The organism is Bacteroides clarus (assembly GCF_015555825.1).
Taxonomy (GTDB): Bacteria; Bacteroidota; Bacteroidia; order Bacteroidales; family Bacteroidaceae; genus Bacteroides; species Bacteroides clarus.
Genome location: NZ_JADNLF010000009.1, coordinates 112224 through 169894 on the forward strand (window position 1 = coordinate 112224; position 57671 = coordinate 169894).

General features: G+C 48.5%; 38 protein-coding genes and 1 pseudogene (2 of these 39 cut by a window edge). 24 read left to right on the forward strand and 15 right to left on the reverse strand.

What is annotated here, in order from left to right; all coding sequences use genetic code 11:
- Together panB and I2F54_RS11275 are read right to left on the reverse strand one after the other, a co-directional pair.
- Positions 1-390 carry the start of a 3-methyl-2-oxobutanoate hydroxymethyltransferase gene (gene panB, locus I2F54_RS11270; protein ID WP_009120820.1) on the reverse strand. 432 nt of this gene lie to the left of the window's left edge, so only the first 390 of its 822 coding nucleotides appear in the window; its start codon is at positions 388-390; its stop codon lies beyond the left edge, outside the window.
- 56 nt (positions 391-446) lie between these two features.
- The gene (locus tag I2F54_RS11275) at positions 447-1094 is read right to left on the reverse strand and encodes an HAD family hydrolase (protein WP_118468425.1); all 648 of its coding nucleotides are present in this window, start codon (positions 1092-1094) and stop codon (positions 447-449) included.
- A 99-nt stretch (positions 1095-1193) separates the two neighbouring features.
- Between I2F54_RS11275 and I2F54_RS11280 the strand changes: the two genes are divergently transcribed.
- Positions 1194-2552, forward strand: coding sequence for an MATE family efflux transporter (locus I2F54_RS11280; protein ID WP_009120818.1), 1359 nt, complete (start codon positions 1194-1196; stop codon positions 2550-2552).
- A gap of 22 nt (positions 2553-2574) precedes the next feature.
- Here the strand turns inward: I2F54_RS11280 and I2F54_RS11285 are convergent, their stop codons facing one another.
- Genes I2F54_RS11285 through I2F54_RS11295 form a run of 3 tightly spaced genes read right to left on the reverse strand, consistent with a single transcriptional unit; the run spans position 2575 to position 7932 of the window.
- Positions 2575-4896, reverse strand: a complete 2322-nt coding sequence (locus I2F54_RS11285) for an ABC transporter permease (protein ID WP_195501252.1) — start codon at positions 4894-4896, stop codon at positions 2575-2577.
- A 3-nt stretch (positions 4897-4899) separates the two neighbouring features.
- A complete protein-coding gene (locus tag I2F54_RS11290; RefSeq protein WP_195501253.1) occupies positions 4900-5586 on the reverse strand; it encodes an ABC transporter ATP-binding protein in 687 nt (228 codons plus the stop codon).
- Between the two features lie 30 nt (positions 5587-5616).
- Positions 5617-7932: an ABC transporter permease gene (locus I2F54_RS11295; protein WP_129618422.1), complete on the reverse strand. Its 2316-nt coding sequence runs from the start codon at positions 7930-7932 to the stop codon at positions 5617-5619.
- 1176 nt (positions 7933-9108) lie between these two features.
- On the opposite strand from I2F54_RS11295, the gene I2F54_RS11300 reads away from it, so the two are divergent.
- The 9 genes and pseudogenes from I2F54_RS11300 to I2F54_RS11335 all read left to right on the forward strand — a co-directional run bounded on the left by I2F54_RS11300 (position 9109) and on the right by I2F54_RS11335 (position 19620).
- Positions 9109-9918: a metallophosphoesterase family protein gene (locus I2F54_RS11300; protein WP_039951206.1), complete on the forward strand. Its 810-nt coding sequence runs from the start codon at positions 9109-9111 to the stop codon at positions 9916-9918.
- Complete coding sequence (locus tag I2F54_RS11305; protein ID WP_195501254.1) at positions 9893-10633, forward strand: hypothetical protein; 741 nt, start codon at positions 9893-9895, stop codon at positions 10631-10633. Before I2F54_RS11300 ends, I2F54_RS11305 begins: the two co-directional genes overlap by 26 nt.
- A gap of 233 nt (positions 10634-10866) precedes the next feature.
- Positions 10867-12213, forward strand: coding sequence for a sigma-54-dependent transcriptional regulator (locus I2F54_RS11310; RefSeq protein WP_195501255.1), 1347 nt, complete (start codon positions 10867-10869; stop codon positions 12211-12213).
- Positions 12203-13573, forward strand: coding sequence for a sensor histidine kinase (locus tag I2F54_RS11315; protein ID WP_195501256.1), 1371 nt, complete (start codon positions 12203-12205; stop codon positions 13571-13573). Before I2F54_RS11310 ends, I2F54_RS11315 begins: the two co-directional genes overlap by 11 nt.
- Before the next feature lie 94 nt (positions 13574-13667).
- Entirely contained in the window at positions 13668-15122 is a 1455-nt protein-coding gene (locus tag I2F54_RS11320; RefSeq protein ID WP_087426332.1) for a potassium/proton antiporter, read from the forward strand.
- Positions 15123-15229: 107 nt separating this feature from the next.
- Complete coding sequence (locus tag I2F54_RS11325; RefSeq protein WP_009123350.1) at positions 15230-16897, forward strand: long-chain fatty acid--CoA ligase; 1668 nt, start codon at positions 15230-15232, stop codon at positions 16895-16897.
- A 283-nt stretch (positions 16898-17180) separates the two neighbouring features.
- Positions 17181-18314: pseudogene (locus tag I2F54_RS16205) on the forward strand (GNAT family N-acetyltransferase); the annotation flags it as partial.
- 147 nt (positions 18315-18461) lie between these two features.
- Positions 18462-18929, forward strand: coding sequence for an alanyl-tRNA editing protein (locus I2F54_RS16210; RefSeq protein ID WP_229097176.1), 468 nt, complete (start codon positions 18462-18464; stop codon positions 18927-18929).
- Positions 18930-19176: 247 nt separating this feature from the next.
- Positions 19177-19620, forward strand: coding sequence for an Hsp20/alpha crystallin family protein (locus tag I2F54_RS11335; protein ID WP_181986722.1), 444 nt, complete (start codon positions 19177-19179; stop codon positions 19618-19620).
- Positions 19621-19695: 75 nt separating this feature from the next.
- Here the strand turns inward: I2F54_RS11335 and I2F54_RS11340 are convergent, their stop codons facing one another.
- The 6 genes from I2F54_RS11340 to I2F54_RS11365 form a co-directional block, all read right to left on the reverse strand.
- Positions 19696-20832: an acyltransferase family protein gene (locus I2F54_RS11340; RefSeq protein WP_022218908.1), complete on the reverse strand. Its 1137-nt coding sequence runs from the start codon at positions 20830-20832 to the stop codon at positions 19696-19698.
- A 78-nt stretch (positions 20833-20910) separates the two neighbouring features.
- Positions 20911-22026, reverse strand: a complete 1116-nt coding sequence (locus I2F54_RS11345) for an ABC transporter permease (protein WP_195501258.1) — start codon at positions 22024-22026, stop codon at positions 20911-20913.
- Positions 22027-22093: 67 nt separating this feature from the next.
- Complete coding sequence (locus I2F54_RS11350; RefSeq protein WP_195501259.1) at positions 22094-23197, reverse strand: ABC transporter permease; 1104 nt, start codon at positions 23195-23197, stop codon at positions 22094-22096.
- A gap of 37 nt (positions 23198-23234) precedes the next feature.
- Positions 23235-24695, reverse strand: a complete 1461-nt coding sequence (locus I2F54_RS11355) for an ATP-binding cassette domain-containing protein (protein WP_195501260.1) — start codon at positions 24693-24695, stop codon at positions 23235-23237.
- 43 nt (positions 24696-24738) lie between these two features.
- Positions 24739-25632 (reverse strand): HlyD family secretion protein, encoded by an 894-nt coding sequence (locus I2F54_RS11360; protein ID WP_195501261.1) that lies wholly within the window; start codon positions 25630-25632, stop codon positions 24739-24741.
- Positions 25633-25669: 37 nt separating this feature from the next.
- The gene (locus tag I2F54_RS11365) at positions 25670-26938 is read right to left on the reverse strand and encodes a TolC family protein (protein ID WP_195501262.1); all 1269 of its coding nucleotides are present in this window, start codon (positions 26936-26938) and stop codon (positions 25670-25672) included.
- Between the two features lie 168 nt (positions 26939-27106).
- Here I2F54_RS11365 and I2F54_RS11370 point away from each other — a divergent pair, with 168 nt between their 5' ends.
- The 4 genes from I2F54_RS11370 (at position 27107) to I2F54_RS11385 (ending at position 33707) form a co-directional block, all read left to right on the forward strand.
- Positions 27107-27997 (forward strand): helix-turn-helix domain-containing protein, encoded by an 891-nt coding sequence (locus I2F54_RS11370; protein ID WP_195501263.1) that lies wholly within the window; start codon positions 27107-27109, stop codon positions 27995-27997.
- Between the two features lie 126 nt (positions 27998-28123).
- On the forward strand, positions 28124-29191 hold the full coding sequence (locus I2F54_RS11375) for an efflux RND transporter periplasmic adaptor subunit (protein WP_195501264.1): 1068 nt from the start codon (positions 28124-28126) through the stop codon (positions 29189-29191).
- 29 nt (positions 29192-29220) lie between these two features.
- The gene (locus tag I2F54_RS11380; protein WP_195501265.1) at positions 29221-32349 is read left to right on the forward strand and encodes an efflux RND transporter permease subunit; all 3129 of its coding nucleotides are present in this window, start codon (positions 29221-29223) and stop codon (positions 32347-32349) included.
- Positions 32346-33707 (forward strand): TolC family protein, encoded by a 1362-nt coding sequence (locus I2F54_RS11385; RefSeq protein WP_410518268.1) that lies wholly within the window; start codon positions 32346-32348, stop codon positions 33705-33707. The genes I2F54_RS11380 and I2F54_RS11385 overlap by 4 nt, the downstream gene beginning before the upstream one ends.
- Positions 33708-33833: 126 nt before the next feature.
- Here I2F54_RS11385 and carB read toward each other — a convergent pair whose 3' ends face one another.
- From carB to glmS, 4 genes are all read right to left on the reverse strand, one after another.
- On the reverse strand, positions 33834-37157 hold the full coding sequence (carB, locus tag I2F54_RS11390; protein WP_195501267.1) for a carbamoyl-phosphate synthase large subunit: 3324 nt from the start codon (positions 37155-37157) through the stop codon (positions 33834-33836).
- A 116-nt stretch (positions 37158-37273) separates the two neighbouring features.
- A complete protein-coding gene (gene carA / locus I2F54_RS11395) occupies positions 37274-38452 on the reverse strand; it encodes a glutamine-hydrolyzing carbamoyl-phosphate synthase small subunit (protein ID WP_195501268.1) in 1179 nt (392 codons plus the stop codon).
- A gap of 2 nt (positions 38453-38454) precedes the next feature.
- Positions 38455-40338 (reverse strand): amidophosphoribosyltransferase, encoded by a 1884-nt coding sequence (locus I2F54_RS11400; RefSeq protein ID WP_195501269.1) that lies wholly within the window; start codon positions 40336-40338, stop codon positions 38455-38457.
- Positions 40339-40460: 122 nt separating this feature from the next.
- Complete coding sequence (gene glmS, locus I2F54_RS11405) at positions 40461-42305, reverse strand: glutamine--fructose-6-phosphate transaminase (isomerizing) (RefSeq protein ID WP_195501270.1); 1845 nt, start codon at positions 42303-42305, stop codon at positions 40461-40463.
- Between the two features lie 364 nt (positions 42306-42669).
- On the opposite strand from glmS, the gene gltB reads away from it, so the two are divergent.
- The 10 genes from gltB to I2F54_RS11455 all read left to right on the forward strand — a co-directional run.
- A complete protein-coding gene (gene gltB, locus I2F54_RS11410; RefSeq protein WP_195501271.1) occupies positions 42670-47229 on the forward strand; it encodes a glutamate synthase large subunit in 4560 nt (1519 codons plus the stop codon).
- 131 nt (positions 47230-47360) lie between these two features.
- A complete protein-coding gene (locus I2F54_RS11415; protein ID WP_005656729.1) occupies positions 47361-48701 on the forward strand; it encodes a glutamate synthase subunit beta in 1341 nt (446 codons plus the stop codon).
- 186 nt (positions 48702-48887) lie between these two features.
- Positions 48888-50597: an asparagine synthase B gene (gene asnB / locus I2F54_RS11420; protein ID WP_195501272.1), complete on the forward strand. Its 1710-nt coding sequence runs from the start codon at positions 48888-48890 to the stop codon at positions 50595-50597.
- 120 nt (positions 50598-50717) lie between these two features.
- Positions 50718-51482 carry a glycerophosphodiester phosphodiesterase family protein gene (locus tag I2F54_RS11425; protein ID WP_195501273.1) on the forward strand — a complete coding sequence of 255 codons (765 nt, stop codon included), beginning with the start codon at positions 50718-50720 and terminating at the stop codon, positions 51480-51482.
- Positions 51483-51828: 346 nt separating this feature from the next.
- On the forward strand, positions 51829-52683 hold the full coding sequence (gene dapF / locus I2F54_RS11430; protein WP_195501274.1) for a diaminopimelate epimerase: 855 nt from the start codon (positions 51829-51831) through the stop codon (positions 52681-52683).
- A gap of 78 nt (positions 52684-52761) precedes the next feature.
- Entirely contained in the window at positions 52762-53994 is a 1233-nt protein-coding gene (locus tag I2F54_RS11435; protein ID WP_009123325.1) for an LL-diaminopimelate aminotransferase, read from the forward strand.
- 107 nt (positions 53995-54101) lie between these two features.
- On the forward strand, positions 54102-54821 hold the full coding sequence (locus I2F54_RS11440) for a hypothetical protein (RefSeq protein WP_005656739.1): 720 nt from the start codon (positions 54102-54104) through the stop codon (positions 54819-54821).
- 21 nt (positions 54822-54842) lie between these two features.
- Entirely contained in the window at positions 54843-55199 is a 357-nt protein-coding gene (locus I2F54_RS11445; RefSeq protein ID WP_005656741.1) for a P-II family nitrogen regulator, read from the forward strand.
- An 87-nt stretch (positions 55200-55286) separates the two neighbouring features.
- Positions 55287-56681, forward strand: a complete 1395-nt coding sequence (locus I2F54_RS11450; RefSeq protein ID WP_118468461.1) for an ammonium transporter — start codon at positions 55287-55289, stop codon at positions 56679-56681.
- Positions 56682-56739: 58 nt separating this feature from the next.
- A protein-coding gene (locus I2F54_RS11455) for a glutamine synthetase III family protein (RefSeq protein ID WP_195501275.1) crosses the window boundary here: on the forward strand, positions 56740-57671 show its beginning. It continues 1258 nt past the right edge of the window; 932 of the gene's 2190 nt are visible here — the first part of the coding sequence; it begins with the start codon at positions 56740-56742; its stop codon lies off the right edge, out of view.

Consider the following 57671-nt stretch of genomic DNA (forward strand, 5'->3'; position numbering starts at 1 on the left):
GATGATTTCTTCCCCGCCTTCCAGCTTCAGAGCGTCTGCATGGCTCTCCTTCATAATACGGATGGCAGAGGCAAGGCCTTCCATTTCATTTCCCTGATAGGAACCGAACGGCATATCCACCACTACCATTGCGCGCTTTACGCCACGGACAACAGACTTGGCATGATAAATCATCTGGTCGAGGGTTATAGGAAGTGTGGTCACGTTACCCGCCATTACATTGGAAGCGGAGTCGCCTACCAGAATAACGTCCATACCTGCGCCGTCCACAATCTGCGCCATGGTATAGTCATAGGAAGTCAACATTGATATTTTTTCACCTCTTTGTTTCATCTCAACGAGGCGATGCGTAGTTACTTTACGAGTGTCGTCTGAAATATATCCAGCCATGATAATTATGTGTTTAATGATTTTTTTTAGCGGCGCAAAGTTAGCGCTTTTTCCCATTACTTGTGCACTTGAAGCATTTTATCGTAAGTAAAGCCCGTAAAATCATCTAATACACAATGACATAACGGAGCGATAGCCTCACGGGAGTTTGTTGTTGCCAGCCCTATAACGGTGGCTTCGGATGCCATACCCGCTTTCAGTCCGTTAAAGGAATCCTCGAATACGTAGGTGGTGGCGGGAGTTGTACCGAATACTTCCATACCGAGCAGAAAACAGTCGGGAGCCGGTTTTGAGTGGGCAAACATTTCGGCGGTAAGAATTCTGTCGAACATGGTCTCCACCTCAGGACGGGCACGATAGACGGCAGCCATTTTCCGGTCGTTGGAACTGGTGACAACCGCCATTTTCACATGGTTACGACGCAGGTCGGCGATAAAATCGAGCACACCGGGGATGTAGTCATAGGCCATATCCTGTTCAAAATGATTGAGGGCGGCTGTGATTTCCTGTTGTTCCTTTGTTTTCCCGGCGAAAAATGTATCGCAAATGTAAGTCATTGTCTGGCCTTTTATGCGGCTCTCCAAATCGTCCATACCCAGATAATCGACACCGACTTTATGCCAAAAGATAGAATACTGCGTTTCGGTATCCATCACCACTCCGTCGAAATCGAAAAGGACGGCTGTTGTTTTTATTGTATCCATGTTTAAAACAAATATAATATTCGAGTGCAAAGGTCTGAATAATCATCGAACTGAGCAAATATTTCTTATCTTTGCAAAAGCTTAATTGACGTATATCAAATGAACGATCCGCATATCTTAGGAACCGAACGAATCGGCAAGCTTCTTGTACAGTATTCCATCCCTGCCATTATCGGTATGACAATAACTTCACTGTACAACATCATCGACAGCATTTTTATCGGTCATGGCGTAGGTGCCATGGGTATTGCCGGACTTGCCATAACTTTTCCGTTGATGAATTTGGTGGTCGCTTTTTGTACGGTAGTCTCGGCAGGCGGCTCCACCATATCATCCATACGTCTGGGACAGAAAGATGTGGACGGAGCCACAGAAGTGCTGAACCACACCCTGACGCTCTGCCTCGTTAACTCATTCTTGTTCGGCGGTATCTCTTTTATCTTCCTGGACGAAATCCTGCGCTTTTTCGGCGCCAGCAACGAAACGCTGCCTTATGCGCGGAACTTCATGCAGGTAATTCTGCTGGGTACGCCTGTGACATATACGATGATAGGGCTGAACAACATCATGCGTGCCACGGGTTATCCCAAGAAAGCGATGCTGACCTCAATGGTTACGGTGGTGTGCAACATTATTCTCGCCCCTATCTTCATCTTCCACTTCGACTGGGGTATCCGCGGAGCGGCAACGGCAACGGTCATTTCGCAATTTATCGGCATGATATGGGTGGTAAGCCACTTCCTGCAAAAGACAAGCATCGTACGCTTGCACCCGGGCTTCTGGAAGATGAAAAAACGTATTATCAGCAGCATTTTCTCCATAGGGATGTCTCCGTTCCTGATGAATGTAACGGCATGCGTCATCGTTATCATCGTGAACAACAGCCTGCAACGTTATGGCGGCGATATGGCTATCGGTGCTTACGGCATCATGAACCGGCTGCTGGTGCTCTACGTAATGATTGTATTGGGACTGACGATGGGCATGCAGCCTATCGTGGGCTACAACTTCGGAGCGCAGAAACACGACCGTGTAAAGGCGACACTACGTCTGAGCATCATTACGGGCGTATGTATCACCAGTACGGGCTTTATCATCTGCGAACTGTTTCCTCATGCCGTATCGGCCATCTTTACGAGTGACGAGCAGCTGATTGATATGGCTTCCAGAGGGGTGCGTATCGGCATAGCCATGTTCCCGCTGGTAGGTGCTCAAATCGTTATCGGTAACTTCTTCCAAAGCATCGGAAAAGCTAAAATCAGCATATTCCTGTCTCTCACCCGACAGCTGTTATATTTACTGCCGGGACTGATTATCCTCCCCCGTTATATGGGACTGGACGGTATCTGGACATGTATGCCCGTATCGGATTTCTTTGCATTCGTTACGGCTGTCATTGCGCTGTGGATATACGTAAAGAAGTTGAAGAGACTACCGTCTCCCCAACTTCCTTCTTAAAAAAACCACAAATACTTTTCTTTTATTCGCTCTTGATACTGTTGACCGGATTCTCATTGGCAATCCGCCATGCCTTAACTACCACAACCAACACAATTAGTACCAACAACGCCACTCCCACCCCGATGAACCAGCCGGGAGAAAGCAGCGTCCCATCCGGAAATTGTTCCATCCAAATGCCGGAAACGTACCATGAGAAAGCAATACCTATTAGTACTGCTCCCACAGCCACCTTCAAGATACCGGCAGAAAGCAAACGCAATATGGAAGAAGCCTCGGCTCCATTCACCTTACGAATGGCTATTTCCTTGCTGCGACGCTGTGTCTCGTCGCTGACATAACCTATCAGTCCCATCAGGACGATAAGCAATATACATCCCGAAGTCACCGTCACAATGTTGCGAAAGCGGGACACACTTTCATTCTGCCATTCACGTATCTCTTGATAAGTGGAGAATTCCAACATTTTGTTCGGATAAGCTTCCTTCACAAAGGCGTTCAGCTTTCTTAAATTCTCTTCCTCCGGTTCTTTCAGGCGTACATTGAAAGTGCGGTCGCGGTCGTTCATAATGAAGGCCGTACAAGTCTGCTCGTTGAAGAAACCCATATTCCGCACATCATCCACCACGCCCACAATCGTAGGAGACTCCTGCAATCCTGCCCATGAAGGTTTTATCGGCAGCTTCCGTCCTATCACGTTATTCTGCCATTTCATAGTCCGTACCGTCTCCTTGCCCACCACGGCTTCGCCGACATGCTGCGGAAACGCACCTTCCAATAGCTTCAATCCTGTTACTTTCGGAAAGTCCTTATCTATAAGCATGAAGTGTAGCGGACACAGAAAATTGCCTTGCGCATCGGTCAGACGGTTCGTACTGTAATGCTGCAACAGCATTTTGCTGCTGCATGCCACCGCTTCCACGTAAGGTTGGCGTCTAATGGCATCGGATATTCCCTCATTCTCCTCTATCGCTCCATTGACAGAGCCTACTGCCAGCCGTTCGGTTTGAAAGCCGACATGACGGCTCACCACTTCCCGGTATTGCCATACCGTAGTGAGCAACACCCCCAAGATAAAAGCCACTCCCATGAACTGCACAAAGAGCAGTCCGCGCTTCCACGAACGTTTGCCCTCCGTATAGCGGCGAAACACCTGTGTCACGGGAATGCGCGCATACATGCGCCCCGGTAATACTCCCGCCACTACAAAGAGCAGCAATACCGTCAGTAGAGGCACGTAGAGGTTACTCCATGTAAACAAGTCCGCCAACCGTGCGCCCAACATCCCTTCGATGCGTTCTCCCAAAAAATACATCAGCAGCAGGCACGCTACCGTGGACACGAGTACCAATATTCCCGTCTCCCACAAAAACAAGCCCAGTATATGCCCCTCACCGGCTCCGCTGCACTTATGCACGCCCACCATTTTAGCCCGCCGGCTCATAGAGGCAATTGCCGCCAGCACATAGTTCATAACCGACACAAAGAAGATAGAAAAGCCCAGCACCCCCATAATGAGCAACTTGCGTTGCGCATCGGGCTGCCTCCGGTGAATCTCACGTATCGGTATCACGCTATACTCCGTCACTACGGATTCTCCCAAATGGGGGTCGGTGTATTGCTCCACTGCCTTTTGCACACGTCGGTTCATGACATCCACATCACTTGGCTGTTTCAGCCGGAAAAGAATATGATAGATGTTGTTCGTTCCCCATGTGCCTGCCCCATATCCCCAATCCAATACGGCGTCGGAAAGCAGAATTTCGTGGGGAAAGCTCGTATTGCGTGGCACTTCCCGATAAACACCCCGAATGGTGACATTGAACATCTTCTCTACGGAAAGCTCCTTGCCCATGGGATCCTCATCACCGAAGACACGACGTGCCATACTTTGTGAGATAAAAGCATTCTGCATCAGGGCAAGGTCATTGGGATTACCTTTCAGCACTTCCAGACCGGTGGTACGGAAATAGAGCGTATCTACACACAACATAGGCGTGTCTTCCAGTTTCTTGCCATCTTTGTAGAAAGTGGCCTGAAAGAAGTTGGAAGTCAGACTGGCACATTCCACCTGCTCGGGCATTGCCTCCCACAAGTCGGCAGCCGCAGGACGATAAGTACCGTAATTGTACCCTTTCTCCGGGATTCCGTCTTTGGTATTGCGCATCCGAAGCATCACCAACCGTTCCGGGTCTTGATAGAAGTTCTCATAACTAAACTCATAAGCAATCTGTGAGAACAGCAGAATACCTACAAATAAGCCCAGTGTAAGAGATACCGTCTTTACCACATTGCTACCCCGTCCGCGCAACAACGTTTGTATCGTATAATACAATTGTCTCATGGCCTACTTCCCCATATCCGTATTTACGCTCGCCACTACGCTACCATCGAACAGATGCACCGTACGATGCGCAAATGAGGCATCATGTTGGGAGTGTGTCACCATGATAATGGTAGTGTCCTCCTTGTTCAACTCCGTCAGCAGACTCATCACTTCCGCTCCGTTTTTGGAGTCCAGATTACCGGTAGGCTCATCGGCAAGAATCAGTTTCGGGTTCGTTACCACAGCACGGGCAATGGCTACACGCTGCTGCTGACCACCGGAAAGCTGTTGTGGAAAGTGCTTGGCTCGATGGCTGATATTCATCCGTTTCAGAATATCATCCACCATGCGTTTGCGTTCACCGGCTTTCACTCCCAAATAGGTAAGAGGAAGCTCCACATTCTCGTAAACGTTAAGCTCGTCTATCAGGTTGAAACTCTGGAACACGAATCCCAGTTTGCCTTTGCGCACACGGGTACGCTCTTTCTCTTTCAAGTCCGCCACTTCCTGCCCGAGCAACTTATAACTGCCGTCCGTAGGATTATCCAACAGACCAAGTATATTTAATAAGGTAGACTTCCCGCAACCGGACGGGCCCATGATGGCTACAAACTCACCCTCTTTCACTTCGAGGTCTACATGGTTCAATGCTACTGTCTCTACTTCCGAGGTACGGAATACTTTGCTGATGTTATTAATCTCAATCATAATGTTCTATTTTTCTATATATTATCTTTTTTATTCACTCTTAATACTGTTTACAGGATTCTCATTGGCTATCCGCCATGACTTCCAGAGGACGCAACCTAAGATTATCACCAGATTGGCGATTATCACCAACAGATAGACAATCCAACTGAGGGGAATCTGCTCGGCAAACTGTTCCATCCAAACACCGTTGATGTACCACGATGCCAAGCTTCCGAGAACAACCGCAGGCAACGCCACGACAAGCACATCTTTGGAAAGCAGTTCCAGGATAGAAGATGCTTCCGCACCGTTTACCTTACGGATGGCAATCTCCTTGCCACGACGGCGTACTTCATCGGTGGTATATCCTATCAGACCCATCAGCATGACGAAAAACATCGTTATGGCTGCCATCAACGTGGCATTGCGAAATACACGGACGCTGTTGTAGGCATCGGTAATCTTCTTTTCATAGCTTACGAAGTCGATGGTCTGATTACTGAAGGCATCGGCCACATCCTTGTTCAGTTGCCGCAGATTCTGTGCAAAAGGTTCTTTCAGACGGACATGTATCGTTCCCACGAAATCTTTATTATGACGGGCGATGAAAGGCATCTTAGCAGCCGTGAAGTCTTCTATCTGAAAGTCTTTCAGTACGCCCGCGACTTTCATCTGCGCGGTATTGTCAACGTCAACAGTACGCCCCACGGCATCGTCTCCCCAATGCATCATGTCCGCGAATGTTTCATTTATTATTATTTCATCTTCCGTACGGGCCATACGCCCGGCCTTGAACACCATACCCATCATAGCCGGATAGTCCTCACGCATATAGTAACAAGCACGCGTGGAAAAAAGCACATTACCCGATGCATCACGAATCATAGAACCGCTATATCCGCTGATTGGCGTATTATTGGCACTGGTCACAGCCTCTACATAAGGAAGTCCCTTAAAGAATTGGAAAGCGGCATCACACTCTTTATCCTTATTCCAATAGGCATTGGCAAGCGCCATTCGCTGCGGATTATATCCCATATCCTTGTTCAGCACGTATTGATACTGTACCATCACTACGCACATCAATCCGCAAATGAACGCCACCCCTGCAAACTGGATGAAAAGCAACGGACGCTTCCACCCTTTCTTTCCCTCGGTATAACGGCGGAACACTTGAGATACGGGAATACGGGCAAACAAACGTCCCGGCAATACTCCGCCCACTATAAACAGTATGCCGACTACCGTCAACGGAACCCAGATACGCTCCGGAGCAAGCAACAAAGAAAGTTTGGCCGCAGCGGTATCTTCAAAGAACTCCCGGAAATTCAGCAGCACCAAAGTCATTAAAAGCAACGCCGCCACAATGATAATGCCTGTCTCCAAAAGGAACATGCCGAATATCTTACCGCCGCTTGCACCGTTGCATTTATGCACGCCTACCGCTTTGGCACGATACGTCAGTGAGGAAATGGAAATCAATACATAGTTCAGCGCCGCAATGAAAAGAATGGCAAGACCGAGAACGGTCATGATATTACGCATTCGCTCCACACTTTCATAATTTCGGTAGGTGTCACGGATAGGTTTTACAAACGCTGTATAACCATATTTCTTTTTGTCCTCTTCCGGACGATACTTCTCTATCATAGCGTCTATGCGCGCATTCACCACCGACTTGTCCGCACCGGGACGGAAACGGATGTACTCGGGGTAGCTGTCCCCGCCCCGCCATGAGTAGTTACCGCCACCGCCATTCCACAAGGTAGGCATAGAGATGACGGCTTCCGGATTGACGGTAGCGTTTTCGGGCAATGCCTTATAGGTACCTTTCACCATAAAGTCTTTCTCATGATTGTAGTTGACAGTCTTTCCCACCGGATTTTCTCCACCGAATATCTTCCTGGCAAAACGGTCGCTTAGGAAAATCACATCGGGCTGTTGAAGGTCTTGCACCGGATTGCCGCTCAGCACTTCGATACCCATCGTCTTAAAGAAAAGTGAATCCGCCACCGTTTTCTTTTCGTCAAAACGAGCGTTCTCATTGTACAGCGGAGCATTCATCCAATGACAAGTGCTGGTGGCAGCTTCTACCTGTTCCGGAAAGTTCTCCAGTATGGCGCCTGCCACAGGACCGCAGTTCTGCTCTTGCGGCGGATACTTCTCACCCTTAACGGTAAATACAGACCAGATTTGATAAAGATTGTCGTAGTCTTTGTAGCAGGTGTCAAAACTCTGTTCGTATGCCACGCGGGAGAATAGCAGAATACTCATCGTCAGACTTAATCCCAAAGAGATTATCTTGATGATGTTCGAGCCACGTCCCCGAAGCAAGGTTTGAATGACATAATAGATTTGTTTCATACTATATTTATTTGTTTCATACTACATTGATAAGTGAATAAGTACATATTGAATCATTAGCTTATACTATCTGAATGACAGATACTCTTGATATAAATTAAAATTCAACACTTACTTATTGTTATGTTTATATTGTTATGTTTTTCCTACTTATAATAATGCAGAAAGCGTGCCAAAACAATTATAATACTGATTATCAACTATTCACAAACAAACAGTCCATACACAAGTGTCTAAGAATTAGACACAGTCCGTCCAATAATTAGACACAGCCCACCTAATGTTTACCTGACATCCGCCTGATACATACTTAACACCTACCTAAACACCTGATTAAATATCTGATTAATAATTATATAATCAGTATTTTAAAGATTATCAGTCTAAAGCCTGAAAGGCTTGAAGCGTACAGCCCGGGGAAACGCCCCGGGAATAATAAGGTCTCCCTATCCGCCTACGCCCTGTAAGGGCAAGAGAGCGCATACAAGAATTTTGCCCTTACAGGGCGCAATGTTAACCATATACACAGCCCCGGGGTGTTACCCCGGGCTTCAAGATAAAAGGCTTTCAGCCTTAGACAAGAGCATGTGAAGATTAGACAATAACATTTACAGTCTAAAGCCTGAAAGGCTTGAAGCATACAGCCCGGGGCAACGCCCCGGGAATAATAAGGTCTTCCTATCCGCCTACGCCCTGTAAGGGCAAGAGAGTTGCATACAAGAATCTCGCCCTTACAGGGCGCAATGTTAATCATACACACATAGTCCCGGGGTGTTACCCCGGGCTTGAAGATAAAAGGCTTTCAGCCTTATACGATAGTATTTATAGATTAGGCGATGACATTTACAGCCTTAAACAAGAGCATGTACAGATTAGACAATAACATTTATAGCCTCATATATATAATATATACAGATTAGTCAATGACATTCACGGAATAGAAAAGATAAACCAAATTATTATTTACAGGACAGAAAAACGGAAAATAGGACAACTTTTCTATCGAATGAAAACTTTACCTTTGCCCTCAGTTTCCATAGACATATACTTAGACATAATTCCGTTTTTCATAAACATACATTTAAACATAATTCAACTTTCATAGATATACACTTATACAATTACAATATAGATACACGCTTAATAATAAAGTAAAATATAATAAAGCAAATAAATATGATAAAGCCATATCCCCCCTTACTCCTATCATTCCTCTGCCTGTTTATGAGCGGTTGTGAGATGATAGACTATCACCCGTATGATGTACGCATCAACGGTGAAACCGATGTAAACGCCCATAATATTGCCGAGATAGAACAGAAATGCAAAGACAAGACAACGATTAAATTCGTAACCATGGGCGACTCGCAGCGCTGGTATGACGAAACACTGGATTTCGTAGGAGAGATGAACAAGCGCGATGACATCGACTTCGTTATCCATGGCGGCGACATGAGCGACTTCGGCGTTACTGACGAATTTCTTTGGCAGCGCGACATTATGAACAAGCTCCACGTTCCCTATGTCACCCTGATTGGCAATCACGACTGCCTCGGCACAGGAGAAGAAACATACCGTGCCGTATTCGGCGACCCGAACTTCTCGTTCATTGCCGGACGGATAAAATTCGTATGCCTGAATACCAACGCCATGGAGTTCGACTACTCCCGTCCCATTCCCGACTTCACGTTCCTTGAAAAAGAACTCACCGACCGCAAGGATGAATTCGACAAAACCGTAGTATCCATGCACGTCCGTCCCTATGCCGACCAGTTCAATAATAATGTGGCGCGTGTCTTTCACCGTTACGTAACCGAATTTCCCGGCATACAATTCTGTACCGCCGCCCACGAGCACCACGTTTTCGAGGAAAACCTCTTTGAGGACGGCATCATGTACTACATGAGCGACTGTATGAAGAACCGCAATTACTATGTATTCACCATAACACCCGACGGATATGAACGCGAAGTGGTCTATTTCTAATCAACCGGCACTCGCCGTTATCTGCCTGTTGTTGCTGTGGTGCGGCTCGCTTTCCGCGCAAGAAAGAGATACGGTGATTATCGTAAAATACGATACGGTTTATTTACAACGCAAACCGGACACCATCGTTACCGGCCGTGTGCGCCACAGCCGCTACGACCGGCGTGTACACCGCTATCGCAAACGGTGGGAAGCTCTGATTCCGACACACACCAAAATACAGTTTGCCGGCAACATGGGACTGCTCTCGCTGGGTACAGGCTGGGATTACGGCAAGCGTAACCAATGGGAAACGGATATTTTCCTGGGTGTCCTGCCCAAGTATCAGTCCGATTGCACCAAGCTGACATTTACCTTGAAGCAAAACTATATCCCCTGGAGCCTGCAAATCAAAGAAAGCCGGTTCGCGGTCGAACCTCTGACCTGCGGTATGTACTTCAATACCGTATTCGGTGACGAGTTTTGGGTAAACGAACCGGAGCGTTATCCGAAAGGTTACTACGGGTTCTCGTCCAAAGTGCGCATCCATGCTTTCTTGGGGCAACGCATCACTTACGATATCGACCCTCGCCGCAGATTTACGGCAAAGGCCATTACGTTCTTCTACGAGCTCAGTACCTGCGACTTATACATCGTAAGCGCCTTCACCAACAAATATCTGAAACCAAGGGATTACCTGAGTTTGTCTTTCGGATTGAAGTTACAATTGCTGTAAGCTTACCGTCCGTCCCCTGCCGTGGTACGACATGTATCCTACGGGGGTACACGGTGTACCTCACCGTGGTACGGCTTGTACCACACGAGGGTACGACACGTACCTTACCGTGGTACATCGCGTACCAAGGCATGATATGCTCCGGTATCCCCAATTTATTATTTTTCTTTCCCTCTTTCTCGGGAAAATAGAATATATTTGTCCTCACAAATATAAAAAGACACTGTGCTGCCATGAAGAAATCCGGAAACATTCTTATCGTTGATGATAATCGCGGCGTACTCACCGCCTTGCAACTGCTGTTGAGACCTTATTTTGATAAAATAACCACCCTTTCTTCACCGGTTACCCTTCCCTGCACTTTACACGAAGATACATGGCAGGTAGTGCTGCTCGACATGAATTTCACGTCCGGCATCAACACCGGAAACGAAGGTCTTTACTGGCTGCGCGAAATAAAGAAGCAATATCCGGAACTCCCCGTAGTACTGTTCACCGCTTATGCCGACATAGACCTTGCCGTGCGCGGGATAAAGGAAGGTGCAACAGACTTTATCGTCAAGCCCTGGGATAACGGAAAGTTGGTAGAGACTCTGCTGAACGCCGCACAGAACACCTCTGCATCCGAAAGGAAAAAGAAAGCAACGGCTGAATCCGCCACCGCCGCTTCTTCCATGTATTGGGGAGAAAGTCCCGTCATGCAGCAACTTCGCATGCTGGTAGAAAAAGTGGCGGTCACCGACGCCAATATCCTTATCACCGGTGAAAACGGTACGGGCAAAGAGATGCTTGCCCGCGAAATACACGCCCTTTCCACACGCCGCCGCAAGGAAATGATAAGCGTGGATATGGGCGCCATCACCGAAAGCCTTTTTGAAAGCGAGCTTTTCGGACACATGAAAGGCTCTTTCACCGATGCCCATGCCGACCGTCCCGGAAAGTTCGAGGTCGCCGACCACAGCACGCTTTTTCTTGATGAAATCGGCAATCTCCCCTATCATCTGCAAGCCAAGCTGCTGACAGCCATTCAGCGTCGCAGCATCGTACGGGTGGGCAGCAATACGCCTGTCCCCATAGACATCCGCCTTATTTGCGCCACCAACCGCAACCTGCCCGAAATGGCGGACAAAGGAGAATTCCGTGAAGACCTGCTCTACCGCATCAACACCATCCATCTTGAAATCCCTGCGCTGCGGGAAAGGCCGGAAGATATAATTCCGCTGGCAGAACGTTTCATAACCCGCTTCTGCAAACAATACGGAAAATCGCCTTTACATCTGGACAATGCGGCACGCGAGAAGCTGATGCTGCACCCCTGGTTCGGCAATATCCGCGAATTGGAGCACGCCATCGAAAAAGCCGTTATCATCTGCGACGGCACATTCCTATCCGCCGGATTATTCCAATTGCAACGCAGAAACGAAACACCGGAAATGCCCGTATCCACCCTCGAAGACATGGAAAAGCAAATGATACGCCGGACGCTGGACAAGTGCGGCGGCAATCTTTCGGCCGTAGCCTCTCAACTGGGCATTACCCGGCAGACACTTTACAATAAAATGAAAAAGTATGGACTTTAAGAAATACAAGGATATAAATCAATATTATATTTTCCGGACTGTTATCAGTCTGCTCACAGCTGTGGCCGCCGGAATAATGTGGATGTTGTTTTTTCTGAAGTCTCCGGAATCGCATGGTCTTGACACCCCTCTGTTCTGGGCTGTATGCTTCACCGTGCTTCTTCCTTTGACAGTACGCTGGCAGCAACGGTTGTACCGCCGCCATACCCGTAAAGTCCTCTTCATGCTCGATGCCATTGAAAACAACGACACCGCCATCCACTTCTCCGAAACGGACGGAACCGAAGACAGCCGCCTCATGAACCGTTCCCTGAACCGTGTAGCCCGCATCTTATATAATGTAAAAAGCGAAACCGCCCAACAAGAGAAATACTACGAGCTTATCCTCGACTGCGTAAATACCGGCATCGTCGTACTGAACGACAACGGAGCCATCTATCAAAAGAACAACGAAGCCCTGCATCTGCTCGGGCTGGAAGTATTTACCCACGTCCGCCAACTGTCACGTGTGGACAATCACCTGATGGATATGCTCACCGCCTGCCGTGCCGGCGACAAGTTCCAGGCGGCATTCAGCAACGAACGCGGCACCGTGAACCTTTCCATCCGCGTCAGCGATATCACCGTCCGCCGGGAGCACCTGCGCATCCTCGCCCTGAACGACATCAACAACGAGTTGGACGAAAAAGAAATAGACTCCTGGATACGCCTTACACGCGTACTGACCCACGAGATTATGAACGCCGTAACCCCCATCACTTCCCTGAGCGACACGCTACTGGAACTGACCGAAGCGAAAATATCAAAAGAAGAGATACGCAACGGTCTGCAAACCATCAGCTCTACAGGCAAGGGACTGCTCGCTTTCGTAGAATCCTACCGCAGATTTACGCGTATCCCTACTCCCGAACCGTCTTTATTCTATCTCAAAGGCTTCATCAGCCGTATGGTGGAACTGGCGCGGCATCAATATCCCGACACTCCGGCCTGTTTCCATATTTCCATCGTCCCCGATGATTTGATACTCTATGCGGATGAGAACCTCATTTCGCAAGTTATCATCAATTTACTGAAGAACGCCATACAGGCCTTTGAAATGTCTCCTTCCGCAGCGGACGAAAAGCACATCGACATACGCGCCTATTGCAACGAAGCCGAAGCCGTGCTGATTGAAATATCCAACAACGGCCCTGCCATCCCCCCGGACATTGCCGAACATATCTTCATCCCTTTCTTCACAACCAAAGAAAACGGAAGCGGCATCGGGTTGAGCATCTCCCGCCAAATCATGCGCTTATCCGGCGGAAACATATCTCTGATACCCGGGAAAGAGACTACTTTTGTATTGAAATTTAATTGAACCAATTAAGTCTTGTATTTGTTACCAATAATAAATATCTTTGTACACCAAGGTACATAAAACATTCTATAATCAACTTTATAACACAATACTTATGTTATTTACAGCCGAAAACATTCTACTCGTAGGTTCTATTTTACTTTTCGTCAGTATCATCGTAGGCAAGACAGGCTATCGTTTCGGAGTTCCCGCTTTGTTGCTTTTTCTTGTGGTAGGTATGCTCTTCGGAAGCGACGGGCTCGGATTGCAGTTCCACAATGCCAAAGAGGCGCAGTTCATCGGTATGGTAGCTTTAAGTATCATCCTGTTTTCGGGCGGTATGGACACCAAGTTCACCGAAATCAAGCCCATTCTCTCTCCCGGTATCGTATTGTCCACTTTCGGTGTATTGCTGACGGCATTGTTTACCGGATTATTCATATGGTGGCTGTCGGGCATGAGCTGGACCAATATTCATCTGCCGCTCATCACATCCCTGTTGCTCGCTTCTACCATGTCGTCCACGGACTCGGCGTCGGTGTTCGCCATCCTGCGCTCGCAAAAGATGAATTTGAAACACAACCTGCGTCCTATGCTGGAGTTGGAAAGCGGTAGTAACGACCCGATGGCTTATATGCTGACTATCGTGCTGATTCAGTTTATCCAGTCTTCGGGAATGGGTGTTTCACAGATAGCCCTCTCCTTTGTGATACAGTTCATTGTGGGTGCCGCCGCAGGTTATCTGTTGGGAAAACTGGCCATCCTTATGCTGAACAAGCTGAATATAGACAACCAGTCGCTTTATCCCATTCTGCTGCTGTCGTTCGTGTTCTTCACATTCTCCATCACCGACCTGATGAAGGGCAACGGCTATCTGGCCGTTTACATTGCCGGCATGATGGTAGGAAACAACAAAATCATGTACCGCAAGGAGATTTACACGTTTATGGACGGATTGACATGGCTTTTCCAAATAATCATGTTCCTTTGTCTCGGCCTGCTGGTCAACCCGCACGAGATGCTCGAGGTGGCTTGCGTGGCATTGCTCATCGGCGTATTTATGATTGTGATAGGACGTCCTCTCAGCGTATTCCTCTGCCTGCTTCCATTCGGGAAACGCATCAATATGAAATCCAAGTTCTTCGTTTCGTGGGTGGGACTGCGCGGTGCGGTACCCATTATCTTCGCCACTTATCCGGTGGTGGCGGGTGTGCCCGGTGCGGATGTAATCTTCAATATCGTGTTCTTCATCACGATTCTGTCCCTCGTCATTCAAGGTACTACCGTTTCAAAAGTAGCGTGTATGCTGGGACTTTCCACCCCGATGGAAAAGACGGGTAATGACTTCGGAGTAGAACTGCCCGAAGATATCGATTCCGACTTGCGCGATGTTACCGTCACCCAAGAGATACTCGATACGAAAGGTGATACGCTCAAAGATATGAACCTGCCTCAGGGAACTCTTGTGATGATAGTGAAGCGCGGCAACGAATACCTGATACCCAACGGCAGTCTGAAACTTCATGTGGGAGACAAGCTGCTGCTTATTTCTGAAAAGACCAAAGAATAGGAAATAAGGGAGAGTGTTCTCCCATGAAAAAAACTTCAAAGCATTTGCTTTGCATCACTATAAGCCCTATATTTGCGCAGTTTTAACTAAAGTGTGCAAATATACGCATGGAACAAGAACAACGGTTCATTGACTATATCGAACAAAGCATCGTACAAAACTGGGACAGAAATGCCCTGACAGACTACAAAGGAATAACTCTACAATATAAAGATGTTGCCCGTAAAATTGCAAAATTTCATATCGTATTGGAAAGCGCCGGTATTCAGCCCGGTGATAAAATAGCCGTATGTGGTCGTAACAGCGCTCATTGGGCGGTCTGTTTTCTGGCAACAGTGACTTATGGTGCCGTAATTGTTCCTATTCTTCACGAGTTCAAGGCAGACAATATACACAATATCGTCAACCACTCCGAAGCCAAGCTCCTTTTTGTCGGCGACCAGGCTTGGGAGAACTTGAACGAAGAAGCCATGCCGCTGCTTATGGGAGTCGTCCTGCTGACAGACTTCACTCCGGTCGTCTGCCGGGATGAACGGCTCATGGAAGCGTTCGAGCATCGAAACGCCATCTACGGCTCACGTTATCCCAAGAACTTCCGTCCCGAACATATCTGCTACCGCAAGGAACAGTCGCCCGAAGAGTTGGCGGTCATCAATTATACATCCGGCACCACAGGCTATTCCAAAGGCGTAATGCTGCCCTACCGCAGTTTATGGTCCAACATAGCCTACTGCCACGAGATGTTGCCCGTACGTCCCGGCGACCATATCGTATCCATGCTCCCTTTGGGACACGTTTTCGGTATGGTATACGATTTCCTTTACGGCTTCTCGGCAGGCGCGCACCTCTACTTTCTTACCCGTATGCCGTCGCCAAAGATTATCGCACAGTCATTCTCCGAAATCAAGCCGCGCGTCATATCCTGTGTACCGCTCATCGTAGAGAAGATTATCAAGAAAAATATCCTGCCTCTTATAGACAACAAAATCGGTAAACTATTGCTGCGGATGCCTATTGTCAATGACAAGATAAAGGCCGATATGCGCAAGAAAGCAATGGATGTTTTCGGCGGTAACTTCGATGAAATCATTATCGGTGGCGCGCCTTTCAATGCCGATGTGGAACGTTTCCTCAAACAGATAGGATTCCCCTATACCATTGCCTACGGTATGACGGAATGTGGTCCTATCATCTGCTCCAGCCGTTGGGAAACCCTGAAGCTCGCTTCTTGCGGAAAAGCCACCACCCGTATGGAAGTAAAGATAGACTCTCCCGACCCTCAGCACGTAGCGGGCGAAATTATCTGCCGGGGAACCAACCTTATGCTGGGCTATTACAAGAATGCAGAAGCCACTTCTCAAATAATAGACGTCAACGGCTGGCTGCACACAGGCGACCTTGCCACGATGGATGCCGACGGCTATGTCACCGTACGCGGACGCAGTAAGAATATGCTTCTCACTTCCAGCGGACAGAACATTTATCCCGAAGAAATAGAAAGCAAACTGAACAATATGCCATACGTATCAGAGTCATTGATTGTATTGCAGCACGACAAACTCGTAGCCCTGATATATCCCGACTTTGACGACGCCTTTGCCCATGGCTTGCAGCAAGCCGATATAGAGAAAGCAATGGAAGCCAACCGGAATGAGTTGAACCAACTGCTGCCGGCATATTGCCAGATTACTAAAGTGAAAATACACTTTGAGGAATTTGAAAAAACAGCCAAAAAGAGCATCAAACGCTTCATGTATCAGGAAGCCAAAGGCTGAAATCCTTAAAAAACATATAGCAAGAAGTACGATTTTATAAGAAGTGTTATAAAACATGCTTTTTTTCTTGGATAATTTGCAGATTTCCCAATTGTCCGTATCTTTGCAATGTGTTTTTCATAGTATTAGATTTAAGGTTAACAAAGGTTGGAGTACAGCGGTACTCCTTTTTTTATGCCCGTACATTTCAGCACCCCTGTTTTCCCTTCGCGTCATTGCATTTTCATATGTCGGAAATGAAAATCCCGGAATATTAATTATCTTTACGGAAAAATAGAAGGAAATGGATATAGATACATTTATCAACAATTACCGGGAAGCATTCGGACAGCAAACCGAACTTCCCATCGCTTTCTGGTACTCCGACCGGCCGGAAGCTCCGACAGAGAAAGTAAGCGGATGCTTCTTTAAAAGCATGGCGCAGGTCAGGAGCGGAAAGACAATCAGCCTCAACGCGGAAACAATAGGCTGCGGTGGCGGCAAGTTTTACACAGGATTTACAGATATGCCGGAGCATGTACCCGGCTTCGTTTCCTTGAAAGAGAAGTACAAGAAAACGCCTGAAATGGTTGTCGACTTCATACAGGAGATACAAGTGCCTAAAGCCGAAAAAGCCTGGCTGCACTTTACACGAATCGATAATCTGGCGTCTTTCGACAAAGCGGAAGGTATACTGTTCCTTGCAACTCCCGACGTATTAGCCGGATTGACCACGTGGGCGTTTTTCGACAGTAACGCGTTCGACATCGTTTCTGCACCATTCGGTTCCGGCTGTTGCTCTGTTGTGACGCAAGCGGTTCTTGAAAATCGGAAACAAGGCAAAAGGACGTTTATAGGATTCTTCGATCCGTCTGTCCGTCCTTATTTTGAGGCGGATTTACTAAGCTTTACCATACCGATGTCCCGATTCAAGGAAATGTATCACACCATGCGCGAAAGCTGCCTGTTCGATACACGCGCCTGGGGCAAAATCAAAGATAGAATACAAAATGCACGGAAAGAAACAACGCCTTTCAATCATTTAAATATATCCTTCGAAATTCGTCCGGACATTTCATTGCGTGAGGTGACGATAGAGGACGCCACCGCCATATATCATGCCATTGATACCCATCGCGACTATATGCGCACTTGGCTGCCGTTTGTCGACAACCTGAAATCCGCGGCCGATGAGGAAAGTTTTTTGAAAGGAGTTCTCTCCGTCCCTGCCGACAGCTACGAACCGATATTCGGCATCTGGAATAAACAAAATGAAATTTGCGGACTGGTAGGTTTCCATTTCTCCGACTTTGCCAATCATCGTACGGAAATCGGCTATTGGTTATTGCCTGAATATCAACATCAAGGAATTATGACCGCCTGTGTTCGCCGTCTGTGCCAATGGGCGGTCGAAGCCAAAGATATAAAACGCATACAAATCCGTTGCGCCACAGGCAATACCGCAAGTAACGGCATTCCCGTCCGGCTTGGTTTCCGTCTGGAAGGAACGGAACGTGCCGGAGAATTGTTGGCTTCGGGAGAGTATGCGGATATACATGTATATAGCATTTTGAAAGAAGAACTTATGGAACAACAAATTCAACTCAACGAGCACAACAAACAGGAATACCCGCCCATGCACACCACCGAACATATCATTAATCAGACAATGATTAGATTATTCGGTTGCGGCCGCTCTGTCTCCGCTCATATAGAGCGTAAGAAAAGCAAATTGGATTATCGATTGAACGCCTGCCCTACGGAAGAGCAAATAAAGAGCCTGGAAGAAGCGGTTAATGAAGTGATAGCACGGCACCTGCCCGTCACTACCGAATTCATCACTCAGGAAGAAGCTAAGGGCAGGTTCGATTTGGAACGGTTACCGGAAGATGCTTCGGAAACCGTACGTGTAGTAAAAGTCGGTGATTATGACGAATGCCTTTGTATCGGTACACATGTTGCCAATACTTCCGAGATAGGAACTTTCAAAATTATCAGCCACGACTGGGATGAAGAAAGCAAGCGTTGGCGGATGCGTTTTAAATTAGTATAAAAATCAATCAATTTTAAATAAAAAGATAGCAATATTGGCATTATACAAGTAAAATAGTCAGCTATTCAATGACAAATAGTCAATAAAGTCAGTATAAGCTTGCTGGCATGAGGTTTGCAATATAGCAGGTGAACGACGGTTCAAGACGTAAATAATGAAAGCCGAAAGACGGACATTGAAAAGCGCTGAGAACCGAAGTTCGGAATAAACCGAATGTATAACTTTTAAAAGATAGGAGACTATGATTATGATGCCTGTAAGAAGAACTCAGAATTGGTTACCAAGTATCTTTAACGATTTCTTTGATAACGATTGGATGGTAAAAGCCAATGCAACCGCTCCAGCCATCAACGTTTTTGAAACGGAAAAAGAATACAAAGTAGAGTTGGCCGCTCCCGGAATGACAAAAGAAGACTTCAACGTACATATCGATGAAGAAAACAATCTGGTCATCAGCATGGAGAAGAAAACGGAAAACAAGGAAGAGAGCAATAAAGATGAAAAGAAAGAAGGTCGCTATCTGCGTCGCGAGTTCTCATACTCCAAATTCCAACAGACAATGATCCTTCCGGACGACGTCGACAAAGAGAAGATTTCCGCTCAAGTGGAAAACGGTGTGTTGAATATCAATCTGCCGAAATTCACCGAGCAGGAAAAGGAAAAAACTAAAAAATTCATTGACGTAAAATAAAGTAATCGGTAATTAGAGAATGCCCCGGTGCAAATCTTTGCATCGGGGCATTCATGTATCGGATCAGTATTTTGGCTATTTCTTTTTTCCTTTCAGAAAACGGTCTGTCAGCCATTTACGCACAGGCTCATCATAGAGTTTCAAGCAGGCATAGGCAAGAATGAAAGCACTGATAAAGGTCAATATCATATAAGGAATACTCTCTACGATAGTTGCATTATGATTGCATACCCAAGCCGTATAAGTATATACTAACGGGAAATGTGTTATGTATACCGGATACGAAATATCTCCCAGGAATTTGCATATAGCGGTAGAGCGTTTACCGGTCACTTTGCCACCCGCTCCCATAGAAACAATCACAGGAAAAACAAAAAGAATACAGCAAGCTTCATAAAGTCCATTCATCCAGAAGTGATTTTCACCGCCCAAACGGGGGAAAGCCATAACTATCACAATCATCAGACTGCACCACCAGAACGCCCGCTTTTTAATATGAACCAACCATCCTAAACGGGATAACAGCAATCCGCCAAAGAAAGGATACATCAGCCGGACAAGCCCTACATATTGCTGCTCCCAGTTCAATGCCCAGCCACCGACAATATCTCCCGTAGGTGCAGTTAGGCAACGGTGCACCGTAAAACATCCCGCCACCAAAACCAAAACGGACAAAGCTGTTTTATTGAACTTGCGGATGAACAGCGCATAAAGAATATTACCTATGTATTCGTAATAGAGCGACCAGGCCGGTCCGTTCAACGGATGCATTTCCGTCCAACCGCGAATGTCCCACTTCAGAGGAAGAGGGAGCAAAGTACATCCCAACAGCATCACCAATAACATGGTTCCGACCGATGTGTTCTGAATAGCCGGAAAACATGGTGACTCCTGAAAATAGAAGAATACCGCACCTATAATGCTTCCCACTATAACCATAGGATGCAAACGAATTATACGCCGCTTGAAGAAAGTACCGACACTCATCCGATTCCAACGGTCGTCATAAGCATAACCGATAACAAAACCGGAAAGCATAAAGAAAAAATCCACCGCCAAATAACCGTGATTGATAAGTTGCTCCAAATGGCTACCGCCAGAATGTGCTTCCAACAAATGGAAAGCGACAACCATTACAGAAGCTACACCACGAAGCCCGTCAAGAATTTCATAATGCGGCTTTGAAGCGAGGTAAGAGTTTTGTGTGTCCATTTTGGTATAAGATGTTTATTAATTCGCGTGCAAAGGTAATAAAAAAGGTCATAGGAATAATAAGGCGGTATCCCCTTTTCAATTGCTTTTTCTGTAACTTTTTACCGCCCAGATATTGGCTACTGCGGCAAAAGCAAGCAGAGCCCCCAGTTGAGGAAGCAACTCGGCGAAACCACCGCCGCGAAGGTATATCGTACGCATTACTTCTACAAAATACCTTAACGGATTGATACGGGTAATCCATTGCGCCCATTCGGGCATACTATGAATAGGAGTAAAAAGACCGCTCATTAAAATAAGTACGAGCATAAAAAACCACATGACAAACATGGCTTGCTGTAGCGTTGACGAATGATTGGATATAACCAGGCCAAAACCGGAAACCACCGGAAGAAATATCAGTGCGAAACCGTAGATTGTGAGAAAATGCCCGGCAGGCAAAATTCCATAAAGCAACCAGGCAAGGACAAAACAAATGGTAAGCACCACAAATCCTATCAACCAATAAGGTATCAACTTGGCAGCGATAAACGTGAATTTATTGACCGGTGTCACATTGATTTGTTCAATAGTCCCCGCTTCTTTCTCTCCCACTACATTGAGGGCGGGAAGAAAACCGCAAATCAATGTCAGTAACATAACCATAAGTGCAGGAATCATGAAAAGCTTATAGTTCAGAGTGGGGTTATAGAGATTCAAGGTAGAGATGCCGATACGGGGAAGCGGTTTTCCCGCTAATGCTCTAACAGGTGTTTCCGACCTTAATTCACGGGCATAATCACTGATGATAGAAGACAGATAAGAGCCGCCCAAACTTCCTTTTGTTCCGTTTACAGCATTGGCTGCGACAAGCAAACGAGGCGCTTTACCGTTTATCCAATCTTTTTCAAAATCATGGGGAATCTCCAAAATGACATCTACCGTACCTTTTTCAACACCCAGCAAAGCCTCATCATAAGTATCGGGAAGCGCTGTCAGCCGAAAATAGGTGGAAGCGCCGATCTTATCTACCAAACGGCGTGACACAACACTATGGTCATTATCCACAATATTCAGATTGATATTCTTTATCTCCAAGTTGGCAGCCCAAGGCATCAATATCATAATCATACATGGGAATATGAAAATCAGCTTTGGCAAGAATGAGTTGCGAAACAGCTGCTTGAATTCTTTTTCTATCAGATATTTAATCATAAGGATACTACTGTTTATACTCTACGGTCATGACACATCTTATATACTTAATACAATTGAAACGGCATCATTCCAACCGGTTCTTGAATTTCTTGAAGCTAACGGTTATCAGAAATACCGCCATAACGGTCAGTATACTGATTTCGGTCAGCACCAGTGATATATCCACCCCCTCTATCATCAATTTACGTACCGCCTGAATATACCAACGCGCAGGAATCACTGTGGAAATACCTCGTAAAATAACAGGCATGCTCTCGATAGGAAATATCATTCCCGAAAGCAGCATGGTAGGCATCATCAGCATTAATCCGGACACCAGCATAGCGGCTACCTGCGTACGGGTTACGGTAGAAATGAGCAGTCCCAAAGCCAATGATACGAAAATAAAAAGCAATGACACTACAATCAGCCAAAACAGGCTGCCCGCAACCGGCACATGAAGGACATAGACAGAGAGCAACAGAATCGTTATCAGATTGACAAATGACAAAACGAAGTACGGCACTGCTTTGGCAAGGATGATAAACAGCGGTTTTACGGGAGAAACCAGTAGCACTTCCATAGTTCCCGTTTCCTTTTCGCGTACTATGGAGATAGAAGTCATCATTGCACAAATCAGCATCAGGATAAGGCCCATAACACCGGGAACAAAATTATAGGCACTCTTCATTTGCGGATTGTAAAGCAGCTTGACCTGGGGCACAATGGCAGAGGCGCGTACTCCGGGCGGAAGCATCTCCTGTCCCGTCATAGAGATAATATTTGTGGCATATCCGGCCTGCATGGTAGCCATATTGGGGTCGGTGGCATCGGAAATAATCTGTACTCCGGCCTCACCGGTATAGAGATTGTCCGAGAAACGTTCGCTAAAGACTATTGCCATATCAATATCCCCGCTCCTGAAAAAACGGTCTGCTTCTTCGGGGGAATGCAGATGGCGGATAACAGTAAAATACTCACTGGCATCCACACGGTCGATAATGCGCCGGGTTACGACATCATTGGAAGGGTCGAGAACGGCAACACGCACATTCTTTACCTCCGTAGTGATGGCAAAGCCGAAAAGGATAATCTGCACAATGGGCATACCCATCAGAATCAGCATCGTACGCCGGTCGCGGAAGATGTGAAAGAATTCTTTTCGGACAAAAGCTATGAATTGTTTCATGGTTATATCACAATCAGTTTTGAATTTTATATCTGTATCAATCGGCCGCTCTTACAGCCTCACGGGCCAACTGTTGAAAAACATCGTCCATGGTAGCTGCTCCAAACTGTTGTTTCAGTCTGTCGGGAGTATCAAGCGCACGGATTACACCATCCACCATGATAGAAATACGGTCGCAATACTCCGCCTCATCCATAAAATGGGTTGTGACAAAAACAGTGATACCCTGATCGGCAGCCTGATAAATCAACTCCCAAAACTGGCGGCGGGTGGCAGGATCGACACCGCCCGTAGGTTCATCCAGAAAAACAATCTTGGGATGATGAAAAATGGAGACCGAAAAAGCGAGCTTCTGTTTCCACCCCAGCGGCAGATTCTTAACGAGCGTATCACGCTCTTGTTCCAGTCCCAGACGTAGAAGCAATTCATCTGTTCTCGAGGCAATCTCGGTTTCGGGCACCCCATAGATACCGGCAAAAAGGCGGATATTTTCCCATACTTTGAGATCTTCATACAAGGAAAACTTCTGACTCATATAACCGATGTTCTTTTTCACGGCTTCGGATTGGGTGGCAACATCAAAGCCTGCAACACAAGCTTTGCCGTCCGTAGGATGGCTTAAACCTGTGAGCATACGCATAGCGGTAGTCTTACCGGCTCCATTGGCACCCAGAAAGCCGAAGATTTCACCTTGGCGTACTTTGAAGGAAATATGGTCGACAGCCGTAAACGTCCCGAAACGTTTGGTCAGTCCGTCCACTTCTATTACATAATTCTCACGGTTATCCGCTTTCTCGTGTAACAGTCCCGAAGGACAAAGTATGTCCGCAAATTGTTTCAGAATACGGCCGGGAGTATCAATACCATGTATCCGGCCTTCATTGATAAAGGCAATACGGTCGCATTGGCGTGCCTCGTCGATAATCGGAGTAGAGGCTATGATGGTGATACCCTGTTCTTTGAGACGGCGGAGCATTTCCCAAAATTCTTTGCGAGAAACAGGGTCTACCCCCGTGGTAGGCTCATCCAGAAAAAGAATATCCGGCTTATGGATAAGCGCGCAACTAAGGGCAAGCTTCTGCTTCATACCACCGGACAAGGCCCCGGCACGACGTGTACGAAAAGGTTCTATCTGTCGGTAGATATCACGCACCAAATCATAATTCTCCTCAATGGTAGTATGAAAAACCGTAGCGAAGAAACTCAGGTTTTCTTCTACCGTCAGGTCTTGATAGAGAGAGAAACGTCCGGGCATATACCCTACCCGTTGGCGGATAGCCTTATAATCTTTCACAGTGTCCAATCCACATACCGTAGCCTTACCCTCATCGGCAAGCAACAAAGTGGTAAGAATACGGAACAGCGACGTTTTCCCCGCACCGTCAGGCCCGATGATTCCGAAAAGTTCACCCGGACGGACGGAGAGAGAGACGCCTTGCAAGGCCTCCACCCGGCCGTAACGCTTAAAGACGTTATCGACAGTTACTGCAAAGTTCATGACGTTGTTGAATGATGAATTACAAAATACTAACTATACATTATCAGTCGTTAAAATCCACTCCTCCATACATTCCGATTTTCAACATACCATCATTTTTCACAGCCACTTTAATGGTATATACCAAATTGGCACGCTCATCTTTCGTAAGAATTGTCTTGGGAGTAAACTCGGAACTGTCCGAAATCCAAATGACAATTCCAGGATATTCTTTCCTTACATCTTTACCATAATCGGAATAGACTGTCACTTTCTGCCCCAGCTGCACTTCGGACAATTGTTCGGAAGTGATATAGGCGCGCAGATAAATCTGTTCCATATCAGCAATCTTGAATAACGGAGTACCCGGTGCCGCCAGTTCTCCCGCTTCTGCATATTTGGCAAGAACAGTTCCTGTCAACGGGGAAATGATATGGCACTTCTTCAACTGGTCTTCCATCTGCGCGACCTGGATACCTACCGACGAGCTCTGCCACGTCAGGCTTTGGTCGCTGTTCCGCAGCGTGGAGTTTTGAGCGGTAAGTTGTTTACGGAGTACTTTAAGTAGCGATTCGGCGTCATCCAATTGCTTCTGATTAGCCGCACCTACACGAAGCAGATTGGCTACACGGTCACGCTCGCGCTGCGCCTGAAGAATTTGTTCTTTGGTTGCCGCCACCTGTTTCAAAATATCGGGGCGTTGCCCTTCCACAGACTTGGCGCTGGCTTCCAGCTGGAGTTTTTTCAGATAGAGCTGAACCGTGTCGATGATGCCGACTTCCTGCCCGGCTTTCAAGGTCGTACCTTCTTCCACATCCAAACCGAGTATCTTTCCGGACGCTTCGGCAGAGACTATAACCTCGGTAGCTTCAAAAGTTCCCGTAGCGTCATATTCGGGCGTGCCGCTACTGCAAGCGCCAAGAAGGAACAATACCGGCAATAATTTAAATGATTTCATATTATAGGATTTTATTGTTACTGTCAATTCTAAAGTCTCAATTATTTAAAGTATATTTCAACTGCCAGATATTCATCAACAGCTGCACTTCATGCAATGCCTTGGTACGGCGCGCCAGATTTTCATTGGTTATCTCACGGAGCATATCGGTGACGGTCAGCGTCCCGTTCTCTACTTTGGCTTCGGCTGCACGGCGGATATTCTCACGTAAACGGATGATTTCATCGTCATTCGCCATTTGCCTGCGCATGGACCATACACCCGCATCCTGCTGCGTAGCTTGCAAACGGGTATTGAAGAGAAACACGTCTCTGCCGGTTTCTATCTGCCGGCGACTGTTGTCTATCCTGCGGCGGTCATTCTTTAGAGTATACAGACTGCCGAAGTTCCATGACATACGTATACCTGCCACATAATATGCATCAAATTCATCTTTCAGCATATTCAAACCCGGATTGCCATAAGCGCCCTGTACAAAAAGCCCGAAACGGGGCATTACCCTTGCATTCAGCGTAGATTCCTGTACTCTGAGCTGTTCTCCCTGAGCCTCAAAAAGGCGAAGTTCGGGACGGTTATTCATTCCGTTTGCCATATTACCCGTATCTTCCAGTACGGGCTTCCGCAAAGTAGTTCCGGAAGGGATTTCCTGTCCCATAAAAGCGGAAAGCATGTTTAGGTATGCCTGACGCGATGTTTCCAGCTCGATGCGGCGTTGTTTGGCATTCAGTTGTTCCACACTGACGGCATCCAAATCGCTTTGAGTGGCTATACCGTTTATTATATAGTTTGATACTTGCTTGTGCGTTCTTCCCAAATCATCCTGCAAAAGTTGGTTCTGCTTCAGCTGTTCGTCCAGCAACAGGATACCGAAAAACAACTGGTTGACGCGGTCGTTCAACGCGTACATATCCACATTCTGCTTTTCCATGTCCACATCCGATGCCGCACGTGTCAGACGTTTCCTGTTACGGATATCCCCACCGTCCCAAATGGTTTGCTGCAATTCAAGCATCACCTGGTACTGGTCTTTGGGAGCGGTCTTTACATTGATACCCGGTATTTCGACGGGAAGTTGCGTTATATCACTTTGATACGTAGCCTTGCCCGACAAAGAGAACCGGGGCAGATATCCCTTTCCGGCATTGGAAAGGTCATACTCACGTGCCTTTTCTATCAGTCCGTACCGGCGTACCAACGGATAATTAACCTGCGCCTGACGTTGGCACTCATCCAAAGTAAGCTGGGCGTGAGCCAACGTAGCCGTAAGAAGAAAGGTTAAAGAGAGAATTACTTGTTTCATATCCATATCTGTTTCTTATTTATTTAGCACAATGCAAAGATAGACGCATAACTTAGTATGCTTACAACCTATTTGTTGGCAAAGATGTTCCAATAGTACGGCTTTTTGTAGAAAAAGGCAAACGATATGAATACTTTATTATCTTTGCCACTGAATTACTTACTATTTATAAACATGGAAAAGAACAGACCTATAAGCGTTGCATTCGATGATATCCGTTATAAGCTGGACATCATCAACCACCTGGAATATCGCTTTATAAACGATGATTTGGGTATGGTTATCAGTTTCATACAAATGGGAAGCAAGTTGTTCCATACCGGACAGCCCTATCGTGCCAAAGAAGGACGAATCATCCGTATTCTGCAAGGAACAGGGCGAATCTCCATCAACCTTATCGAATACGAAGTATCCGCTCATCAAATTATTATAATCCCCGACAACTCCCTGATAGAATTACTTGAAATCAGTCCCGACTACGATTTTCAAGTCATAGTGCCCGCCTGTAATTTTCTGCCTGCCCTGCCCGGTTCTATCCTGTCGGAAACTTACACGAGAAACGGTATCGTACTGTCACTTAATGAGGAAGAATGGATACAGGCGGAGATGTTTTTTACCCTGCTGTGGAATATACTCCATTCCTCGCCCTACCGTCGTGAAACCGTACAGCACTTCATCATTTCCCTGCTTTACAATCTTAAGTATACTTACGAGCAAACGCGCACAACCACTCCCCTGCGTCTTTCGCGCCGGGAAGAAATATTCCGCCGTTTCATAGCCCTTGTAAACGAACATAGCAAGCAAGAACGTTCCGTCAACTTCTATGCCGACAAGCTATGCCTGACCCCTCATTATCTGAGCACCATTATACGTGAGGCAAGCGGACAGACGGTAATGCAATGGATCAACCAATCCGTTGTTATCGAAGCAAAAGTGTTGCTGAAGCACAGCGACCTGCTAATCTTCCAAATATCGGATGAATTGAACTTTCCCAATCCGTCTTTCTTCTCGAAATTCTTCAAGAGAATGACGGGAATGACGCCTGCCGAATACCAGAAAACATAATAAACCGGAAATGGTCTGTTTTTCCTTATCAGGATGTCATAAACAGAACAGTTTATAAACCTTATAAACCTTTTCTATATAGCGGTTACTGAGTAGTTTTGTCACAAAACTAATATACTGTAAATTATGAAACGAATTTATTGGGTTTTAGCGAGCATTACCACATGCTTACTTGCATCCTGCAACAGTAGCACGAAAGATGCAAGAGAATACCAAACTGTAAAAATAGATACGGTTACTTCCGCCAACGGACAGACCTATCTGCAATATCCCGGAAAGGTAAAAGCGGCACAGGACATCAGCCTCGCATTCAGGGTAAGCGGAACTATCCGGAAGATATATGTAAAAGACGGCGCCCGTGTACAAGCGGGACAGTTGCTTGCCGAACTGGACCCGACGGACTACCAAGTACAACTGGACGCCACAGAAGCCGAATACAAACAGATAAAAGCGGAAGCGGAACGCGTAATGGCCCTGTACAAAGAGAACGGGACTACTCCCAGCGCTAACGACAAGGCTGTGTACGGACTGAAACAAATCACCGCCAAATATCAGCACCACAAAGACCAGCTGGGTTACACCCGCCTTTACGCTCCCTTCAACGGCTATATACAAAAACGTCTGTTTGAAGCACACGAGACAATAGGCGCCGGCATGCCTGTCCTGTCCATGATTAGTGGCGGTGCACCGGAAGTAGAGATAAATCTGCCTGCAGCCGAATACATCCGGCGTGAGCAATTCAACCAATATCACTGCACATTCGACATTTATCCGGACCAGAGTTACCCGTTGAAGCTTATCAGCGTCACTCCCAAAGCCAATGCAAACCAACTGTACACCATGCGCCTGCAACTGGTTGCGGACAAACACCCCGTTCCTTCGCCCGGCATGAATACAATGGTTACCATTCGTTGCGATAGTGACGATGCCCACAGTATGTCCGTACCCTGCAATGCCATTCTGCAGAAAGACGGAGAGGCCGGTGTATTTGTATACACCCCGTCCGACAATAAGGTGAGCCGCCGCGAAGTAACCATAGTGCGCCTGATGAGTGACGGACGCTGCATCATCACATCCGATGAACTGAAACCCGGAGAACTGGTCGTGTCCGCCGGAATACACCACATACAGAACGGAGAAACCGTAAAACCTCTGCCCGCTGCCAGTAAGACAAATATCGGCGGACTGTTGTAACATTGATTTACATCTAAAATATCAGTTATATGGATATAAGTAAATGGGCATTTAAGAACCGTAACCTTATCTATTTTCTGGTGACGGTGCTGCTTATCGGCGGAATTCTCTCCTGCTACCAGATGAGTAAACTGGAAGACCCGGAAATTAAAGTGAAACTTGCCATGGTGGTGACCACATATCCGGGAGCATCCGCCCACCAAGTGGAATTGGAAGTGACGGATGTGTTGGAAAAGAGCATCCGCAGTATGGGAAACATAGACAATGTGGAAAGCTACTCTTACAACGACCTTTCGCTGATACAGGTAGAACTGACCACTACCACCCGGGATGAAGAGGTGGAGCAATGCTGGGACATGTTGCGCCGCAAGGTACACGACGCTTGCGCCCTGCTTCCCGACGGAGCGGGTACCCCTATCGTCAAAGATGATTTCGGCAATGTGTACGGAATGTTCTATGCACTGACAGGCGACGGACTGTCCGACCGTGAACTGTCCGACTATGCCGAACTCATCAAGCGGGAAATCAGTGACATGGAAGACGTAGACCGGGTGGAGCTGTACGGCAAACGTCCCGAATGTATCAACATCTCCCTGTTGCAAGACCGCATGGCAAACCTCGGCGTGAAACCCGCCGAAGTTCTCACTACCCTGAACGGACAGAACAAGACTACATACAGCGGTTATTACGACAACGGAGACAACCGCATCCGCGTCACTGTCAGCGATAAATTCAAGACGGTAGAAGACATAGGCAATATGCTGATTCAGGGACATGACGACGACCAACTCCGTATGCGTGACATTGCCCGTATCGAAAAAGGATACGAAGAACCTACCCGCAACGAACTGTTCTTCGACAGCGAACGGGCGCAAGGCATTCTTGTCGCGGCCGCCAGCGGATCGGATATTGTAAAAGTCGGCGCCGCCGTAGAGAAGAAACTGGCGCAGCTGAAAGAAAACCGCCTGCCCGCCGGTGTAGAGTGCCACAAAGTGTTCTATCAGCCGGAGCGTGTAGGAGCTTCTTTGGGGACTTTCGTAATCAACCTGATTGAATCTGTCATTATCGTTGTAGTCATTCTGATGCTGGCTATGGGATTCAAGAGCGGAGTCATTATCGGAATCAGTCTGGTTGTCACCGTATTCGGCTCCTTCCTGTTCCTGCAAACGGCGGGCGGAACCATGCAGCGCGTATCGCTGGCCGCCTTCGTGCTGGCCATGGGTATGCTGGTGGATAACGCCATCGTCATCGTGGACGGCATATTGGTAGACCTGAAAGCCGGGAAGAGCCGTATGGAAGCCATGACCGCCATCGGCCGCCAGACAGCGATGCCTCTGCTGGGAGCCACCCTGATAGCCATCATCGCCTTTCTTCCCATCTTCATGTCATCGGACACCGCCGGAGTGTACACCCGCGACCTTTTCATTGTGCTGGCTGTCTCCCTGCTGCTAAGCTGGGTACTGGCATTGGTGCACGTACCCCTAATGGCCAATCGCAGGCTGCACCCCACAGTAGAAGTCAGCGCTACCGGAAAACGTGAATACAAAGGGCGTACCTATGCCTTGTTGCGCACCGCCCTATATTTCGGACTGGCACACCGTTGGAGTTTTGTACTGGCAATGGCGGCTCTGTTAGGGCTTTCCATATTCGGTTACGGATATATGCGTCAGGGGTTCTTCCCGGATATGGTGTACGACCAGTTATATATGGAATACAAATTGCCCGAGGGCAATAACTCCACCCGTGTGGCAAGAGATTTAAGGGAAATAGAAGCCTATCTGAAAACACGCAAGGAGATTACCCACGTCACCGCTTCCATAGGCGGCACACCGGGGCGTTACAATCTGGTGCGCAGCATCGCCAATCCGTCGCTGTCTTACGGCGAGCTGATTATCGACTTCACCTCACCGGACGCCCTGGTAGACAATATGGATGAAATACAGGGCTACCTGACACGGCATTATCCCGATGCCTACGTGAAACTGAAACGCTACAACCTGATGTTCAAGAAGTACCCCATCGAAGCTCAATTCATGGGGCCTGATCCCGCCGTGCTGCATCAGTTGGCGGACAGTGTACGGAGCATTATGGAGAATACCCCGGAAGTATGTCTCATCACCACCGACTGGGAACCGCAGATACCTGTACTTTCCATTGAATACGATCAGGCGGCAGCCCGGGCATCAGGCCTCAGCCGTAACGACGTAAGCATGTCTCTCCTTTCCGTGAACGGCGGCATACCTATCGGCTCTTTCTACGAAGGCATACACCGCGACAATATCTATCTGAAATGTCTGGACGAGCAAGGGCGGCCGATAGAAGACTTGGGCAACACACAGGTATTCTCCGCCCTTCCCTCTCTGAACGGACTGCTGAATGAAGAAACCATGGTCAAGCTGAAAGCCGGTACCCTGAGCAAAGAAGAGCTGGTGGAAAGCCTCATGGGCAGTACTCCGCTGAAACAAATCAGCAAGAGCATAGACATCCGTTGGGAAGATCCCGTAGTGCCACGCTACAACGGACAGCGCAGCCAGCGTGTGCAATGCTCGCCCGCTCCCGGCATAGAAACGGAAAAAGCGCGGCAAGCCATTGCACGAAAGATAGAGCAGATAGAATTGCCCGACGGCTACACCCTGCATTGGCAAGGAGAAAAGAATGCAAGCGACCAGTCCATGAAATATTTGTTCAAGAACTTCCCGCTGGCTATCATACTGATGATTGCCATCCTGATTATGCTGTTCAAGGACTACCGCAAACCGATTATCATCTTCTGTTGTCTCCCCATGATTCTTGTGGGAGTGGTGGCGGTGATGTTGCTTACGGGTAAAACGTTCAACTTCGTAGCAATTGTGGGCACACTGGGACTGATAGGTATGCTCATCAAGAACGGCATCGTGCTAATGGATGAAATCACTCTTCAACTAAATCAGGGGATAGAACCGATTACGGCATTGGTGGACAGCGCCCAAAGCCGTCTCCGTCCTGTGACAATGGCGGCGCTGACTACCATTTTAGGCATGATACCGCTGCTGCCCGATGCCATGTTCGGTTCGCTGGCGGCTTCCATTATGGGCGGCCTTACATTCGGAACGCTGATAACGCTCCTCTTCATCCCCATCCTGTACGCATTATTCTTTCATATAAAAAACGAACAATGATGAAAAAGAAAATAATCATCCTCACCTCTCTGCTGTTCTCTGCCGGTATCTCCGCACAGGAGACGCTTACCTTGGAGCAATGTAGGGAAATGGCGTTGAAATACAATAAAGAAATGGCGGCCTCCGCCAAGCAAACGGAAAGCGCGCGCTACACCGCAAAGAGTTACAAAGGTAATTTCTTCCCCAACTTCACCCTCAGCGGAACGGGTATTTACAGTACGGCGGACGGCAGCTTCGGCATAGCCAGCGGCAATCTGCCCACTTTTCTGCCCGATGCCGCAGGACAGTTTCTGCCCAACAACGGTTTCGCCTATTTCCCCGGAGTAGACCTGAACTATAAGATAGGCATGGTATATATGGGCGGTGTACAAATAGAACAGCCGCTGTATATGGGCGGCAAAATTCGTGCGGCCTACAAGATGTCTTTATTGGGCAAAGAAATGGCGCGGATGAACGAAACGCTGACAGCCTCGGAGGTTATCGTGAAAACAGACCAAGCCTATGCGCAGGTCATCAAAGCCAAAGAGATGAAGAAAGTGGCCGAGAAGTACAACGCCGTGCTTATAGAATTGATGAAGAATGTTGAGAGCGCCCATAAGCATGGTCTGAAGCCCCGGAACGATGTGCTGAAAGTGCAGGTAAAACTGAATGAGAGCGAACTTAATATCCGCAAGGCCGGCAATGCGCTCCGTCTGGCAACCATGAATCTCTGTCATTACATCGGCAAGCCTTTGGGCACGGACATACGGACTTCCGACAGTTTTCCCGAAGTGGAACAGGACATCCAACTGCAGATATCGGATATCTCCGCCCGTCCCGAATATGCCATACTGAATCAGCAAGTAGCCATTGCCAAGCAACAGGTTAAGTTAAACCGCAGCGAGTTACTGCCCCAAATCGGTGTAAAAGGTTCATACGACTATATTCACGGCCTGGAAGTGAACAATCAGAATTTGTTTGATAAGGGCAGTTTCTCCGTTCTCCTGAACGTAAGCGTACCTCTTTTCCATTTCGGCGAACGTACCGGCAAAGTACGTGCGGCCAAAGCCAAACTGGAACAAACCCGCCTTGAACAGGAGAATATGAACGAACAGATGTTACTGGAACTTACACAAGCCGCCAACAACCTCGATGAAGCCCGGCTGGAAAGCTCCATCGCCGAACGTTCCCTGCAACAGGCGGAAGAGAATATGAGAGTGAGCCGTAGCCAATATGATGTGGGACTGGAAACACTGTCCGACCATCTGGAAGCACAAGCCATGTGGCAGCAAGCGTACGAAACCAAAGTAGATACACATTTCCGGCTGTACTTGAACTATGTCGCTTATTTAAAGGCGACAGGTACGCTGCTGAAATAACGATTATTATAAAAACAAGAAGCCAAAATGCACCGGATGATTTCTTTCAGGCACGGATTACACGGATTTACTTTATCCTCTTTCCGTGAAATCCGTACCTGAAAAGAAACAAACAGTAATGGACTGTTATTTATACTCCTCCCAAGACTTGATAGCCAAATCATCCGGTGTCATCGTACAGAACGCATTGATAAAGGCGCTTGCCAGACGTGCGTTCGTAATCAGCGGAATATTGAGGTCGATAGCGGCACGGCGTATCTTGTAGCCGTTGTCCAACTCGCCCGCGGTGAGGTTCTTTGGAATATTCACCACCATATCAATTTCTTTCTTATGCAGCATTTCGAGTGCCTGCGGCTGCATATCGGGTTCGCTCGGCCAATAGACGCGGGTATTCTCCACACCATTCTCCGTAAGAAACTTGCTTGAACCACCGGTGGCAAATAGTTTATATCCTTTCTTCTGAAGCATACGGGCTGCGGAAAGCATATCCACCTTCTGTTTCGGAGTACCGGTAGAGAGCAGGATGTTCTTTTGCGGAATACGATAACCGACAGAGAGCATCGCCTTGAGAATGGCACAGGAAGTGTCACTGCCTATACACCCCACTTCGCCCGTAGACGCCATATCCACACCCAGTACAGGGTCTGCCTTTTGCAGGCGGTTGAAGGAGAACTGAGAAGCCTTGATTCCTACGTAATCGAGGTCGAAGAGGTTCTTGTCCGGCTTCTGTACAGGAATGCCGAGCATCACTTTCGTAGCCAGTTCGATAAAGTTGATTTTAAGTACCTTGCTTACGAACGGGAACGAACGGCTGGCACGCAGGTTACATTCAATCACCTTGATGGCGTTGTCCTTGGCGAGATACTGAATATTGAACGGACCGGAGATATTCAGTTCCCGGGCAATCTCCCGACTGATACGTTTGATACGACGCACCGTCTCCACATAAAGCTTCTGCGGCGGAAACTGGATAGTGGCATCACCGGAATGTACGCCGGCAAACTCTATATGCTCGCTGATAGCATACGCGATGATTTCCCCGTTCCGCGCTACGGCATCCATTTCCACTTCCTTGGCATGCTCTATGAACTGGCTCACGACTACCGGATGCTTCTTCGATACGTTTGCCGCCAACTGCAAGAAGCGTTCCAGCTCTTCCTGATTGGAGCAAACGTTCATTGCCGCACCGGATAGCACGTAACTGGGACGAACCAACACCGGGAATCCCACCTTATCGACAAAAGCGTTGATGTCTTCCAGTGAAGTAAGCGCCCGCCATTCGGGCTGGTCTACACCGATACGGTCCAGCATGGCGGAGAACTTGTCCCGGTCTTCGGCGTTGTCAATGCTCTTGGCGCTTGTGCCGAGGATGGGCACATTCTGCGCATCAAGACGCATGGCAAGGTTGTTCGGTATCTGGCCGCCCGTAGAAACGATTACCCCATGCGGATTTTCCAGCTCGAGGATGTCCATGACACGCTCGAAGGTGAGTTCGTCGAAATAGAGGCGGTCGCACATATCGTAGTCTGTGGATACGGTTTCGGGATTGTAATTAATCATCACGCTGCGATAGCCCTCCTTGCGGATAGTGTTCAATGCCTGTACACCGCACCAGTCGAACTCTACCGAGGAGCCGATGCGATACGCGCCCGAACCGAGTACAACGATAGACTTACGGTCGCCCAGGTAATGCACATCATTGGCAATGCCGCTATACGTCAAATACAGATAGTTGGTCTGCGCGGGATATTCGGCGGCAAGGGTATCTATTTGTTTCACTACGGGCAGAATACCCATACTCTTGCGCAACGCACGTATGGCAAGTATGCCGTCCTCGCTATCCATATAGCGTTCCAAACCGAGAGCACGGGCTATCTGCAAATCGGAGAAGCCCTGTATCTTGGCCTTGCGCAACAGCTCCCGCGCTGTTTTGTCATTTCGGACGGAGTGAAGAAACTGCTCCTTTGAAAGCGCAAGGGACAGAGAGTCGCCGCTGCGCTCCGAATGACAGGCGGCTGTTGAATGGCAGACAGCTTCCGAATACTCGTGCAGTTCCTTGCTGGTATTCATTATATTCATCAGCTTCTCCAAGAACCAGCGGTCTATCTTTGTCAGTCCATGCACCTGTTCTACGGTATATCCGGCACGAAAAGCCTTGGAGATGACAAAGATACGCTTGTCCGTAGGCTCTCGGAGCGCTTTATCGATATCGGGGATAACCAGCTCCTTGTTCTCCACAAAGCCATGCATCCCCTGTCCTATCATGCGCAACCCCTTCTGAATAGCTTCTTCAAAAGTGCGTCCGATAGCCATGACCTCGCCGACAGACTTCATGCTTGAACCCAGTTCCTTATCTACGCCATGAAACTTGCCCAAATCCCAACGGGGAATCTTACAAACCACATAGTCCAGCGCCGGCTCAAAGAATGCGCTGGTAGTCTTGGTAACGGAATTCTTCAGGTCGAAAAGCCCGTAGCCCAATCCGAGTTTGGCGGCTACGAAAGCGAGCGGATAACCCGTTGCCTTAGAGGCAAGTGCAGACGAACGGCTCAAGCGGGCATTTACCTCTATTACACGGTAGTCTTCGCTTTCCGGGTCGTAGGCATACTGTACATTGCACTCGCCCACAATACCGATATGGCGGATGATGCGGATAGCCAGTTCACGCAGTTTGTGATAATCCGTATTGCTTAATGTCTGCGACGGAGCAATCACGATAGATTCCCCTGTGTGGATGCCCAGCGGGTCGAAGTTCTCCATATTGCAGACCGTTATGCAGTTGTCGAAACGGTCGCGTACCACCTCATACTCCACTTCTTTCCAGCCGCGCAAGGACTTCTCCACCAATACTTGCGGGGAGAAGGAGAAAGCCTTTTCCACCAGCACATTCAATTCTTCCTCATTGTCGCAGAAGCCCGACCCCAGTCCGCCCAGCGCATAGGCTGCACGCACTATCACCGGATAACCCAGTTCCGCAGCGGCGCGACGGGCATCTTCGGCATTCTCCACAGCCTCGCTCTGAATGGTTTTTACATTGATTTCATCCAACTTCCGGACGAATATCTCACGGTCTTCCGTATCTATGACAGCCTGCACGGGAGTACCGAGCACCTTTACACCGTATTGCTCAAAAACACCCTTCTTGTAAAGCTCCACGCCGCAGTTCAACGCCGTCTGTCCGCCAAAAGCGAGCATAACGCCGTCGGGGCGTTCTTTCTCGATAACTTTCTCCACGAAATAAGGGGTAACGGGCAGGAAGTAAATCTGGTCGGCCACACCTTCAGAGGTCTGCACCGTAGCGATGTTCGGGTTGATAAGTACGGTATGGATACCTTCTTCTTTCAATGCCTTGAGCGCCTGCGAGCCGGAATAGTCAAACTCTCCCGCCTCACCGATTTTCAGTGCGCCGGAGCCAAGCAACAGGACTTTCTTTATATTGTTTTCTTTCATTTGTCTAAATTTGATTATACCAACAATCGGTTTTCACAGGCATCCGAATCTTTTTTGATGTACATCAAACAAAGTTTTGACGTATATCAAACCACATTTCGATACCTGTCAAACCCTTATAGCAACTTCACGAACTCATCGAACAGGAACTCCGTATCCGTCGGTCCGCTGGCAGCTTCGGGATGAAACTGCGCGGAGAACCAGGGATTGCGCTTATGGCGAATACCCTCGTTGGAGCCGTCATTCATATTGATGAAAAGCGGTTCCCAGTCTTCGCCCAACGTATTGTTGTCCACCGCATAGCCATGATTCTGCGAGGTGATGAAGCAGCGTTCCGTACCCACCATGCGCACCGGCTGATTATGACTGCGATGTCCGTATTTCAGCTTGTATATCTTGGCTCCTCCGGCTTTGGAGAGTAATTGATTACCCATACAGATACCGAAGATAGGCAGCTTTTCGTTCTGCATCGCCTTGCGGATATTCTGTACGGCGGCATCACAGGTGTCGGGATCGCCGGGTCCATTGGAGATGAACAGGCCATCGAACTCCAGCCCGTTGAAATCGTAATTCCAAGGAACGCGAATGACCTCCACATTCCGTTTCAGCAGACAACGGATAATGTTGGTCTTGACACCGCAGTCCACAAGAACAACCTTTTTGAATGAAGAATGAGGAATGAGGAATGAAGAATGGGCTGCGCTACGGGTGGAAGTGCCGTCGGGCAGGTAATGGATGATTTCCTTGCAGCTCACGCGGTCCACGTAGTTCACACCCTCGTACACCGCTGCCGGCAATTCTTCATCCTTCCGCCCTGATTCTTCATTCTTAATTCTTAATTCTTCATTCCTCCCCCCCGATTCTTCATTAAACTCTATTCTCCCCATCATCACGCCGTGCTCGCGCAGTACTTTAGTCAATTCGCGGGTATCGATGCCTGTAATGCCCGGTACTTGCTCACGCTTCAGCCAGTCGCCAAGGCTTTCCACGGCATTCCAATGGCTGTAATTTTCGGAATAGTCACTTACGATAACGGCTTCGGCATGGATGTGTTCACTCTCCATGAATGTAGGCAGCCCGTTTGGCTCGATGGTGAAAGGCGGTACACCGTAGTTGCCCGCCAACGGATAAGTGAGCGTCATCAACTGGCCGGCGTACGAAGGGTCGGTCAGGCTTTCGGGATAACCCGACATGGCCGTGTTGAAAACCACCTCTCCCGCTACCGGCTTTTCATAGCCAAACGACTTACCGCAGAAGCGGCTCCCGTCGTCAAGGATTAAAGTTACATTTCTCATATTCAGAATTGATATACTTGTTCTATGTAATTAATAAATGCCGCGTTCAGCAACTTCACACCGCCCGGCGTGGGATAGTCACCGCTGAAGTACCAGTCGCCCCGGTGCCGCGGACAAGCTTCATGCAGGCCTTCAAGAGGCTGATATACAATCTGCACTTTGGCCTTCGTGCCTTTCGGGGTCAGGAGTTCCACCATCTTGGCGGAAATCTCTTCATCGGTAAAGGGAGCATAGATTTCCTTTACGTAGTTCACCATCTGCTCCTTGGGCAGCCCCGCTTGCTCCTTGGATTTGCGGTAGGCGGATTCGATGACATCGCGCATCTCACGCTCTTTCAGCAGCTCGATGGCGGCTTTGAAAGCAATGAATTCGCTCATCTTCGCCATGTCGATACCGTAATAGTCGGGATAGCGCACTTGCGGCGAGGAACTTACGATTACAATCTTCTTCGGATTGAGGCGGTCGAGGATGCCGATTATGCTTTGTTTCAAGGTAGTGCCGCGCACAATGCTGTCGTCTATGATAACCAGATTGTCCACGCCGGGCACGAGGCTGCCGTAAGTGATGTCGTACACATGAGCGGCAAGGTCATTACGGCTGTTGCCCTCGGCGATGAAAGTACGCAGCTTGATGTCTTTGACGGCTACCTTTTCGCTTCGTATGCGACGGGACAGGATACGCTCCAACTCATCGTGGCTGGGATTATGTCCCAAAGCGGCAATCTGCCGGACTTTCTCCTCGTTGAGGTAGTCGTCCAGTCCCTGCAACATTCCGTAGAAGGCCACTTCCGCCGTATTCGGTATGAAGGAAAAGACGGTATGGTCTATATCCTTATCAATGGCTTTCAGGATGTTAGGCACCAACTTCTCACCCAATAGTTTACGTTCCTTATAGATGTCCACGTCACTGCCGCGACTGAAATAAATACGCTCGAAGGAACAAGGTTTCACTTCACGCGGCTTATTGATTTGCACCGTACGGAGCTTACCGGCTTTGTTGATAAGGACGGCTTGTCCCGGTTGCAGCTCCTTGATGCTGTCAGCGGAAACGTTGAGCGCGGTCTGTATCACAGGACGTTCGCTGGCGAGCACGGCTATTTCATCATCCTGATACCAGAATGCAGGGCGGATGCCCCAGGGGTCCCGGACGGCGAATGTCTCACCGCTCCCGGTAAGCCCGCACATCACATAGCCTCCGTCCCACTCTTTGCTCGAGGTGCGCAACACGTTGGCAAGGTCTATATGGTCTTCGATATAATGCGTGACGCCCATACCCGTCAGCCCTTCGGCTTCGGCAAGGTTGAAGAGGCGTTCCACTTCGCGGTCGAGCCGGTGCCCCACCTGTTCCAGCATGATATACGTATCGGCATACTTGCGAGGATGCTGGCCGATAGCGGTGATGCGTGCAAAGATTTCATCCACGTTCGTCATGTTGAAGTTGCCGCACAGGGCAAGGTTCTTGGCACGCCAGTTGTTTCTCCTGAGAAACGGATGCACGTACGAGATGCCCGACTTCCCCGTGGTGGAATAACGCAGATGTCCCATATACACTTCTCCCGCGAAAGGAAGCACACGCTTTGCATAACCGGCGTCGTGCAATTGTTCTTTCGTCAGGTCTTTAAAGTTGCTCTGCACCGTATCGAATATCTCGGTAATAGCTCCCGAACCGAGCGCCCGTTCGCGGAACATATATTCCTCGCCGGGGTTCGCTTCCAGTTTCACGCAAGCCAGTCCGGCTCCTTCCTGCCCCCGGTTGTGCTGTTTCTCCATGAGAAGGTAAAGCTTGTTCAGCCCGTACATCCATGTACCGTACTTTTCTTCGTAATACTCCAGCGGTTTCAGCAGGCGTATCATGGCAACGCCACATTCATGCTTCAGTTGTTCCATTTATATATTTACTAATGAGTAATTACTTCTTTTAAAAACGCGTTATTTATATTCTGAAAACATATCATCTGTCAAGGGCAAACGCATTCTCTGTTTTACCCATACACATCATCCGCTTCCGGTCATTCCACCGTTACCGACTTGGCAAGATTACGCGGTCGGTCTACATCCATGCCTTTACATACGGCTATGTGATAAGCGAGCAGTTGCAAGGGAACCGTAGTTATTAACGGGCCAAGACATTCCATTGTTTCGGGAAGTTCGATACAAATGTCAGCGATTTTACCGATAACCGTATCTCCCTTGGTAACAATCGCTATCACCCTGCCTTTGCGCGCTTTAATTTCCTGTATATTGCTCAGTACTTTTTCGTACAATCCGTTCTGTGTGGCAATGACCACCACCGGCATTTCCGCATCTATCAAAGCAATAGGCCCATGCTTCATTTCGGCGGCCGGATAGCCTTCCGCATGGATGTACGAGATTTCTTTCAGCTTCAAAGCGCCTTCCAACGCTACGGGATAACTGTAACCGCGTCCCAGATAGATAAAATTGTGTACGTAAGTGAAGATTTTAGAAAGCTCCGCTATACGGTCGTTCAGCTTCAGCACCTCTTTCATCTTTCCAGGAATCTGTCCGAGTTCCCTCACTATGGCGAGGTATTGCGTTTCATCAATCGTATGCTTCTCCCGTGCAAGAGTCAATGCCAACATGGTGAGCACAGTTACCTGACCTGTAAAGGCTTTGGTGGACGCCACACCTATTTCCGGCCCTACATGAATGTAAGACCCCGTATTCGTAGCGCGCGGAATACTCGAACCGATAGCATTACAGATGCCATATATAAATGCACCACGGCTTTTGGCAAGTTCTATGGCAGCCAGCGTATCGGCTGTCTCCCCGCTTTGCGAAATGGCAATCACCACATCACTACTGTCAATCACCGGGTCCCGGTAACGAAATTCCGAAGCATACTCCACTTCCACCGGAATGCGGCAGAAACTCTCTATCAGATGTTTGCCTATAAGCGCAGCGTGCCACGACGTGCCACAAGCCACAATTACAAAACGTTTGGCAGCAAGCAGACGTTCTTTATAATCTATAATGGCGGAAAGCACCACGTTAGTACCCTCCAGATTAATGCGTCCGCGCATACAGTCGTGAATACAATCGGGTTGCTCAAAAATCTCCTTCAACATGAAATGCGGATAACCGCCCTTCTCCAACTGACCGAGATTGAGCGCCACCGTCTTTACCTCGTGCGGGCACTCCACATTCTTGAGATTCACCACTTTCAGTTTCTCCCCACAACGAATAACGGCTATCTCCTCATCTTCCAGATAGACCACCTTGTCCGTATATTCCACAATCGGAGTGGCATCGGATGCCAAGAAGAATTCATCCTGCCCGATACCCACCACCAACGGACTGCTTTTGCGCGCAGCAATAATCTCATCAGGATTCTCCCTGTCGAGCACGGCAATGGCATATGCACCGATAACCTCCTGCAAAGCCAGTTGCACGGCAGTCAGTAAATCGATGCGGTTTATAACCTGAATGTATTCTATGAGTTGTATCAGTACCTCGGTGTCGGTACTACTTTTAAAAGTATAGCCTTTGGCTTGGAGTTTGTCTTTAAGGGCGGCGTAATTTTCAATGATACCGTTGTGAATAAGAGCGAATCTTTCGGAAGAGGAATAATGAGGATGAGCGTTAACGGAACAAGGTTCTCCATGTGTAGCCCAGCGGGTATGTGCAATACCTATACTACCGGAAATATCTTTTTGAGTAACGAAAGTTTCTAAATCCGAAACCTTTCCTTTCGTCTTGTACACGTTCAGTTGTCGGTCATCACTGATTAATGCTACCCCTGCACTATCGTATCCGCGGTACTCCAACCGCTTCAAACCTTTGATAAGAATGGGGTAGGCTTTTCTTTGACCTATATAGCCTACTATTCCACACATAATATATCAGTATTTGATTTGCGCTGCAAAGATATATATTCTTTAGAACATAAAGTTAACCTTTTCACTATTTATTTATCAAAAGAGTAGAAAAAAGTTATTTTATTATCAAAAAGACAAGGAAAATAATATTTTAAAAGCAAAAGGTCGAATTTATAATCTTAAAGCAAACAGACGAAATCTGATTTAAGATTAGAAGAAAACAAAGGGTATTTTCTATCAGATTATAACTTCATCCCCCGGTGTAAGTATTTAACAAGGCACAAATCGAGGAATATTGTTATCAATTTGAAACTAAATATTTATATTTGCCAAACATTTTGATACAACAAATAGGTATTACATAAATTAGAGTAAACCAAAAATGGAAAACAAAGAGCTTTTTAACAACAAAACAAAGAAACAACCCGCACAACGACAGCCCATGCAGTTGGGCCTGTACGATGTCACCAATGAACACGACGCTTGCGGTGTGGGAATGTTAGTGAACATTCACGGCAGCAAATCACATGAATTGGTTGAATCCGCATTGAAAGTATTGGAGAATATGCGTCATCGCGGAGCGGAAGGTGCCGACAACAAGACCGGAGACGGCGCCGGCATCATGTTGCAAATACCGCACGAATTCATCCTGCTGCAAGGCATCCCCGTTCCCGAAAAAGGGAAATACGGAACAGGACTACTTTTTCTTCCGAAAGATGAGAAAGACCGGGCAGCCATCCTGAGTATCATCATTGAAGAAATAGAGAAAGAAGGATTGACGCTGATGCACCTGCGCAATGTGCCTACCTGCCCCGAAATACTGGGTGAGGCCGCACTTGCCAACGAACCCGACATCAAACAAATCTTCATCACCGGATTTACGGACAGTGAAACCGCCGACCGCCGTCTCTATATAATAAGGAAAAGAATAGAAAACAAAGTACGCAGGTCGGATATAGCCGCACGAGAGGATTTCTATATCGTGTCGCTGTCTACGAAGAACATCATCTATAAAGGTATGCTCTCTTCCCTACAGCTACGTAACTACTTCCCCGACCTGACAAACAACTACTTCACCAGCGGACTGGCTCTGGTGCACTCCCGTTTCAGCACCAACACCTTCCCTACATGGGGACTGGCACAGCCGTTCCGTCTCTTGGCGCACAACGGTGAAATTAATACCATACGCGGTAACCGCGGCTGGATGGAAGCGCGTGAAAGCGTCCTGTCCTCTCCCGCCCTTGGCGACATCAAAGAACTGCGTCCCATCATCCAGCCGAACATGAGCGACAGCGCCTCGCTGGACAACGTACTGGAGTTCCTTGTCATGTCCGGCCTCAGCCTACCGCATGCCATGGCAATGCTCGTACCGGAATCCTTCAACGAAAAGAACCCCATCAGCGAAGACCTCAAGGCCTTCTACGAATACCACTCTATCCTCATGGAACCTTGGGACGGACCTGCCGCACTACTCTTCAGCGACGGACGCTATGCGGGTGGTATGTTGGATCGTAACGGTCTGCGTCCCGCACGCTACCTTATTACGCACAACGACATCATGGTAGTGGCAAGTGAAGTCGGCGTAATGGATTTCGAACCGGGCGACATCAAAGAGAAAGGTCGTCTACAACCCGGCAAGATACTTTTGATAGATACCGAGAAAGGCGAGATTTACTACGACGGCGAACTGAAAAAGCAACTTGCCGAAGCCAAGCCCTACCGCACTTGGCTCGCCAGCAACCGCATCGAACTGAACGAACTGAAAAGCGGGCGCAAAGTGCCCCACAACGTGGACAACTATAACAGTATGCTACGTACGTTCGGCTTCTCCAAAGAAGATGTCGAGAAAATCATCCTACCCATGGCATCCAACGGCGCCGAGCCTGTCAGCGCAATGGGTAACGACACCCCGCTTGCCATACTTTCCGACAAGCCGCAACTACTATACAATTACTTCCGCCAACAGTTTGCGCAAGTCACCAATCCGCCTATCGACCCTATCCGCGAAGAGTTGGTAATGTCTCTCACCGAGTACATCGGCGCAGTGGGCATGAACATATTGACTCCCAACGAAAGCCACTGCAAAATGGTACGGCTGAACCACCCCATCCTGACGAATGCGCAATTGGATATTCTCTGCAACATCCGCTATAAAGGCTTCAAGACTGTAAAGTTGCCGATACTGTTTGAAGTCTCCAAAGGACGTGCAGGACTGCAGGAAGCGCTTGACCGCCTGTGCAAGGAAGCCGAAAAGTCCGTCACCGAAGGCGTGAACTACATTGTACTGACCGACCGCAACGTAGATACCGTCCATGCCGCCATCCCCTCATTGCTTGCCGTATCGGCAGTGCACCACCACCTCATTTCGGTAGGAAAGCGCGTACAGACCGCATTGGTCGTGGAAAGCGGCGAGATACGCGAAGTGATGCACGCCGCACTGCTCCTCGGGTTCGGTGCAAGCGCACTGAACCCCTATATGGCATTTGCCGTACTGAACGAACTCGTTGCCAAGAAAGAGGTACAGTTGGACTATGCCACCGCAGAGAAGAATTACATCAAAGCCATTTGCAAAGGCCTGTTCAAGATTATGAGCAAAATGGGTATCAGCACCATCCGCTCCTACCGGGGCGCAAAGATATTCGAGGCTGTCGGGCTGAGCGAAGAATTGAGCAACGCTTACTTCGGCGGATTAAAATCGGCTATCGGCGGCATCCGTTTGGATGAGGTGGCACGTGACGCCATCACTTTTCACGACGAAGGAGAAGCGATGAAAAAGGAAGAAACGCGCATGAAGAATGATGGTGGTGAAGCTCCCCTATTGCCGAACAAAGGACTGTACGCATACCGTAAGGACGGAGAAAAGCACGCTTGGAATCCGGAAACTATCAGTACCCTGCAAATAGCCACCCGTCTGGGCAGTTACAAGAAATTCAAAGAGTTTACCCGCTTGGTCGATGAGAAAGAAAAGCCTATCTTCCTGCGCGACTTTCTCGACTTCCGTCACAACCCCATTTCCATAGACAGGGTGGAACCGGTGGAAAGCATTCTGAAACGTTTCGTTACGGGCGCCATGTCTTTCGGAGCCATCAGTCAGGAAGCGCATGAGGCAATGGCGGTTGCCATGAACAAACTGCACGGGCGAAGCAATACGGGGGAAGGCGGTGAAGATGCCGCACGCTTCGGAACGGAAATGCGCAGTGCCATCAAACAGGTAGCATCCGGACGTTTCGGGGTCACTACGGAATATCTGGTGAATGCCGACGAAATACAGATAAAAGTGGCACAAGGCGCCAAGCCGGGTGAAGGCGGCCAGTTGCCGGGATTCAAAGTAGACCAAGTGATTGCCCGCACGCGCCACTCCATTCCAGGTATTTCATTGATTTCTCCCCCGCCCCATCACGACATCTATTCCATCGAAGACCTGGCACAGCTTATCTTCGACTTGAAGAACGTCAATCCGAAAGCCAAAATCAGCGTGAAGCTGGTAGCCGAAAGCGGTGTGGGAACTATCGCCGCAGGTGTGGCGAAAGCCAAAGCCGACCTCATCGTCATCTCCGGCGCCGAAGGCGGTACAGGCGCATCACCCGCAAGCTCCATCCGATATGCCGGCATCTCGCCCGAACTCGGACTGAGTGAGACGCAACAGACACTGGTACTGAACGGGCTGCGCGGACAAGTGCTGCTGCAAGTGGACGGACAACTGAAAACCGGACGCGACGTAGTACTCATGGCCATGCTCGGTGCGGAAGAATACGGTTTCGCCACCGCTGCCCTCATCGTATTGGGATGCGTGATGATGCGCAAGTGTAACCAAAACACATGTCCCGTAGGTGTAGCCACCCAGAACCCGGAACTGCGCAAACGTTTCATCGGCCGTAGCGAATACCTTGTGAACTACTTTACCTTCCTTGCCCGCGAAGTACGCGAGTATCTGGCAGAGATTGGAGTGGAAAAACTGGATGATATCATCGGGCGTACCGACCTCATCATCCGCAGACCGGATGACGGCATCAAGAAACATCAACTCATCAACTTCGACAAAGTACTGGCGCGTGTGGACAACGGAGCCGCCATCCGCCACATCATAAACCAGCAACACGGCATCGACCGCGTAAAAGACGTGGAAATGCTGAATGCCGCCGCCAATGCCGTAGACGAACAGAAAGAAGTTTCTCTCGAATATACCATCGCCAACACCGACCGCGCCTGCGGTGCGATGCTCTCCGGCGCTATCGCCGCCAAGTACGGCGCAAAAGGCCTGCCCGAACATACACTGAACGTCAAGTTCAAAGGCTCGGCCGGACAGAGTTTCGGAGCATTCCTCGTACCGGGTATCAACTTCAAGCTGGAAGGTGAGGCCAATGACTATCTGGGCAAAGGGCTGAGTGGCGGACGTATCGCCGTACTACCCCCTGTACGCAGCAACTTCGAGGCCGAGAAGAACACAATTGCCGGAAACACCCTTCTGTATGGTGCAACCAGCGGCGAAGTATATATCAACGGTCGCGTAGGCGAACGCTTTGCCGTCCGCAACTCCGGTGCAATAGCCGTTGTAGAGGGTGTGGGTGACCATTGCTGCGAATACATGACCGGCGGACGTGTAGTGGTGCTCGGACAGACGGGACGTAACTTTGCCGCAGGTATGTCCGGTGGTGTGGCCTACGTCTGGAACAAAGACGGAAACTTCGACTACTTCTGTAACATGGAAATGGTGGAACTAAGCCTCATTGAAGAAACCTCATACCGCAAGGAGTTGCACGAACTCATCCGCCAGCATTATCTCTACACCGGTTCCAAACTGGCGCGCATCCTACTCGATGACTGGACGCACTACGTAGACGAGTTTATCCAAGTAGTCCCTATCGAGTACAAGAAAGTGCTGCAAGAAGAACAGATGAAGAAGCTGCAACAGAAGATTGCGGATATGCAAAGAGACTATTAAATTAAAAATTGAGAATTGAGAATTAAAAAATACAGAATAGTGCGTACTTACAAATTCCACGTTCTTTTTAATTTTCGATTCTCTGAGTATTATTTCTTAATTTTCAATTTTTAATTCTCAATTTATCAATCATGGGCGATTCAAAAGCATTCTTAAATATCCCCCGCCAAGAAGCGGGCTACCGTCCGATACACGAACGTATCACAGATTTCAGCCAGGTGGAACAGACGCTGAACAGTCACGACCGCAAGCTCCAAGCCTCACGCTGTATGGAGTGCGGTGTACCTTTTTGCCATTGGGCATGTCCGTTGGGCAACAAGCAACCGGAGTTTCAAGACGCACTCTGCAAAGGAAAATGGCGCGAAGCCTATCAAGTACTGAACGAGACGAATGATTTCCCCGAATTTACGGGACGTATCTGCCCCGCACTTTGTGAGAAGTCATGTGTGCTGAAACTCTCCTGCGATGCTCCCGTAACCATCCGCGAGAATGAGGCAGCCATTGCCGAAGCCGCTTTTCGTGAAGGATATATCGTGCCTGTCCGCCCCGAACGCAATGGCTGGAAAATAGCTGTCATCGGTGCAGGGCCTGCCGGGCTGAGCGTTGCCGCACGGCTGAATGCCCGTGGCTACGAAGTCACGATATTCGATTCCAAACCGATGCCGGGCGGACTGCTTCGCTACGGTATTCCCAATTTCAAACTACCCAAAGAAGTGATAGACCGTCGCATGAATGTACTGAAAGCCGAAGGTATCCGGTTTGAAATGGGTGTCTGCATCGATATGCAGAAGCTGCCCGCAGGTTTCGATGCTTACGCCGTCTGCACAGGCACTCCCACTGCCCGTGACCTTACCATCCCCGGCCGTGAACTGAAAGGTATCTACTTTGCCCTCGATATGCTGGCTCAACAGAACCGTATCCTCGACGGAGAGACATTCCCGAAAGAGCAGCTTGTCAATGCCCGTGGCAAACGGGTGCTTGTCATTGGCGGTGGCGACACAGGCTCGGACTGCATCGGCACGAGCATCCGCCAAGGAGCTACGAGCGTGACACAAATAGAAATCATGCCACAACCACCCGTAGGCCACAATGACGCTACGCCCTGGCCGCAATGGCCCGTTGTCCTGAAAACCACTTCCAGTCACGAAGAAGGATGCACACGCCGCTGGTCACTGGCATCCAACAGATTCATCGGCAAGAACGGAAAGGTTTGCGGCGTGGAAGTGGAAGAAGTGGAATGGCTTCCGGCAAAAGACGGTGGCCGCCCCACCATGAAACCTACGGGTAAGAAAGAAGTCATTGAAGCCGATATGGTGCTGTTGGCTATGGGCTTCCTCAAACCGGAACAGCCGACATTTGCAGAGAATGTATTCGTGGCGGGAGATGCCGCCAATGGTGCAAGTCTCGTAGTACGTGCACTGGCTGACGGTCGCAAAGTAGCCCGGCGGATTGACCAATACTTCAACCGGTAGTTTTGCGGCAACGAAAAAAGTTTCAAAGAGGGATACCAAGAGTTTCAACGCATGAAACTTTCTGTCCCCCGGTGTGAAACGACTCGTTTCAACGCTTGAAACAATCCGTTCCAACGGACGAAACTGCTGGTCTCACCCGATACAACTAACATCATCCCGATATCAACTTCTAAAACAACTACAACCATGTGTGGAATAGCAGGTATTTTCAACATAAAATCCCAGACTCCGGAACTCAGGAGTAAAGCTTTAAAAATGGCACAGAAAATCCGCCATCGCGGACCGGACTGGAGCGGTATTTATGTAGGCGGCTCCGCAATCCTTGCACACGAGCGGCTTTCTATCGTCGACCCTCAATCGGGTGGGCAACCTCTGTACTCGCCCGACCGCAAGCAAATCCTTGCCGTCAACGGTGAGATATACAACCACCGCGATATCCGTGCACATTACGCCGGAAAGTACACCTTTCAGACGGGTTCGGACTGCGAAGTCATCCTCGCCCTCTACAAAGACAAGGGCATCAATTTCCTCGAAGAACTGAACGGTATCTTCGCCTTTGCCCTCTACGATGAAGAGACGGACGATTACCTCATAGCCCGCGACCCCATCGGAGTGATACCTTTATATATAGGCCGCGACAAGGAAGGCCGCATCTACTTCGGCAGCGAACTGAAAGCTCTCGAAGGCTTCTGCGACGAGTACGAGCCTTTCCTGCCCGGACACTATTACCGGGGACGTGAGGGTAAAATGCACCGCTGGTACACTCGCGACTGGATGCAATACCTTGCCGTAAAAGACAACTATCATACTGGTTACCCTGACGTCAATGCCACAACCTACCAAACTCAGGTTTCCGCCGTACATGATGCCCTCGAAGCCGCCGTACAGCGCCAACTTATGTCGGACGTACCTTACGGCGTGTTGTTGTCCGGCGGGCTGGACTCTTCCGTAATCTCGGCCATCGCCAAGAAATACGCCGGAAAACGTATTGAGACGGACAACAAGGCAGATGCGTGGTGGCCTCAACTCCACTCTTTTGCAGTAGGCTTGAAAGGTGCTCCCGACCTCATCAAAGCACGTGAAGTGGCGCAATACATCGGCACTATCCACCATGAAATAAACTACACCATTCAAGAAGGGCTGGACGCCATTCGCGATGTCATCTACTTCATCGAAACCTACGACGTAACCACTGTCCGCGCATCCACGCCCATGTACTTGCTGGCGCGTGTCATCAAGAGCATGGGCATCAAGATGGTACTTAGTGGTGAAGGTGCGGACGAAGTATTCGGCGGCTACCTCTACTTCCACAAAGCGCCCACACCACAAGCCTTCCATGAAGAAACAGTACGTAAACTCTCCAAACTGTACCTTTACGATTGCCTGCGCGCCAACAAGAGTCTTGCCGCTTGGGGCGTGGAAGGACGTGTCCCGTTTCTCGACAAAGAATTTCTGGATGTAGCCATGCGACTGAATCCTGCCACGAAGATGTGTCCCGGAAAAGAAATTGAAAAGAAAGTGGTTCGCGAAGCCTTTGCGGCTATGCTGCCCGAAAGCGTCGCATGGCGTCAGAAAGAACAATTTTCCGATGGTGTGGGTTACAGCTGGATTGATACGCTGAAAGCTGTCACTGCCGCTGCCGTCAGTGATGAACAGATGCTGAAAGCCTCCGAACGCTTCCCCGTAAACACACCGATGAACAAAGAGGAATACTACTACCGCACTATTTTCGAGGAGCACTTCCCCAGCGAGAGTGCCGCCCGCAGTGTACCCAGCGTACCGAGTGTAGCCTGTTCCACCGCCGAAGCATTGGCATGGGACGTCTCATTCCAAGGGAAAAACGACCCTAGCGGACGCGCCGTTGCCGGTGTGCACGAAGAAGCCTACAAGGACTGAACCTTAAAAAAAGTAACCACACGGCAAATGCAACGGATTTTTAATATACTTTCTGTTTCATATTCGTAAGCTTATGCTACCTTTGCGAAAGAACGATGAAAATAATTAATTCTAAAGCCCATGAAACTGAAAAGCCTTATTATCACTTCCGCCCTGCTACTTGCCGCTTGTGGCTATACACAGGCACAGTCCACCCAAGTCATTGCTCACCGCGGCTTCTGGAAAACAGACGGTTCGGCACAGAATTCCATTGCCGCACTGGTGAAAGCCGACTCCATAAATTGTTACGGTTCCGAGTTCGATGTATGGCTCACCGCCGACAACCAACTTGTAGTAAACCACGACAGCACTTTCAAGGGAGTGAATATGCAGAAATCCACCGCACAACAGTGTACCGCCGTCATACTGGACAACGGAGAGCAACTCCCCACCCTGCGGCAATACTTGGAGAAGGCCGGACAACTGAAAACGCGCCTTATTCTGGAACTGAAATCCCACAAGACACCCGAACAGGAAACACGTGCTGTAGAAAGTATCGTGAAGATGGTGAAAGACATGAGATTGGAGAACCGCATGGAATACATCGCTTTCTCGCGACACGCCACCAAAGAATTTATCCGTCTTACCCCCAAAGGAACTCCGGTATATTATCTGGAAGGCGACCTCTCTCCCAAAGAACTGAAAGAATGGGGATGCGCCGGACCCGACTATCACTTCAGCGTATTCAAAAGACATCCCGAATGGATTAAAGAGTCCCACGACTTGGGCATGAAAGTAAATGCTTGGACCGTAAACGATGCCAAAGACATGAAGTGGTTGATTGACCACGGTGTGGATTTCATCACTACCAACGTCCCCGTAGAACTGCAAGAAATATTACAGTAAAAGCATCAGCTTACAATACATTTAGAAAGTTATTATAGACAAGCTGCTTCATTCTGAAAACAATGAAGCAGCTTTTATATTTCAAAAAGGTAGTAATAAGCGAATAAAACAATCATTTTTATTATTCCCCCGCAAGAATACGAGAGCATTATATTACAATCTTTACGAATATAGCATCATATACTTTTAAATTGAAAGGGAAATCGTATATATTTGCACTGAATGAAAACCGGAATAGAAATAAATAGAAAACAGATATCAATATAGATAAAAATCATCCAAAACGTCGTATATTTGCATTGAAATAAAACAAAAGGATATAATCAACTAACCAAGTAAGTACAAAATGACAAGAAGCATAAAGTTTACCAAGATGCATGGCGCAGGAAACGACTACATATATGTAGACACTACCCGCTATCCTATCGAGAACCCGGAGAAACTCTCGAAGAAATGGAGCGCACCGCATACGGGAATCGGCAGTGACGGTCTGGTACTTATAGGGCGCTCCGACAAAGCCGATTTCAGCATGCGCATTTTCAATGCGGACGGTTCGGAAGCCAAGATGTGCGGCAATGCCAGCCGATGCATCGGCAAATACCTTTATGACTACAAACTGACTTCCAAAACAGAAATCACACTCGATACCCTGTCCGGCATCAAGATTCTAAAACTACACGCGACAGGCGATAAAGTAGACACTGTAACCGTTGACATGGGTATTCCGTCTGACGAACCCGTGAACTATGACGGCAAGGGGAGCAAGCCGATGACAGAACATCCCATCGAAATAGACGGCATACGCTATATGGGTACTACCGTATCCATGGGAAACCCGCATCTGGTAATCTTCGTGAACGACATTACGAAGGCAGACCTCTCCTCTATCGGCCCCAAACTGGAGAATCACCCTCTCTTCCCCGACCGCATCAATGTGGAATTTGCCCAAGTATTGGAAGAGGGAAAGATAAGGATGCGCGTATGGGAACGGGGTTCGGGCGTCACCCAAGCCTGTGGAACAGGAGCCTGTGCCACAGCCGTAGCCGCTTTCCTCACAGGACGTGCCGGAAGAAAATCAATCATCGTCATGGATGGAGGAACACTCACCATTGAATGGGATATAGCCACCAAGCACGTCTTTATGACGGGAGAGGCAACCAAGGTGTTCGAGGGAGAGATGGAGACGGATGAAGAATTATGAATGAGTATACGCTTTTGTGCCACATGGCAATTCTTCATTATTAATTCATCATTATTAAATAATTAAACCAACAGAGATATGGCATTAGTTAATGAACATTTTTTGAAACTGCCCGGAAGTTACTTATTTTCGGACATAGCTAAGAAGATTAATACTTTCAGGATAACGCACCCTAAAAAAGAAGTCATCCGTCTGGGTATCGGAGACGTTACCCGTCCGCTGCCGCAAGTTTGCATCGAAGCGATGCACAAGGCAGTGGATGAGATGGCTGATGCCAAGACATTCCGCGGATACGGTCCTGAACAGGGTTATGACTTTCTGATTGATGCCGTTATCAAACACGATTACGCGACACGCGGCGTTCATTTCAGCCCACAGGAAATCTTCATCAACGACGGAGCCAAGAGCGATACGGGAAACATAGGCGACATACTCCGCCATGACAACAGTGTGGGAGTAACCGACCCTATCTACCCCGTCTACATTGACAGCAACGTAATGTGCGGACGCGCCGGCATATTGGAAAAAGACGGCAAATGGAGCAATGTAACCTATATGCCCTGTACGGCCGAAAACAACTTTATCCCCGAAATACCGGACAAACGTATCGACATCGTCTACCTCTGTTACCCCAACAATCCTACGGGTACTACCCTTACCAAACCCGAACTGAAAAAGTGGGTGGACTATGCCCTTGACAACGACACGCTTATCCTATTTGATGCCGCCTACGAGGCTTTCATCCAAGAGGACGATGTGCCCCACTCCATATACGAAATAAAAGGGGCGAAAAAATGCGCCATCGAGTTCCGCAGTTTCTCAAAGACCGCCGGATTTACAGGCGTGCGCTGCGGCTACACCGTAGTACCGAAAGAACTGACCGCTGCTACGCTGGAAGGTGAACGTATCTCCCTCAACAAACTGTGGAACCGCCGCCAATGCACCAAGTTTAATGGTACAAGCTACATTACCCAGCGTGCCGCCGAAGCCATCTACACCGCAGAAGGCAGACGGCAGGTAAAAGAAACGATTGACTACTATATGAACAACGCCCGCACCATGAAAGAAGGACTGGAAACATCCGGGCTGGAAGTGTACGGCGGTGTGAACGCCCCATACATCTGGCTGAAAACCCCAAACGGCATAAGCTCTTGGCGGTTCTTCGAACAAATGTTGTACGAAGCCAATGTAGTGGGTACTCCGGGTGTAGGCTTCGGGCCAAGCGGTGAGGGATATATCCGCCTGACCGCTTTCGGCAAACACGAAGACTGTGTGGAAGCCATGAAACGCATCCGCAACTGGCTGAAATAAAAGTGAAGAATATAAACATCCTACTATTTAATAGTTCAAGCGCAATACTATACTAACAGAACCGGACTGATCATCCGCAATTTTTCTAACTAAAAAGGTAAGAAGGTATGAAAACAAGAAACACAAAATTAGGAGTAATAGCAATAACGTTACTATCAGCTGCAATGCCTTTCACGGCAAAGGCACAGGACAAAGTAAAAGCATCCGTAGGCGCAGACATCGTAAGCGGCTACATCTGGCGCGGACAAGACTTGGGCGGTGTAAGCCTTCAACCCAACGCATCCATCGCCTATAAAGGTTTGTCTTTGGAAGCATGGGGATCGGTAGGTATTGAAAAGACAGATGCCGACGGTTACGATGCTAAAGAGTTCGACCTCACACTGGGCTACTCCACCGGTGGTTTTAGCGTATCAATCACTGATTATTGGTATAATACCGGAGCAGGTTACTTCCACTACGGTGCCCACAATACAACCCACCTGTACGAAGCCCAAGTGGGTTACGACTTCGGACCGGTAGCAGTAAACTGGTACACCAATTTTGCCGGAGACGACGGTGTCAAGGAGAATGGTGACAGAGCCTATTCATCCTATATCTCCATAGCCGCTCCGTTCAAATTGGGCGGACTTGACTGGACAGCCGAAGTAGGCGCCACTCCATGGGAAACGGACTTCTACGGAGCAAGCGGATTTGCCGTATGCGACGTCAGCCTCGGAGCTACAAAGGATATCAGGATAACCAATTCATTCTCCCTGCCACTCTTTGCCAAAGCTACTTGGAATCCCTGTTCGGAAAGAGCATACTTCGTAGTAGGATTAAGTTTTTAAGAACAATAAAACACTTAAGGTATGAAAAAGATTGAAGCTATCATCCGCAAAACCAAATTCGAGGAAGTGAAAGACTCACTCCTCGAAGCAGATATCGAATGGTTCTCTTATTACGATGTAAGAGGTATCGGAAAATCCAGACAAGCCCGTATTTACCGTGGTGTACTGTACGACACCAGTTCCATCGAACGTATCCTCATCTCTATCGTTGTACGCGATAAAAACGCAGAAAAGACAGTACAAGCTATCATCAAAGCCGCACAAACCGGCGAAATCGGCGATGGCCGTATCTTCGTCATCCCCATTGAAGACGCTATCCGCATCCGCACCGGAGAACGGGGTGACATTGCCCTCTATAATGCCGAACAGGAAAGATAACCGGCAGCACTCAACCCACAGGATTTTCATTGAGCGGCGTGCTCAGTGAAAAACAAAATACAAGTACAACTAAAAAACCAAAAGATTATGGACAAATATATGAAACGCAGTTTCACAAAACTGCGTACGGCCCTTGCTATACTCATAGCTTGCTGCCTCACAACAGATATGTATGCACAAACCGCCGTAGCTGCGGATAGTGTGGCAACCGATACCGTCGCCCAGTTGGTTTCCGGTGTCAACACCGTCTGGATGTTACTTGCAGCCATGTTGGTATTCTTTATGCAACCGGGCTTCGCATTGGTGGAAGCCGGTTTCACCCGCACCAAGAACACCGCCAACATACTGATGAAAAACTTTGTGGACTTCATGTTCGGCTCACTTCTTTACTGGCTGGTAGGTTTCGGCATCATGTTCGGTTTAGGCGACTTCTTCGGAACTCCTCACCTCATGAGCCTGTTGTTCGATAGCAATGGCCTGCCCGACCCCGCTTCATTGCCTACCGAAGGTTTCCTCGTATTCCAAACCGTATTCTGCGCCACTTCCGCCACAATTGTTTCGGGAGCTATGGCAGAGCGTACAAAGTTTTCCATGTATCTGGTTTACACAATCTTCATCAGCGTACTGATTTATCCCGTTTCCGGGCACTGGACTTGGGGTGGAGGATGGCTGATGAACGGTGAAGCAGGTTCCTTCATGACGGAAACATTCGGAACTACCTTCCACGATTTCGCAGGTTCTACCATTGTACACTCCGTAGGCGGTTGGATTGCATTGGTAGGTGCAGCTATCCTCGGTCCGCGCATCGGCAAGTACGGCAAAGACGGCCGGTCAAAAGCCATCCCCGGACACAACCTCACCATTGCGGCACTGGGCGTGTTCATCCTATGGTTCGGATGGTTCGGTTTCAACCCCGGCTCTCAGTTGGCGGCAGCCACTACCGAGGATCAGGTAACTGTCTCGCTCGTATTCCTCAACACTAACTTGGCAGCTTGCGCTGGTGGTTTCTTTGCCCTGGCCGTCAGTTGGCTGAAATACGGCAAACCGTCCCTGTCACTCACGCTGAACGGTATTTTGGCGGGATTGGTAGGCATTACGGCAGGATGCGACGCCGTTGCTCCGCTGGGTGCGGTCATCATCGGCGCCATCTGTGGCGTACTGATGATATATGCCGTAGAATTCATTGACAAAGTACTGAAAATTGACGACCCCGTAGGCGCATCTTCCGTACACGGCGTATGTGGTTTCACGGGAACGGTACTTACCGGACTGTTCTCTACCAGTGAAGGTCTGTTCTACGGTGCGGGTGCGGGCTTCCTCGGAGCACAGATATTCGGTGCGGTAATTGTCGGACTTTGGGCGGCAGGTATGGGCTTCATCATCTTCAAAGTACTCGACAAGATACACGGCTTGCGTGTTCCGGCTCGCGTGGAGGAAGAAGGACTTGACATCTACGAGCACGGAGAGTCCGCTTACAACTAAAACAAGTTTTTTATTCTATCATATATTTATAAACCAACAATTACAATTCTAAGGTATTATGTCAAAATTGAGATTCAGAGTAGTAGAGACGGCGTTCAAGAAGAAACCCGTTGCAGTGGCAGTCCCGGCGGAACGCCCGTCGGAATACTTCGCCAAGTATGTATTCAACAAGGAAAAGATGTTCAGGTATCTGCCGAGCAAGGTATATGCCAAACTGATTGATGTAATTGACAACGGTGCGCCGCTGGACCGCAGTATTGCCGATGAAGTGGCGGCGGGAATGAAGAAATGGGCGCTTGAGATGGGAGCCACCCACTACACGCACTGGTTTCATCCGCTCACCGAAGGCACTGCCGAAAAACACGACGCTTTTGTGGAGCACGACGGCAAGGGCGGCATGATGGAAGAATTCACAGGCAAGTTGCTTGTGCAGCAGGAACCGGACGCATCCAGCTTCCCCAACGGCGGTATCCGCAACACGTTCGAGGCACGCGGATATTCAGCATGGGACCCCTCTTCTCCCGCGTTCATAGTAGATGATACGCTCTGCATTCCTACCATCTTCATTGCCTACACGGGTGAATCTCTTGACTACAAAGCGCCGTTACTCAAAGCACTGCGTGCAGTGGACAAGGCAGCGGTAGACGTATGCCGCTACTTCAACCCGGACGTAAAGAAAGTAGTGGCGTACTTGGGCTGGGAACAGGAGTACTTCCTGATTGACGAAGGCCTTTACGCCGCCCGCCCCGACCTGTTGATGACCGGCCGCACACTGACCGGACACGATAGTGCCAAGAACCAACAACTCGAAGACCACTACTTCGGCGCCATCCCTCCGCGTGTGGCAGCCTTTATGAAGGAGTTGGAAATCGAAGCGTTGAAACTCGGAATCCCCGTCAAGACCCGCCACAACGAGGTAGCTCCCAACCAATTCGAGTTGGCTCCTATCTTCGAGGAATGCAACCTTGCAGTAGACCACAATATGCTCAT

Coding starts and splice junctions, on each gene's coding strand:
- I2F54_RS11275 (WP_118468425.1), bottom strand. CDS start 1,094: ATGGATACAATAAAAACAACAGCCGTCCTTTTCGATTTCGACGGAGTG.
- I2F54_RS11280 (WP_009120818.1), top strand. CDS start 1,194: ATGAACGATCCGCATATCTTAGGAACCGAACGAATCGGCAAGCTTCTT.
- I2F54_RS11285 (WP_195501252.1), bottom strand. CDS start 4,896: ATGAGACAATTGTATTATACGATACAAACGTTGTTGCGCGGACGGGGT.
- I2F54_RS11290 (WP_195501253.1), bottom strand. CDS start 5,586: ATGATTGAGATTAATAACATCAGCAAAGTATTCCGTACCTCGGAAGTA.
- I2F54_RS11295 (WP_129618422.1), bottom strand. CDS start 7,932: ATGAAACAAATCTATTATGTCATTCAAACCTTGCTTCGGGGACGTGGC.
- I2F54_RS11300 (WP_039951206.1), top strand. CDS start 9,109: ATGATAAAGCCATATCCCCCCTTACTCCTATCATTCCTCTGCCTGTTT.
- I2F54_RS11305 (WP_195501254.1), top strand. CDS start 9,893: ATGAACGCGAAGTGGTCTATTTCTAATCAACCGGCACTCGCCGTTATC.
- I2F54_RS11310 (WP_195501255.1), top strand. CDS start 10,867: ATGAAGAAATCCGGAAACATTCTTATCGTTGATGATAATCGCGGCGTA.
- I2F54_RS11315 (WP_195501256.1), top strand. CDS start 12,203: ATGGACTTTAAGAAATACAAGGATATAAATCAATATTATATTTTCCGG.
- I2F54_RS11320 (WP_087426332.1), top strand. CDS start 13,668: ATGTTATTTACAGCCGAAAACATTCTACTCGTAGGTTCTATTTTACTT.
- I2F54_RS11325 (WP_009123350.1), top strand. CDS start 15,230: ATGGAACAAGAACAACGGTTCATTGACTATATCGAACAAAGCATCGTA.
- I2F54_RS16210 (WP_229097176.1), top strand. CDS start 18,462: ATGGAACAACAAATTCAACTCAACGAGCACAACAAACAGGAATACCCG.
- I2F54_RS11335 (WP_181986722.1), top strand. CDS start 19,177: ATGATGCCTGTAAGAAGAACTCAGAATTGGTTACCAAGTATCTTTAAC.
- I2F54_RS11340 (WP_022218908.1), bottom strand. CDS start 20,832: ATGGACACACAAAACTCTTACCTCGCTTCAAAGCCGCATTATGAAATT.
- I2F54_RS11345 (WP_195501258.1), bottom strand. CDS start 22,026: ATGATTAAATATCTGATAGAAAAAGAATTCAAGCAGCTGTTTCGCAAC.
- I2F54_RS11350 (WP_195501259.1), bottom strand. CDS start 23,197: ATGAAACAATTCATAGCTTTTGTCCGAAAAGAATTCTTTCACATCTTC.
- I2F54_RS11355 (WP_195501260.1), bottom strand. CDS start 24,695: ATGAACTTTGCAGTAACTGTCGATAACGTCTTTAAGCGTTACGGCCGG.
- I2F54_RS11360 (WP_195501261.1), bottom strand. CDS start 25,632: ATGAAATCATTTAAATTATTGCCGGTATTGTTCCTTCTTGGCGCTTGC.
- I2F54_RS11365 (WP_195501262.1), bottom strand. CDS start 26,938: ATGGATATGAAACAAGTAATTCTCTCTTTAACCTTTCTTCTTACGGCT.
- I2F54_RS11370 (WP_195501263.1), top strand. CDS start 27,107: ATGGAAAAGAACAGACCTATAAGCGTTGCATTCGATGATATCCGTTAT.
- I2F54_RS11375 (WP_195501264.1), top strand. CDS start 28,124: ATGAAACGAATTTATTGGGTTTTAGCGAGCATTACCACATGCTTACTT.
- I2F54_RS11380 (WP_195501265.1), top strand. CDS start 29,221: ATGGATATAAGTAAATGGGCATTTAAGAACCGTAACCTTATCTATTTT.
- I2F54_RS11385 (WP_410518268.1), top strand. CDS start 32,346: ATGATGAAAAAGAAAATAATCATCCTCACCTCTCTGCTGTTCTCTGCC.
- carB (WP_195501267.1), bottom strand. CDS start 37,157: ATGAAAGAAAACAATATAAAGAAAGTCCTGTTGCTTGGCTCCGGCGCA.
- carA (WP_195501268.1), bottom strand. CDS start 38,452: ATGAGAAATGTAACTTTAATCCTTGACGACGGGAGCCGCTTCTGCGGT.
- I2F54_RS11400 (WP_195501269.1), bottom strand. CDS start 40,338: ATGGAACAACTGAAGCATGAATGTGGCGTTGCCATGATACGCCTGCTG.
- glmS (WP_195501270.1), bottom strand. CDS start 42,305: ATGTGTGGAATAGTAGGCTATATAGGTCAAAGAAAAGCCTACCCCATT.
- gltB (WP_195501271.1), top strand. CDS start 42,670: ATGGAAAACAAAGAGCTTTTTAACAACAAAACAAAGAAACAACCCGCA.
- I2F54_RS11415 (WP_005656729.1), top strand. CDS start 47,361: ATGGGCGATTCAAAAGCATTCTTAAATATCCCCCGCCAAGAAGCGGGC.
- asnB (WP_195501272.1), top strand. CDS start 48,888: ATGTGTGGAATAGCAGGTATTTTCAACATAAAATCCCAGACTCCGGAA.
- I2F54_RS11425 (WP_195501273.1), top strand. CDS start 50,718: ATGAAACTGAAAAGCCTTATTATCACTTCCGCCCTGCTACTTGCCGCT.
- dapF (WP_195501274.1), top strand. CDS start 51,829: ATGACAAGAAGCATAAAGTTTACCAAGATGCATGGCGCAGGAAACGAC.
- I2F54_RS11435 (WP_009123325.1), top strand. CDS start 52,762: ATGGCATTAGTTAATGAACATTTTTTGAAACTGCCCGGAAGTTACTTA.
- I2F54_RS11440 (WP_005656739.1), top strand. CDS start 54,102: ATGAAAACAAGAAACACAAAATTAGGAGTAATAGCAATAACGTTACTA.
- I2F54_RS11445 (WP_005656741.1), top strand. CDS start 54,843: ATGAAAAAGATTGAAGCTATCATCCGCAAAACCAAATTCGAGGAAGTG.
- I2F54_RS11450 (WP_118468461.1), top strand. CDS start 55,287: ATGGACAAATATATGAAACGCAGTTTCACAAAACTGCGTACGGCCCTT.